Here is a 55,327-nt window from a genome sequence, read left to right as displayed (position 1 = left end):
GGTGGCGATCCCGCAGGAGAACGAGCGAGCGGACAGGGTCATGGCGGGGTCAACACATCCCGGCTGCGCTGATGCTCATACCGAGATCCCCCGCGCTGCCATGAAGGGGACCGGGTCGACGGCAGCACCGTTGATCCGGGTCTCGAAGTGGAGGTGGCACCCGGTCGACCAGCCGGTCGAACCGATCTTGGCGATCTGCTGCCCGGCGGTGACGTGCTGGCCGCTGGCGACCATGATCCCGCCGTCGACGATGTGGCCGTAGGCCGTCGAGATGCCGCCGCCGTTGTCGAGGATGACCTCGTTGCCGTAGCCGCCGCCGTTGCCCGCGAAGGTCACGGTGCCGTCGTGGGCCGCGTAGATCGGGGCGTAGCAGGCGGGAGCGAGGTCGACCCCGGCGTGCAGTGCCGTGTAGTGCGTGTACGGGTCGACGCGGATGCCGTAGCCGCTGGTCTGGAAGCCGCCGGCCGGACGGACCCACCCGGCAGAGTTGGCCGTCCCGCCGCCGGTACCGCCCTGGCTCGTCGCCGCGGCCTTCGCGGCTGCCTTGGCGGCAGCAGCGGCGATGCGGGCCTGTCGGGCCTTCTCGGCGGCGACGCCCTTGCGGTAGTCGGCCTCGACACCGCGCTGCTTCGTGGTGAGGGCGGTCAGCTGGGCCTCGAGCCGCGACTCGTTGTCGTTCTGGGCGTCGACGGCGGTCTGCGCCGCGTCGGCAGCACCCTGCGCCTGCTGCATCTTCGACTGGGCTGCGTCGGCGAGGTCGCCCAACGCCGCCTTGGCCTTGTCCGCCTTGTCGGCCTGGGCCTGCGCGGTACCCCGGTCCTGCGACGCCTGCGAGTAGATGCCGTCGGCCTGCTCGCTGAGCTTCGACATGGCGCCGAGCTCGTAGAGCAGGTCACCGGAGTCCGAGGGGTGCGTGAGGATGTCGGTCGTCACGTCGTTGGCGCTGGCCCGACCGAGCTGCGCGGCGAGCTGACCGGCCTGCTCCTCGGACTGTGCGGCGGTCTGCTCAGCGTCGTCCGCCTGGGACTGGAGCGTCTTCTGCTCGAGGGTCGCCTCGTCGTACTTGTTCTGTGCCGCCTGGTAGGCCTCGCCAGCTGCCTGTGCGGCCTTCTGCTTCGCAGCGGCCTCGGACTTCAGGGTCGAGATGAGCGAGTTGATCTCGGTGACCTTCGCCTGCTGGGCACTCGTCGAGGACTTGGCCTTCTGCACCTCGGACCAGCTCGGGTAGCTCGCGGCACTGGCCGACGTGGCCGGGGCGAGGACCGCGAGGGTGCTGCCGGCGAGCGCGACGGCGACCGCGGCGGCGACGAGGCGGCTGCGGTTGCGGAGGGAGAGCGAAGGTGAGGTCGACATGTATCTCGATTTCGTAACAGCGCGGCAAGGCTCACGCACGTAACACTGTTAACAGACGCAACAGTAACAACAGGTGTCGCAGCCCCACAGCCCCTCGGACGAGGGGCGTGGAGCCGGTGACGATGCTCGCACCGCAACCTCGACACCCGGTGCCGGGCGGGCGCGACACGCCGGGGATTCCGCGGGAACGCGGCCCGATTTGCGAACCCCCGGGGGCATCCGTATGCTTGTCCATCGGTAGCGCGAAGCACCACTTGCGGCCCTATCGTTTAGTGGCCTAGGACACCGCCCTTTCACGGCGGCAGCACGGGTTCGAATCCCGTTGGGGTCACTCTCCGAGTGAGCGAGCAAGTAGTACTGAGCAACACCACAGCAATTCAACATGGCCCTGTAGCGCAGCTGGTTAGCGTGCCGCCCTGTCACGGCGGAGGTCGCGGGTTCAAGTCCCGTCAGGGTCGCCACGGCTGGATAGCTCAGTTGGTAGAGCGTTCGACTGAAAATCGAAAGGTCCACGGATCGATGCCGTGTCCAGCCACCGGTGAAGGCCCCCTGCTTCGGCAGGGGGCCTTTTCCGTTGTCTGAGCCGTCTGGCCCGGGTCGGCGCTAGGCCTCGCGGGTCTTCGGGCTGCTGTCGTTGGTCTTCGCCGGGTCACGCTCGACCACGGCACCGAGGGCATCGTCGACCCGGCTGAGCAGCTCCGCCGGGATCGTGACACCGGCAGCGCCGGCGTTGTCGTGCACCTGCTCCGGACGCGACGCCCCGATGATGGCGCTCGCGACGTTCTCGTTCTGCAGTACCCAGGCGACGGCGAGCTGTGCCATCGACAGGTCGAGCTCCTTCGCGATCGGCTCGAGCTCCTGCACCGAGGACAGCACCTCGTCGCGCATGAACCGCTTGATCATGTCCGCTCCGCCCTTGTCGTCGGTGGCGCGTGACCCCTCGGGCAGCGGCTGACCCGGCTTGTACTTGCCGGTCAGCACGCCCTGGGCGATCGGGGACCAGACGATCTGCGAGATGCCAAGCTCCTTCGAGGTCGGCACGACCTCTTCTTCGATGACCCGCCACAGCGCCGAGTACTGCGGCTGGTTCGAGATGAGCTGGAACCCGAGATCCTTGGCCAGCGCGGCGCCGGCACGGAGCTGCTCCGCGGTCCACTCGCTCACGCCGACGTACAGGACCTTGCCCTGGCGCACGATGTCGGCGAAGGCCTGCATCGTCTCCTCGAGCGGCGTCTCGTGGTCGAAGCGGTGCGCCTGGTACAGGTCGACGTAGTCGGTCTGCAGGCGGCCGAGCGAACCGTCGATCGACTCGAGGATGTGCTTGCGGGACAGCCCGGTGTCGTTGTGCCCCTTCGGCCCGGTCGGCCCGAACACCTTCGTGGCGATCTCGAGCGACTGGCGACGCTCCCCCTTGAGGGCTTCGCCGAGGACGGTCTCCGCGCCGGTGTTGGCGTAGACGTCGGCGGTGTCGAACGTCGAGATGCCCACCTCGAGGGCGGCCTTGACGCAGGCGATGGCCGCGTCGTTCTCGACCTGGGATGCGTGGGTGAGCCAGTTGCCGTAGGTGATCTCGGAGACCTTGAGGCCCGAGTTGCCGAGGTAGCGGTACTCCATGTGTGTGTCACTCCTGTCGTGGCCGCGTCGATGCGGCTCGACCCGTGACGGTAGTCGGCCGGGACGGTGCAGGATCACATGGGACGACGGCGCAGGGCTGCGCCGCGGAGAGCGAGGGAGCATCCATGACCGGAGCGAGCGTGTTGTTCATCGGCGGGAGCGGCGTGATCAGCGCCTCCTGTGTGCGGGAGGCGACCGAACAGGGCCACGACGTCACGGTCCTGAACCGGGGGACCACCGGGGGCAGGCCGATCCCGGAGGGGGTGACGCGCCTCCAGGCCGATGTGTCGGACCGCAGCGCCCTGGCGGACGCACTCGGCGACCGCCACTTCGACGTGGTGGTGAACTGGGTCGCCTTCACGGCAGACCAGGTGCAGGCCGACATCGACTTCTTCGCGGGACGGACGCGGCAGTACGTGTTCATCAGCTCGGCCTCGGCGTACCAGACGCCGGCGACGCACCTGCCGATCACGGAGTCGACGCCGCTGAAGAACCCCTACTGGCAGTACTCGCGCGACAAGATCGCGTGCGAGGAACTGCTGATGGAGGCGTACCGGGAGCAGGACTTCCCGGTGACGATCGTGCGGCCGTCGCACACCTACGACGAGACGAAGCTGCCGCTCACCGGTGGCTGGACTGCGGTGGCGCGGATGCGCGCCGGCAAGCCGATCATCATCACCGGTGACGGCACGTCGTTGTGGACCTTGACGCACAGCCGTGACTTCGCGGTCGGGTTCACCGGGCTGCTCGACAACGCGTCGGCGATCGGTGAGGCCTTCACGATCACGAGCGACGAGGCGCCGACGTGGAACGCCATCGCGCACGAGATCGCGGCGGCGGCGGGGGTGTCCGACCTGCAGATCGTGCACGTGCCGGCGGACGCCATCAACGCCGTGGACCCGGAGTGGGGTGCGGCGCTGCTCGGCGACAAGGCGAACAGCTCGGTGTTCGACAACAGCAAGGTCCGGTCGCTCGTGCCGTGGTACCGGCCGCGGACGCCCTACCGGCAGGGTGTGCGCGAGGTCATCGCCTGGTTCGAGGCCAACCCCGACGCGCAGGTCGTCGACGAGCGGCTCGATGCGCTCATGGACGAGTTGGCGGCGCGCTGGGCGGTGTGAACCGCGCTTGGTGAGCAGAAATGGTCGGGTGCCGTGTGGCGACCCGACCATTTCTGCTCACGAAGCGAGCGCGTGGCGCCGAGCGCGTGGCGCCGCGCGCGCGGCGCCGAGCGCGCGGCTCAGGCGCGCGCGGCCAGGACCGACGCGAGCGTGCCGATCGCCGTGCGCAGCTCGTCGTCGGTGACGACGAGCGGCGGGGCGAAGCGGATCGTCGAACCGTGGGTGTCCTTCACGAGCAGCCCGCGGTCGGCGAGGTCCTTCGAGATCTCCTTGCCGGTGCCGAGCGCGGGGTCGATGTCGATCCCCGCCCAGAGTCCGGCGACGCGGTGCGACACGACCCCCTTGCCGAGCAGGTCGTCGAGCAGCCCGCGCAGCAACGGTTCGCCGTCGAGGGCGCGCTGCTGGAACGTGCCCTCACCGAGCATCGCCACGACCTCGGCGCCGACGGCAGCGGCGAGCGGGTTGCCGCCGAACGTCGAACCGTGCTCGCCGGGACGCAGCACCCCGAGGACGGAAGCCGAGCCGACGACCGCGGACACCGGCACGATGCCGCCGCCGAGTGCCTTGCCGAGCGTGATGAGGTCCGGGCGGACCCCGACGCGCTGCACGGCGAGCGTGTGGCCGGTGCGTCCGAGGCCGGACTGGATCTCGTCGGCGATGAACAGCGCACCGAACTCGTCGCAGACCTCCCGGACTGCAGGGAGGTACGACGCCGGCGGGATGACCACGCCGCCCTCGCCCTGGATGGGTTCGAGCAGCACGGCGACGACGGTCTCGTCCATCGCTGCGCGCAGGGCAGCGGCGTCGCCGTACGGCACCGTGCGGAACCCCGGGGTGTACGGACCGAAGTCATCGCGGGCCGAGGGGTCGTCCGAGAACGAGATGATCGTGGTGGTTCGGCCGTGGAAGTTCCCGGACGCGACGATGATCGTCGCGCGGTCCGCGGGGACCCCCTTGACGCGGTAGCCCCAGGCGCGGGACACCTTGATCGCGGACTCGACGGCCTCGGCACCGGTGTTCATCGGCAGGACCATCTCGGTCTCCGTCAACGCCGCCAGTGCCGTGGCGAACGGCCCGAGCTGGTCGTTCACGAACGCGCGACTCGTGAGCGTCACCCGGTCGAGCTGCGCCCGGGCCGCGTCCAGCAGCCGCGGGTTGCCGTGGCCGAAGTTCACCGCGGAGTACGCGGCGAGGCCGTCCAGGTACTGCTTGCCGTCGACGTCGGTGACGGTCGCTCCGGCACCCGACGCGATGACGACGGGCAGCGGGCTGTAGTTGTGCGCGAGGGCGCGGTCCTCGACGGCGAGCGCCGCCGCGGTGTTGACCCCGAGCGACGCTGCCGCCGACATCAGCTGACCCCGAGCGAACGCGCGACCGAGGTGCCGGTGCCGACCGGGTGCAGGTCGAGCGTGCAGCACTTCACGCCGCCACCGCCGAGCAGGAGCTCGGACAGGTCGACGCCGATCGGGTTGTAGCCCTTCTCGCGCAGCTGTTCCGCGAACCGAACAGCCCGCGCGGCGATCACGACGTTGTACCCGTCGGAGTAGGAGTTCAGGCCGAGGATCGCGGCGTCCTCCTCCGTGGCGATGATCGCGTCCGGGAAGCGCTCGCGCAGGATCGCCAGCGACGGCTCGTCGAAGGCGCTCTCCAGGTACGCGATGTTCGACCGGCCGGAAGCGTCGGGCTCCGGGTCGAGCACGGCGATGGCGGTGTCGAGGTGGTAGAAGCTCGGGTTGATGAGCTTCAGGGTGACGACCTCACGGCCGTAGATCGTCGCGAGCTCGTCGTGCGAGGTGCTGTCCGACCGGAAGCCGGTGCCGGCGAAGATCGTGTTGCCGATGAGCAGGAAGTCACCCTCGCCCTCGTTGGTCTGCTCGGGCTCAGCGACGGTCAGGCCGGCCTGACGGAACCAGTCCATGTACGCCGGGCCCTCGGGCTGGCGCTCCGGGTACTGGAACTTCGCGCCGTAGGCGATGCCGTCGAGCACGAACCCGCCGTTGGCCGCGTAGACCATGTCCGGCAGGCCGTCGATCGGGTCGATGTACGAGATGTCGAAGCCGAGCTGCTCGTACACGTCGACGAGCGTCTGCCACTGGGCGACGGCCTTCGACGTGTCGGTCGGCTCCTCCGGGTGCATCCACGGGTTGATCCGGTAGCTCACCGTGTAGAAGTCCGGCTTGCACATCAGGATCGTCCGCTTGGTGGCGGTACGGGCCGGTGCATCGGTGGTCGAGGGTGCGGTGTTCGACATCAGTCCTCCTGAGAAGGGACCGGGGCCCGAGCCTGCCAGGAACCGAAACGGAACGAAGGAGAGGTGCTCCGGCGAGATGCAGGCTCACTCGCCGTAGCGGACCAGGTCGACGCCACGTCGATCCTGACACAGACCGTCCGGCAAGTGCAGTACCGGGAGCGAAGCGCCGTGGCACCCGTTCGGGTGACGCACGTTTCGTGCGTCCGAACCGCCGACCTCGCAAGAAGTCCGCGTACGATGGGTGCAATGGATTCGCTCGACCACCGCATCCTGGATCAACTCCGGGACAACGCCCGCGCCGGCTACGGCGACATCGGGTCGGTGGTCGGACTCTCGGCATCGGCCGTCAAGCGCCGCGTCGACCGACTCGTCGGCGACGGTGTCATCCAGGGCTTCACGATCAAGGTCGACCCCGCTGTCGAGGACCGCGGGACCGAGGCCTGGGTCGAGCTGTACTGCCGCGGCACCGTCTCCCCCGACGAACTCCGGGCCCTGCTCGACACCGTGCCGGAGGTCATCGACGCCGGCACGGTCACGGGGAGCGCCGACGCCGTCGTGCACATGCGCTCGAAGGACCTGTCCGCGCTGGAAGAAGCGCTCGACAAGGTCCGCCTCGCACCGCAGGTGGACCACACGCGGTCGGCGATCGTGCTCTCCAAGCTGGTCAGTCGCGACACCGCGTAACGTCCGGCAGATGGCACGGAACACGACCGGGAGGCGCGGATCACCGCCCACGGGATCGCGCCCGGCCCGGCAGCTGGTCACCGCTGCGGGCCTCGCCTACGTCGCGAACTGCCTCTGGGGCACGGCCGTCGCCGTCCGGTTGATCCGGACGAAGAAGCTCCGCGTCGTGCACCACGGCCTGTTCGTCGTGACGGCGACGCTCACCGGGGCCGCCGCGACGACGCCCTTGTGGACCCGGGACCGTTCGGCGCTGTTCCTGCTGCCCGCAGTCGTCCCGCTCGCGCTCGCGCCCCGCACGAACCCGCGCTCCGGAGCACACTGGAAGATCGCGGTGGCCGCTGCGCCGTCCTACCTGGGGGCGCTGTTGGTGCGGCGTCGACCGTGACGACGAGACACGAGGGGAAGCAGTGGAGCTCTTCGAGGCCATCCGACGCCGCCGGACCACGAACGGGGCGTTCCTGCCCGACCCGGTGTCCGAGGAGCACCAACGGCTGCTCATGGAGCTCGCCGGCCGGGCCCCGTCCCAGCTGAACAGCCAACCGTGGCGGTTCGTGCTGGTCGAGGAGCGCGACACGATCGACCGGGTCGCCGCGATCAGCGGCAGCTCGATGACCCGCACCATGGCCGAGGGGACGTTCTTCGAGCGGTACAAGCCGTACTTCCGGTTCTCGAAGGCCGAGATGGACGAGCGGCGCGACGGCATGCTGTTCGACAAGCTGCCCGGGCCGCTCCGGCCGTTCACGAAGCAGGTGTTCACGAAGCGCGGGCAGCTGCTCATGAACACCCTCCGCGTGCCGCAGAGCCTGGGTGAGGAGAACCGGAAGCTCGTCGCCGGGTCGCCGCTGCTGCTCGGCGTGATGCTCGACCGCCACGAGTACCGGGAGCAGGAGCTGTCCGGCTTCTACTCGGTGTTCAGCATGGGCGCGGCGATGGAGAACATCTGGCTCGCGACGACCGAGCTCGGGCTGGGGATCCAGTTCGTGTCCTTCCCGATGGAGACGCCGGGTGCCTGGGCGGAGATCGAGGGGTTGCTCCGGGTGCCCGAGTCGCTCGAGCTCATGGCCGTCTACCGGATCGGGTACCTGCCGCCCGAACGACGCCGCCCCGCGATCGACTGGACGTCGAGCGAGCGGAAGCGGCCATCGCAGTACGTGTTCCGCGGCACCTGCGACACCCCACAGCAGGGGTGGGACGACGCGCCCGTCGCGGGCCACATCGAACCGGAGGCGACCACATCGTGACCGACACCCGACCCACCCACGGCACCCCGGGCCTCCAGTCAGCCGCCCCCGGCCTGCCGGGCCGTCCCTGGATCTCGCAGGACTGGCTCGACGTCGTCTTCGTGCACTGGCGCGTCGACGTGTCGGCGGTGGCCCCGCTGCTGCCAGCTGGCACGCGACCCGACACGATGGCGCTCGACGGGACGGACGACGGGGTGACCACCTGGGTGGGCCTCATCGGGTTCCGGTTCGAGGACACCCGGTTCCCGCCCCTCGGGGCGCTGGGGCGGACCGGCTCGATCGGCGACTTCGTCGAGGTGAACGTCCGCGTCTACACGGTCGACGAGCACGGCCAGCACGGTGTCGTGTTCCTGTCGCTCGACGCCGGCAAGCTGCTGCCGACCCTCGGCGCACGCGTGGCCACCGGACTGCCCTACTGGTGGGCGGACGCCGAGTCGCGGAGCGGCGACGGCCGCGTCGGGTACGCGATGCGGCGGCACGGGACGCACCTGCGGTCGATGCTCGACGTCCGCGTGGGCGAGGTACTGGACGAGCCAGGGCTGCTCGAGACGTTCCTGACCGCGCGGTGGGGCATGCACGTGCACCGGGCCGGGCGGACCCGGTTCTGGCCGAACGAGCACGACGCGTGGCCGTTGCACCGGGCCTCGGTGGTGTCGTTGCGGGACGACCTGGTCGGTGCCGCCGGGCTGCCGTTCGGGTTGACGGAGCTCGAGCCGGACTCGGTGCTCTACTCGGCGGGGGTCACGACGCGGTTCGGTCGGGGGCGCTGAGCGGGTCGTCGGCCGGCGGCTCCGGTCCCGGTCGCTGTTCTGGTCCCGGTTCCGGTTCGCCGGCGTCCGCCGCCGCTCCGTTCTGGTCGGGGTCGGCCGTCCCAGAGGCGGCTCGCCACTGCAGGACCGCAGTGACGACAGCGACCGGGACGATGACGATGCTCCACCCGATCCACCGCGATGAGTGTGCTTCGTCGACGCTCGGGACCGTCAACGCCACGACCGCGTACACAGCCGACACGACCGCGACGGCAGCCGACGCCGCCGAACGCCCCCACAGCTCGAACCGCGTCGGCTCGTCCCGCCGCACCGTGTACAGGCCCGTCGCGGCAGCCAGGTAGCCGATCAGGAGCGTCTGCGCGCCCACCGCGAGGGCGAACACCGCCAACGCGACTCCGGCGGCGCTCCAGACGACGACACGCGTGCGGTGCAAGCGCCAAGCCGTCGTGCAACTCGGGTACCAGTACGCCCGTCGTCCGGCGAACGCGAGCACGACCGCGCCGACCAGCCCGACGACACCGACGAGGACCGCGACGGGCAGGGCGGGACGCTGCAGCCAGATGCCGATCGCCACGACCGCCAGCGCCCCGACTGCCTGGGCCATCGGAGGACCCCACCACTGCTCGGGGAGGATCGGCGCCCGGCGGATCCAGCGCGGCTGCGGCTCCGCGTCCGGCTCGGGTTCCACCGGGTCGTCTCGCGTGTCCACGCGACCATCATGCTCGCCACCGTCCGCAGGCACGGGCCGTCGGGGGACACCGGCTGAGTGGTGCATGGTCGGCCGCAGGTACAAGTGAGCCATGACTCGAGTGGCAGTGGTGACCGGTGGATCCGCAGGACTGGGGCGTGCGACCGTCCGGGAGCTCGCCGCGCGGGGGTGGGACGTCGCCGTCCTCGCCCGTGGACGGGACGGCGTCGACGCCGCGGTCGCCGAGGTCGAGGCCGCGGGGCGTCGCGGGCTGGCCCTGGTCGCCGACGTGTCCGACCGCGAGGCCGTCGAGGCCGCGGCCGACCGCGTCGAGCAGGAACTCGGGCCAATCGACCTGTGGGTGAACGGCGTGATGGTCGGGGTGTTCGGAAAGTTCCTGGACACCGCGCCCGAGGACTTCGAGCGAGCGCTGCACGTCACCTACCTCGGCTTCGTCAACGGGACCCGTGCCGCGCTCTCCCGGATGGTGCCCCGCGGCCAGGGGCACGTCGTCCAGGTCGGTTCAGCACTCGGCTTCCGGGGCATCCCGCTGCAGGCCGCGTACTGCGGCGCGAAGCACGCGATCGTCGGGTTCACCGAGTCCGTCGTCTCCGAGCTGCTCGAACAGGGCAGCAAGGTGAAGGTGTCGCGGGTCGACATGCCCGCCCTGAACACGATCCAGTTCGGGTGGGTGAAGTCGAAGCTGCCGCACCACCCGCAGCCGGTCGCCCCGATCTTCCAGCCCGAGGTCGGCGCCCGCGCGATCGCTGCCGTGGCCGAGCGGCCGCGCCGTCGCACCTGGGTCGGCGAGTCGACCGTCTACACGATCCTCGGCAACCGGATCAGCGGGCGTTTCGCCGACTGGTACGCCGCCAAGACGCTCGTCTCCGGGCAGCAGGCGCCCGACAAGGACGGGCAGGAGCTGCAGGAAAACCTGTACGAGCCGGTGCCGGGCGACCACGGCGCGCACGGTGTGTTCGACGAGTCCGCACACGCCTGGTCGCCGCAGACCTGGTGGGTGGAACACCGACGGATCGGCAACGGCATCATCGGGGCGGCACTCGGCGCGGCCGGGGCCGTCGCACTCGTGGCCGGACGACGACGATGAGCCGCCACGGATCGTCGGTGCGGGGTGCAGCCGTCGTCGAGCTGTGCCGGGCCGGACTCGGCCTGTGGCACCTGGGCCGAGCGGCTCGTGGTCGCGACCAGGCCGTGCTGCACGGCGTGCTCGGCGTCCGGCAGCTCGTGCAGGCCGCCCTCGTCGCACGCACGGGCACCGGGAACGCACACACGCTGAGCGCCGCCGTCGACGCGGTGCACGGCGTGACGATGGTGCCGCTCGCCCTCGACCCACGACGCCGCGGGTTCGCCCTGCAGCAGGTGTGGATCGCCACGGTGCTCACCGTCGCCGAGGTCGCCGTCGTCGGTCGGGGCAGCCGGCGCTGACGGCGCTGACGGCGGGCGGCGCTGACGGCGGGCGGCGCTGACATCTGTCGGGGGTGCTCGGTAGCGTCCGGGGCATGGGTACCACCTACTCCGTCGCGTCCTCGCTGGACGGCTTCGTCGCTGCACCGGACGACGACCTCGACTGGCTGCTGCAGTTCGGCTTCGAGCCGTTCCAGGAGCACCACGACCGGTTCTTCGCGGGCATCGGCGCGATCGTCATGGGCTCGACCACGTACGAGTGGCTGCTCGAGCACGACGACACGTGGGCGTACCCGGACCTGGCGACGTGGGTGTTCACCACGCGTGACCTGCCGGTGCCGGACGGCGCCGACGTGCACTTCGTGTCGGGCGAGGTCGCGGACCACCAGGCCGACCTCGAACGGGCCGCCGGCGAGCGCGACGTCTGGGTCGTCGGCGGCGGACTGCTCGCGGCGCAGTACCAGCAAGCAGGGCTGCTCGACGAGCTCCGCGTCACCGTGATGCCGGTGGCGCTCGGCGCCGGTGCGCCGCTGCTACCGGTCGCGGCACCGACCCCGGTGTTCGAGCTGGTCGGGACGACGCCGTTCACCGGCGGTGCCGTCGAGCTGCACTACCGGTCCGCAGCCACCCCGGCGTAGCGTCCGAGCCATGAGCGACAACGAGCAGACCGAGCCCGTCATGGACGGCGCCAACGAGGCCACGAACCACGAGAAGCTGCACGGCCTGATCGAACAGGTCGACCACGACCACCACGGCGAGGGCGCCGGAGCGATGGCCGACCACCTGCGTGACCGGATGGACGAGACCGGCGTCGAGGACGAAGAAGCAGGCGACACCGAGGACTGACCCGAGCCGGGGACGTCAGACGCGCAGGTCAGCGAAGTCCGCGTCGACGTCCCCGAACCGGTGCGCGGTGATCGAGACCGACTGTTCTCGGATGAACGGGAGCATCTCGATCAACCCGGCCTCGACCACCGGCGCGTCGTGGATCGCGACGTCGATGCTCGCCCCGAGGGCTTCCTCGAGCGCCAGGGCATCGCCACCGATGAGCCGGATCCGAGCTCCGGGGCCGCCGAACGCCGTGTGCACGGGTCGGTCCTGCCCCTGCGCGAGCATGTCCCCGAGTGCGTCGACGGGTTCGTCGTCCTCACCGCTCGTCCAGTTCGCCTGGAACACGGCGCCGGACGACGCGCGGGCGTGGAAGTCCTGGTCCGACTCGACCAGGTGGTCGACGACGTCCAGCGGCGACCGACTCGAGGCCAGCAGCTGGCTGAGTGGGCCGGGCAACGGGCGGGCGGTGCTGAGCAGGACGTGGGCGCGTGCCGCCGTGGCAGCGACGAGCTCGCGGACCAGGTCACCCGCCGAGGCGTCCTCGGCCTGCCGCACGATGACGGACTGCGGTCGGTGGCGCAGCACGTTCCGTTGCACCACGAGCCCCGACAGGTCGTGCGACCCGCCGTACAGCTCCTCGCGCGCACGGACGTCGCTCAGCGCACCGGCCCGCACCTGGTCGAACTCCTCGAACGACAAGCCGCTGCGTGCGGCCTCGATCACCGAGGTCACGCGCGGCGGGAGACCGTGCAGCTGGATGCTCTTGTGCACCGTGCGCGGGACCGGTTCCCACCGGCCGAGCGTCGCGACGTACATCGGTCCGCCCGCCTTCGTGCCGGTGCCCACGGACGACCGCTTCCAGCCGCCGAACGGCTGCCGGCCGACGACCGCACCGGTGATGCCGCGGTTCACGTACAGGTTGCCGGCGCGCACGCTCGCCAGCCAGTCCGCCACCTCGTCGGCGTCGAGCGAGTGGATCCCCGCCGTCAGGCCGTAGTCCGTGCCGTTCTGGATCGCGATCGCCTGCTCGAGCGTCTCGGCGCGCATGATCCCGAGCACCGGGCCGAAGTACTCGGTCTGGTGGAAGTCGCTGCCCGGGCGGACGCCGTCACGGATGCCGGGTGACCAGAGCCGCCCGGAGTCGTCGAGGGCCGTTGGCTGCACGAGCCAGGACTCCCCCGGCCCGAGCTCGGTGAGCCCTTGCCGCAGCTTGCCCTCGGGCTCGGCGATGACCGGGCCGACCTGGGCGGTGGGGTCGTCGGGCCAGGCGACCCGGAGCGTGCGCGTGGCGTCGACGAGCTGCCGACGGAAGCGTTCGCTCTCGCCGACCGTGCCGACCAGGACGACCAGGGACGCCGCCGAGCACTTCTGACCGGCGTGGCCGAAGGCGGACTGCACGATGTCCTGCACCGCGAGGTCGATGTCGGCGCTCGGCGTGACGACGATCGCGTTCTTGCCGCTCGTCTCGGCGCTCAGTGGCAGACCCGCACGCCACCAGCGGAACGATCGCGCGGTGTCGGCCGAGCCGGTCAGGATGATGCGGTCGACGGCGGGGTGCCCGACCAGGTCACGGCCGAGTTCGTCCTCGGCCAGGTCGACGAGCTGCAGCAACGAGTGCGGCACCCCGGCGTCCCAGAGCACGTCGGCCAGCAGCGCACCGCTGCGCTTCGCCTCGGGCGCCGGCTTGAGCACGACTCCGCTGCCCGCGGCGAGCGCCGCCAGAACCCCACCGGCGGGGATCGCGACGGGGAAGTTCCACGGCGGCACGACGACGGTCAGGCGGGGCGGGACGTAGCGGGCACCCTCGACGTCGCCGAGGCGGCGGGCGCGCTCGGCGTAGTAGTGGGCGGCGTCAACGGCTTCGGTGACCTCGGTGTCGGCCTCGGAGAAGGTCTTCCCGGTCTCCGCCGCCATCACCTCGATCAGGTCGGCGCGGCGGGTCTCGAGCTCGTGCCCGATCAGGTCGAGGAGCTCAGCACGGTCGGAGGGGTCCTGCCGCCCCCAGTTGACGCCGGCCTGCGCGGTGCGGGCCATGATCCGTTCGAGCTTGGAGCGGTCGGCCACCTTGGCCCCGCGGATCGTCTGCGCGCCGAGCTGCGAGCGCGGCACCCGGCGCAGGACGTCGAGCGCCCACGCACGGTTGGCGGGGACGGCGGGGTCGGTGTCCGGGGCGTTCCGGAACGCGTCGCGCAGGACGGGCTCGCCGAGCGCCCGGTGGCGGTCCTGGGTGCGGTGCGTCGCGTGCACCGGCTCGTCGAGCGCCGCGACCGACGCCAGGTACCGGCTGTGTTCGCGGTCGAACACGCTGGCGTCGTGGTCGATGTCGGACGCCGCGGCGATGAAGTTCTCGGGGCTCGAGCTCTCCTGCAGGCGGCGGGCGAGGTACGCGATCGCGGAGTCGAACTCGTCCGGCTGCACGACGGGTGTGTAGAGCAGGATCTGTCCGACGTCGGCGCGGACGGCGTCGGCGTGCGTCGATGCCATGCCGAGCAGCATCTCGACGTCGACCGCGTCGGTCACCCCGCGGCGCTGGGCGAGCACCCACGCGGTCGCCAGGTCGAACAGGTTGTGCCCGGCGACCCCGATGCGCACGGCCTCGGCGCGCTCCGGGGTCAACGCGGCGTCGAGCATCCGCAGGTAGGCGGAGTCGGTCTCGCGCTTGCTGCCCCAGGTCGCGAGCGGCCAGTCGTGCACGATCGCGTCGACGTGCTCCATCGCCAGGTTCGCGCCCTTGACGAGCCGCACCTTGATCGGAGCGCCACCCCGGGCCCGGCGTTCCTGCGCCCAGGTCGTCAGGGACTCGAGCGCCCCGGCGGCATCGGGCAGGTATGCCTGCAGCACGATGCCGGCCTGCAGCCCCGCGAACTCGTCACGGTCGAGCAGTGTTCGGAACACCGCGAGGGTGACGTCGAGGTCGCGGTACTCCTCCATGTCCAGGTTGATGAACTTGGCCTGGCCCCCGGACGCCAGCGGAGCCGCCGCCAGCCGGTACAACGGCACGAGCCGGTCGACGACCCGCTCGACCGTCTGGTCGAACGCCCACATCGACATCTGCGGCACGACCGAGCTGACCTTGATCGACACGTAGTCGACGTCGTCGCGGGCGAGCAGGTCCATCGTCCCCTGCAGCCGACGGTCGCTCTCAGCGCTGCCGAGCACGGCTTCGCCGAGCAGGTTCACGTTGAGCCGGGTGCCCGGCCCACCGACCTTGGCGAGCGCCGGACCGAGCTTCGCCGTGCTCGCGTCGATCACCAGGTGGCCGGTCATCCGGCGCAGGATCCGCCGTGCGGTGGGGATGACCGCCCACGGCGCCATCGTCGCGAACCCGCCGCCGAAAGTCACCGCGCCGCGCAGGTACCAGGCGAGGAAGTCGGGGACGTCGCGGCTGACCTGTTCGAGGTTGCGGGCCGCGACCCGGGGGTCTTCGGGGCGGATGACCTTGTCGACGAAGCTGCGCGTGAAGTCGAGGCCACGCTCGTCGCGCAGGGCCTCGGCGAGACGGGCGGCACCGGCGTCCGGCTTCGCCCCGGCGGACGCCGCCAGCCACTTGCGGACCAGCGCAACGGCGTCGTCGGTGCAGTCCTGGAGGCGGGCGCTCGGCATGCTCCGATCGTATGCCGCACCTCCGACCTCACCTTGGAGCGCGCCGCACGTCGGCTCGGAACCGTCCTGGGGGATGACGTCAGCCGAAGACCCGGATCAGTTCCGGCAGCAAGAGCAGCACCGGCAGCACCGTGAAGACGGAGATGACCGCGCCGACGACGATGCCCGTGATCGCGAGACCGCGCCCGGCCTCGCCCGTCCGCCGCAGCTGCGGCAGCGCGATGAGCCCCACGACGACCCCGCCGATGGGCACCACGAACCCCAGCACGAGCGCGATGATCGCCAGGGTGTTCGTCGGGCGGACCGGTGTGATCGGCGGCTGTGCGTACGGGTTCGTCATGCGGGTTCCTGTCTCGTCGCGCCGGGCGCTGCACGGCCCGGTCATCGTACGGGCCGGACGGATCGCTCCGCAGCGCCCCGTTCGGGTCATCCGGACGGATGAAAGACGCGGCGGCGGGGTCGGTCGGTCCCCACGGTGGATACGCTGGTCGGCATGTCGACGCAGGGCAACGATGGCCACGACTGGGCGACGTGGGACGCCTACCACGACGTCTGGCGACGCCTCGACCGAGCGCTCGACCAGGCCGTCCAGGCGGGCGCCGGCATCTCCATCCCCGAGTTCGAGATCCTGATCGGGCTGCAGCGCGAGCCGGACCATCGGCTGCGCGTCCGCGACATCGCCGCCGGCATCGGTTGGGAGAAGTCGCGCGTCAGTCACCAGGTCACACGGATGGTCTCCCGCGGCCTGGTCGGACGCGCCGACTGCCCGACCGACGGCCGCGGCAGCTGGGTGGAGATGACCCCCGACGGCCGCCGCGCGGTGCTCGCCGGCATCCGCGCGCACACCGGTGCGCTGGAAGACCTGTTCTGGAGGCCCGTGGGGACCGACGCGGACACCCTCCGGTCCGTCAGCGCGCGCGTCCAGGACGCGATCGGCCCCGACGTGTCGGACGAGGCCGTCTCGGGCTAGCTGCCCCCGCACGTCCACCGAGGTTCCACGACTCGCCGTCCGGGGAGCGCCGAGGTTCCACGAACGCCCTCTTGCCGCGCCGAGGTTCCGAAACCTCGGAACCTCGGGACCCGGACTCGGTCGTCACGCACCGCCGCTCCGCGCGCGCCGTTCAACACGGTCCCCGGCGATGGCTCTCCCGCGCGCTTCCGCCGAGGTTCCACGACTCGCCGTCCGAGGAGCGCCGAGGTTCCACGAACGACGCTGTGCTGCGCCCAGATGCCGAGATTTCGGAACCTCGGGGGCTCGGGGGCTCGGGGGCTCGGGGGCTCGGGGGCTCGGGGGCTCGGGGGCGGGCGGGGGCGGGCGGCGCGGCGGGCGGCGCGGCTAGAGGTCGACGACGGCGAGGGCTCCCTGTTCGCCGCGGAGCCGCACCTGCACGCTCGCGATGTCGTCGCGCGGGATGTCCGTCGACGCCGACAGTCCCTTCGCGTCCTCGCCGGCGGCCGTCCACGAGCCGACGATCTGCGCGGAGCCGTCCGACCGCACCACGACCAGGTCGTACATGACCGAGCCGTCCGCCGCCCACTCCTTGCCGCCGTAGGAGCAGCCCCAGTCGAAGCGGGTGCCCCACTGTTCACCGCTGACGGCCAGGTCGACGTCGAGCCCCTGGGCGCCGGTCATGTCGTAGCGGTCCGCAGTCGCCGATGCTGAGACGTCACGTCCGGCCTGCACCGAGCCGCGGTCCCCCGCCGTGCCGACGGCGAGTCCCCCCAGGACGGCAGCGACCACCGCGAGCCCCGCGGTGGCGGCGACCCAGACCCGGCGACGGCGGCGACGGTGTCGAACGCGGTGCGCGACGGAGGCGAGGCTGCTCTCGGAACCGGTGTCGGGCCTCCCGTCCGGTTCGGCGATCTCGATCGCCTGGTCGGCCGGCAGCTTGGCGAGCAGACCGGGCAGGCCGACCAGCTCGGCGACGGCGGCCGTGCAGCGGTCGCACGTCTCCAGGTGCTGCTCGTACTCGAGCCGTTCGTCCGGGCTCAGGGACCCGAGCACGTACGCCGCGTCCCACTCTGCGTAGCGGTCGTCGCTCATCGGGTCACTCCTCGTTCCTGCAGTGCGAGCCGCAGGGCTCGCAGCCCGTAGTGCAACCGCGACTTCGCGGTGCCCTCGGGGATGTCGTGTCGTCGTGCGATCTCCGGCACCGTGTGGCCGAGCCAGTAGGCGTCCACCACCACGCGGCGGTGGTCCGGGGAGAGCGATGCGAGCGCGTCGGCCACGACGATGCGGTCGAGCACGGCGTCGGTGCGGTCCGACTCGGCGCGGTCGACGGGGTGTTCGGTGCCGAACTCCCGGCGGTTCCGAGCTGATCGCGCGTCGTCGACGACCAGGTTCCGCGCGACCGTGAACAGCCAGGCGCGGGCGCTGTCCGGCGCGCGTTCGAGCACCGCGGGGCGCTGCCAGGCGCGGACCATGGTCTCCTGCACGACGTCCTCGACCGCCGAGCCGTCCCGCGTCAGGTGCCGGACGTACCGGGTGAGCGCGTCACCGTGCTCGCGGTACAGCGTCGCGAGCAGCTCGTCGGCGGAACGACTCGACACGGTCACTTCTGCAGGTCGAGGGAGAACTCGACGGAGCCCTTCCCGTCCACGGTGACGAAGCCGAGCGAGGGAGCCTTCACGCCGTAGTCGGCGAAGGTGATCGGCACCGAGCCGGCGACCTGGACGGTGCCTCCCGTGCCGACCGCCACCTGCGCGTCGGCGGTGACGGCCTTCGTGACGCCGTGCAGGTCCATCGTGCCGGCCAGGGTGACGTCCTGCGTGCTGCCGTCGAGCGCCTTCGAGACGTCGACGGGCTTCGTCAAGGTGAACGTCGCCGTCGGGAACTTGTCCGTCTCCAGCGCGGTGTCCCGGAAGTAGGCGTCCCGCGCGGACTCGGGGGTGGAGATCTTCGCGACCTGGACCGTGACCGTCGCCGTCGCGAGGGAGCCGCCGTCGACCTCGGCGGTGCCCTCGACGTCCTTCGTGCGTCCGACCACGTTCACATCATTCCCCTGCAGGACCTCGTGCACCCGGTAGCCGGCGTACGAGGTCTTCGTGCTGGTCCAGGTGCCGTCGGCGTCCGCTGCGTCGAGGGTGGCGGACGACGTCGCTTCCAGGGAGGGAGCTGCGGCGGCCTGTCCGTTGACGGTGTTCGCGTAGATGGACGGACCGGCGATGACGGCGGCGGCCGCGATGACCACGACGCCGGTGGAGATGCCGATGATGACCTTGGTGCGTGTGCGGAGTCCCATACCCGGTCAACGAGGTGGCAGTCTGGATCGTTCACCCGGAACGATCCGGCTGCCGGATGCGTTCGGATCTGTCAGGCTGTTCATCCACCTCTGTCAGGCTGTTCATCCACCCGATCCCCCGCAGCCAGGAAGGCCGCAATGCCCGAACTCCCCGTCGTGTTCGAAGTCGGCTCGCTGATCGCGATCGTCGCGATCCTGCTCGCCGACCTGCTCATCGTCGCGCGCCGGCCACACGTGCCGACGCTGCGCGAGTCGGCGACGTGGGTGGGCGTCTACGTGGGGCTCGCGCTGGTCTTCGCGGTCCTGATGCTCGTGTTCGCGGGCGGCGACTCGGCGGGTGAGTTCCTGGCTGGTTGGCTCACCGAGTACAGCCTGAGCATCGACAACCTGTTCGTCTTCGTCATCATCATGGCGCGGTTCTCGGTGCCGAAGAAGATCCAGCAAGAGGTGCTGATGCTCGGCATCATCATCGCGCTCGTGCTGCGCGGCATCTTCATCCTCGTCGGCGCCCAGCTCATCGAGAACTTCTCATGGATCTTCTACATCTTCGGCGCCTGGCTGATCTGGACGGCGATCCAGCAGCTCCGCGGCGAGGACGATGCCGACGACCAGAAGGACAGCTTCATCGTCCGGCTGCTCCGCCGTCGGGTGCGCCTCACCGACACGTTCGACGGCATGAAGTTCCGGACCACCCACGACGGCGTGCGGCACTTCACCCCGCTGCTGATCGTGCTGATCGCCATCGGCACCACCGACCTGCTGTTCGCACTCGACTCGATCCCGGCGATCTTCGGCATCACCGAGAGCCCGTTCATCGTGTTCACCGCGAACGTCTTCGCCCTGATGGGTCTGCGGCAGCTGTACTTCCTGCTCGGCGGGCTGCTGGAGCGGCTCGTCTACCTGAAGTACGGGATCGCGGTGATCCTCGCGTTCATCGGCGTGAAGCTCGTCCTGCACGCACTGCACGACAACGAGCTGCCGTTCCTGAACGGTGGCGAGCACATCGAGTGGGCGCCGGAGATCAACACCTGGGTCTCCTTGATCGTGATCATCGCCGCGATGGCGCTGTCGACCCTGGCCAGCGTCGTGCGGATGCGCCACGACGGCGTCGAGGCGAAGGACGAAGAACCCGCTCGCACCTCGGACTGACGGCGGCGGGCACGTGTCGGCACTCGAGACGGAACGGCTGCTCCTGCGGCCGTGGCGGAGTACCGACGCCGCGTTCCACCGCCGGCTCTGGGCCGAACGGGATCCACGCGTGCCACCGCATCGACGGCTCGCGGCCGACGGGCACCCCACCGTGGCCTCGAGGAGTGGGCGCGCAGGTACGACCAGACGCCGGCTCCCGGTCTGCTCGTCGTCGAGCGCCGCGACACCGGTGCTGCTGTCGGCTACTGCGGCCTCGTCGCGAACAGCGTCGGTGTGCCCGACGAACCCGAGCTGGCGTACGAGTTCCTGCAGGTGTCGTGGAACCACGGGTACGCCACCGAGGCATCCGGCGCGGTGATCGGTGCGGCACGCGAGCTCGGGTACCGCCACCTGGCGTCCACGGTCCGCGACTGGAACACCGCGTCGCTCCTGGTGCTCGGCAAGCTGGGCTTCGTCGACACCGGGCAGCGTGAGCGCGACCAGGCGCACGGTGACTCCGTGCTGCTGCGGAAGGTGCTCTGAGCGGCAGCAGGCCGGGCGCTGGAGCGTCCACCAGCTGCCCGTGCCAAGGTCGACGGGTGCACAACAACGACACCGTCGTGATCGCCGGCTGCGGCGACCTCGGGACCGAAGCCGGCCTCCGCTTCGCGCAGCAGGGACACCACGTGATCGGCCTCCGACGCCGCGCCGAACTGGTCCCGGCGCCGCTCACCGGCCGCAGCGCCGACCTGCGGCACGAGGTCCCCGAGATCCCCGCCGACACCACCGTCGTCGTCGTGGCCTTCGCCGCGGGCAGCCGTGACGTCGACGAGTACCGCGCCACCTACGTCGACGGCCTGCGGAACGTGCTCGACGGCATCGACGCCTCGGACGCCGATCCACGCCTGCTCGTGGTGTCGTCGACCGCGGTGTACGACGTCGACGACGGCAGCGTGGTCACCGAGGACACCCCGGCGCACGGTGCGACCCCGACCGCCGAGGTCCTGGTCGAGGCCGAGGCGCTGCTGCGCGACCGTGCTCCCGACGCCGTGCTCGTGCGGCTGTCCGGTGTCTACGGTCCGGGCCGCGAGCGCCTGATCGACCAGGTCCGCTCCGGTTCGGCCCGGCTGGCTCCGGGTGCCTCGCCGCACACGAACCGGATCCACCGCGACGACGCCGCCGCGGTGCTCGTGCACCTGGCGACCGTGGAGGACCCGGCACCGACGTACCTCGGCACCGACGACGAACCGAGCCGGCTCGACGACGTGCTGCGGTTCCTGGCTGACGAGCTCGGCGTTCCCGAGCCCGTCACCGGTGACGGCGGCGCCCGGCAGTCCGGTGGTGACAAGCGCTTGTCGAACGCGCTGCTCCGGTCCACCGGCTGGGCGCCGCAGTACCCGACGTTCCGCGAGGGCTACCGCGCCGTGCTGGCCGGCGAGGGCGTCCGCCACCCCTGACCCGGCGCGACACCGGTTCTCCGACAGGACACCACGTGATCACCTGGTGTCCTGTCGCGAAACAGGTGCGGACGAAAGCGAGCAGCGCGCGCGACCGCTCAGTGCCCGCGGTGGTCCTGGATCGTGAGCCGCGGCCCGAACGACGGCTTCCGGAACCCCGAGCCGCCGATCAGCCGCACGACCCGTTCCCGGTGCCCCCGCCACGGCTCGAGCAGCTCGAGCATCCCGTCGTCGTCGACCGGTCCCCCGGTCAGCGCCCACCCGACCAGCGCGGGGACGTGGAAGTCCCCGACGCTCGGCGAATCGGGGTCGCCGTGGGAGCGCTGCGCGGTCTCGGCAGCCGTCCACTTCCCGATGCCGGGGATCGACTGGAGCCGCGCCGACACGACCGAACCGCCGCGACCGAGCGTCAGCGTCCGTTCGAGCGCCGGAGCCACACGCACCGCGCGCATCACCGTCGCCGACCGTCCGGGCTCGATGCCGGCCCTGTGCCACTCCCAGCTCGGGATCCGCGCCCACTCGTCGGCCGTCGGCGGCACGATGAGACCGTCCGGCGCGGGACCCGGCGCGGGCGTGCCGTACCGCCGGAGCAGGTACCGCCATGCGCCCCACGCCTGCCGCGAAGTCACCTTCTGCTCCATGATCGCCGGCACGAGCATCGCGACGACGGTGTTCGTCCGGAGCAGCCGGAGTCCGGGCTGCCGGTGTCGGGCGGCAGCGAGGAACGCGTGCCCGGAGACGTCGAACCCGTCCCAGTCGTCGCCGCGACCGAGCAGCTCCGGCGCGTGCTCGACCGCCCACGCGGCACCGTCGCCCCACGCCGAGACCGCGATGGTGTCGCCGGACGGCCGGATCGCAACGGCAGCGGGGCCGGTGGGCGTCCGCAGGGCGAGCCACACGACCGATCCGACCACCTTGTAGGCGGGGTCACCGGAGCCGCGCTGCAGGGGCCGCAGGGTCGACGTGACGTTCACCGGGCCTCCCGGTCGGTACACGGTGTCGACGCGAGACGCGTCGCCGGACGCACCAGCGGACGACGAGGCGGAGTCGAGCAGGGTCACACCGGGATGGTAATGCGCAACCACCGTCAGTCATGATGGTCGCAGTCCCCCACGACCCCCACCCGCACCACCCGACGACGGAGTTCCCATGCGCATCGGCATCCTCACCTCCGGAGGCGACTGCCCCGGTCTGAACGCGGTCATCCGCGCGATCGTCCTCAAGGGCATCGCCATCCACGGCCACGAGTTCGTCGGGTTCCGGGACGGCTGGCGCGGCGTCGTCGACGGCGACATCGTCCCGCTCGGCCGCAAGGACATCCAGGGCATCGCCAAGCAGGGCGGCACGATCCTGGGCACCAGCCGCACGAACCCCTTCGAGGGCCCGAACGGCGGCGTCGAGAACATCTCGAAGACCCTGGACCGCCACGGCATCGACGCCATCGTCGCGATCGGCGGCGAGGGCACGCTCGCCGCGGCGAAGCGCCTGACCGACGCCGGGCTGAAGATCGTCGGCGTCCCGAAGACGGTCGACAACGACCTGGGCGCCACCGACTACACGTTCGGCTTCGACACCGCCGTCGCGATCGCGACCGAGGCGATGGACCGCCTCCGCACCACCGGCGAGTCGCACTCCCGCTGCATGGTCGCCGAGGTCATGGGCCGGCACGTCGGCTGGATCGCCCTGCACTCCGGCATGGCCGCGGGCGCGCACGCGATCCTGATCCCGGAGCAGAAGACGAGCATGGAGCAGATCGCGAAGTGGGTGCGTGCCGCCTACGACCGCGGGCGCGCACCGCTCGTCGTGGTGGCCGAGGGCTTTGTCCCCGACCACGAGGACAACGCGCACACCGAGCGCGGGCTCGACGCCTTCGGGCGTCCGCGGCTCGGTGGCATCGGCGAGCGCCTCGCGCCCCTCATCGAGGAGATGACGGGCATCGAGACGCGCGCCACGACCCTCGGGCACATCCAGCGCGGTGGCACGCCGACCGCGTACGACCGGGTGCTGTCGACGCGGCTCGGCCTGGCGGCCATCGACTCGGTGGTCGAGGAACGATGGGGCCGGATGGTCGCCCTGAAGGGCACCGACATCGTGCACGTCTCGTTCGACGAGGCGCTCGGCGAGCTGAAGACCGTGCCGCAGGCGCGCTTCGACGAAGCCGCCATCATGTTCGGATAGGCGCTCGCTGCACGCGTACCTGACCGATTCGGGCGTACCTGGTCCTTTTTTCCGGCCCGGTACGCCCGATTCCGCCAGGGATCGCACGCGTTCTGGGAAAGAACGGACCGCTGGCCGGGAGGCCCGGGGTAGCGTCCGGCGCATGACCCGCGCCGTAGTCGTGTCCAGTTCAGCCCCGCCCACCGTCGCCGACGTCGACCTGCCCGATCCGACCGAGGGCGAAGCCCTCGTCGACGTCACGTACTCGAGCGTCAACTACAAGGACGGCCTCGCCCTCGCCAGGAACCCCGGCGTCGCGCGGGTCGACCCGCTCGTGCCCGGCATCGACGTCGTCGGGACCGTGTCGGCGCTCGGACCGGGTGTGCACGACGTTTCGATCGGCGACCGCATCGTGCTGAACGGTGCCGGGCTCGGTGAGACCCGGCACGGTGGTTGGGCGCAGCACGCCGTGGTGCCGTCCGGTTCCCTCGTGGTCCTGCCCGAGGCGATCGAGGACTCGTTCGCGGCGGCGATCGGCACGGCGGGGTTCACGGCGATGCTCAGCGTGCTCGCGCTCGAACGGTTCGTCGAGCCCGGTGCCGGGCCGGTGCTCGTCACGGGTGCGTCCGGCGGGGTGGGGACGGTGGCGATCGCCCTGCTCGCCGCGCGCGGGTATGAGGTGACCGCGTCGACCGGACGGAGCACCAACGAGGCCTCGCTCCGACGCCTCGGCGCGACCGAGGTCGTGGACCGGGGTGCCCTGTCCGAGCCCGGCAAGCCGATGCAGCGTGCCGCGTGGGCCGGCGCCGTGGACAGCGTCGGCGGGGCCACCCTGGCGAACGTGCTGGCCGGCACCCGGTGGGGTGGAGCCGTCACGGCGTGCGGGCTCGCGCAGGACTCCGCGCTGCCGACGACGGTGCTGCCGTTCATCCTGCGTGCGGTGTCGCTGCTCGGCATCAACTCGGTGGACGCCCCGTCGGAACTGCGGCACCGAGCGTGGGAGCGGTTGGCGACCGACCTCGACCCGGCGCTGCTGGCGGGCGTCACCCGGACCGTCACCCCGGAGCAGGCGATCGAGATCGGCGCCGAGGTGGTCGCCGGTCGGGTGCACGGACGCACGGTGGTCGACGTGCGTGGCTGATGTTCTGGGATGCTGTTATTCCGCAAACGTTTGCATATTGACACGTTAGGGTTTGGATACCAAACGTCCGTGACACGAGGAGTCCGTCATGCCGGTACCCAAGTCGACCGTCGAGAACTCGCCGCGCAAGCTGCTCCGCGACGTGGTCCTCGAGAAGATGTTGGCCGCGATCCAGGACGGCACGCTGCAGGCCGGCGAACGGCTCAACGACGACGAACTGGTCCAGTGGCTCGGCGTCAGTCGCACGCCCATCCGTGAGGCGATCGCCAAGCTCGTCGACTACGGCTTGGTCGAGATGGAGGCGAACCGGTACACCCGGGTCGCGTCGCCCACCGCCAAGCAGTTCGACGACACCATCCAGGTGCTCGCCGGCGTCACGGAGCTCGCCGCCCGCTGGGCCGTCCCGAAGCTCGACGACGCAGCGGCCACACGCCTCGTCGACACGCTGGAAGCCCTGCGCACTGCCGCCGAGCAGGAGCGCGCCGGCGACGTCTCGACGCAGGTCGGCGCGGTCGTCACCCAGTTGATCGGTGCGGCGGACAACGACCTGCTTGTCCAGCTGTCGACCTCGCTGCTGCCCCGCGCGAACTTCCTCGCTCTGACCCACCAGAGCGGCATGTTCTGGGACGTCAAGCACTTCGTCGACCCGCTCCGTGCGGCGATCTCGAAGCGAGACGGCGAAGCAGCGGCCGCGGTGATCCGTTCGCTCAGCAGCACCGTCGAGGAGCACACCGTGCAGGCCCGCGCGTTCGTCGCCGAGGGCGGCGCGCTGGCCGACGGCACCGAACGGCGCTGACGTCGGCCACGATGGAGTCGTGACCGACACCGACCAGTTCCGCGCCGCGGGCGCCCAGTTCCGCGCCGACGACGTCCTGCTCCGTGCCGAGGGCGTCCGTGTGACGCGCTCCGGCCGCGACCTGCTGCACGACGTCGACCTGACCGTCCGCCGCGGTGAGCACTGGGCGCTCCTCGGACCGAACGGCGCCGGCAAGTCGACGCTGCTCGCGGTGCTCGGGGCGACGGGCCACCCCACGGCGGGCACGGTCGAGGTGCTCGGCCGACGCCTCGGACGCGTCGACGTCCGCGAGCTGCGTGAGCACATCGGCCACGTCGACCCGCGGCACCGGATGCTCTCCCCGCTCACCGTGCTCGAGACGGTGCTGACGGGACTGACGGGCACCACCGACCTCATGATGCGGTGGGAGCCCACGGCCGCGCAGGTCGCACTGGCCGAGCAGCACATCGCCGACGTCGGGCTCGCCGCACGGCGGGACGCCCGCTGGCCCGTGCTGTCCCAGGGCGAACGCGGACGGACCCTCATCGCACGGGCGCTGATGTCCGAGCCGCAGTTGCTGCTGCTCGACGAACCGGCGACCGGGCTCGACGTCGCAGCGCGCGAGCACCTGCTCGAGACCGTCGACGCGCTGCGGCACCGACACCCCGAGCTCGGCAGCGTCATGGTCACGCACCACCTCGAGGACCTGCCGGTGTCGACCTCGCACGCGATGCTGCTCCGTGACGGTGCCGTGGTGGCACAGGGCACGGCGGACGAGGTCATCACGTCGTCGGCGGTGTCGCACGCGTTCGACTTCCCGCTCGCGATCCTGCGCTCCGAGGGGCGCTGGGCAGCTCGCCGTTCCGCCTGACGCGTCGCGTGGGCCGGACAGGCGCGTTGCGGCGCTCCGGCCTGTGCTTGGATGGTTGCTCAGGTGTCCGCGGCCCGCTTCGGGGAGGGACCCGATGCCGGACGACGGTGTCAGGCCGCGCACCGCAACGAGGGGGAACACCATGACGACCACGCCGCCGCCCTACCCGGGGTCCGAGCCGCAGCCGAACGCCGGCCCACAGCAGCCCGGTCCGCAGCAGCCGGGCCAGCAGCCCTGGGCGCAGCAGCAGCCCGGCCAGCAGCCGTACGCGCAGCCCGCTCCCGCCGGCGCTCCGTACGCCCCGCCGCCCAAGCAGTCCCGTGGCAAGCGCCTCCTGATCTCGCTGCTCGGCGTCGTCGTCGCCGTGGTCGTCGCGTTCCTGGTCCGCCAGGCGCTCACCGCCGCGTTCAGCGACTCGACGGAGGAGAAGGTCTCGAAGGCCGTCGTGCAGATCCGCGAGCAGAGCGACCTGCCGAAGCAGGTCGACTCCGTGACGTCGTGGACGGGAGTCGAGGCCGAGGGCAACGCGATCCACTACGACTACACGGTGTCGTCCAGCGTCGACCCGGCCTCGATCACCGAGAGTGCCATCCGCGACTCGGTCGGCCCGACGCTCTGCTCGAACAGCGACACGAAGGACCTCCTCGACGAGGGCGTCGACATGCGGTACACCTACGCGTTCGACGGCACCTCGAAGACGCTCGACACGACCTTCACCAAGGCCGACTGCTCCTGACCCGTCGAGGGTGGGGCGGTGCTGTCCCCTGTCCCGCCCTCGTCGGTCCGGTCGGTACGCGGTTGTGCGTGGTGCGGTGTGCACCGTACCTGGTGCGACGTGCTGGGCTGCGATGTGCACGGCTCTCGCCATGGCGCTGCCCACTGCGCCGACAGGTGACCGGGTTGCCCGCCGGTCGTCGGGTCCGTACCCGCCCCGGTCCGTCTACCGACGCACCGCCCCGCTGTTCAGTCGACCAGGGTGACCTCCCAGTTGGTGCGCTGGACGACCGCGTCGAGTTCGCGGATCTCCTTCGCCAGGGCGTCGGCCCGCGACCGGAGCTCGGCGGTCGGCAGCGCGGCGAACGTGCGGAGTTCGCTGCGGAGCTGTCGGTAGCCGCCGTTCGTGCCGGCCGTGGCGTCCGCCGCTCCGGTGACGAGCGCGTGCCGCAGCCGCAGGGCATCGCGTCGGGCGAGCAGTGCGGTGACGGTCTGCCCGGACGCCACGGTGGTGCTGGCGTTCGTCGCGTTGATGCGGGCCAGCAGGACCTCGAGCGCGTCGATCGACCGCTCGGCCTCGGCGAGGAGCTCGCGGGCGTCCTCGTCGGGCTCCTCGCCCTCTTGGTAGCGGGCGTTCGCGGCGATGCGGCCGCGCAGTTGCTCGATGCGCTTCTGCAGGTCGGCGCGCTCGATGAGTGCCTCGGCGAGTTGCATGTGGCCAGTCAACCAGCCGAGGCTCCGGCACGGAGCACCGCCCCCTACGCCGCCGCGGCGGCTACTGCCTACGCCGTCGCGGCGCCTACCACCTACGCCGTCGCGGCGGCCGCTGCCTTCGCCGCGGCGGGCAGGGCGTCGAGGATCCGTCCGACGGCCCGCTCGTCGTGGGCGGCCGTGACGAACCACGCCTCGAACACGCTCGGCGGCAGGGTCACCCCGGCGTCGAGCATCGCGTGGAAGAACGGCGCGTACCGGAACACGTCCTGTGCCCGCACGTCGTCGTAGTTCCGCGGTGCAGTGTCCGTGAAGGCGAACGAGAACAGGTTGCCGGCGCGCTGCACGGTGTGGGCGACGCCCTCGGCCGACAGCGCGTCCGACGTGGCCGCGGAGATGACCGAGGCCGTGCGGTTCAGCGACTCGTACACCGACGGCGTCGCGGCCCGGAGCGTGGCGATGCCGGCGGCGACCGCGAGCGGGTTGCCGGACAGGGTGCCCGCTTGGTACACGGGGCCGAGCGGGGCGAGGAAGTCCATGACCTCGCGTCGGCCGCCGAGCGCGGCGAGGGGCATGCCGCCACCGATGACCTTGCCGAACGTGATCAGGTCGGGCTTCCACCCGGCGCCGTCGGGGACGACCTTCGACGCCTCGAGGCCCCACCAGCCGGCCGACCCGACGCGGAACCCGGTCAGGACCTCGTCGACGATGAGCAGCGCCCCGTGCGCCTGCACGATCTGCGCGAGCGCGCGGTTGAACCCGCGCTCGGGAGCGAGCACGCCCATGTTCGCCGCGGCGGCCTCGACGATGACGCCGGCGATGCGCTCGGAGTGCTCGTCGAACGCGCGGCGGACGGCGTCGAGGTCGTTGTACGGCAGCACCAGGGTCTGCGCCGCGGTCTCCTCAGTGATGCCCGCGCTGCCCGGCAGGGCCAGGGTGGCGACACCCGAACCGGCCTCGGCGAGCAGGGAGTCGGAGTGCCCGTGGTAGTGCCCGGCGAACTTCACGAGCAGGTCGCGGCCGGTGTAGCCGCGGGCCAACCGGATCGCCGTCATCGTGGCCTCGGTGCCGGTCGACACCATGCGGAGCTTCTCGATGGGGCCGTCGCCGTCGACCGACACCCGCTGCTTCACGAGCTCGGCGAGCTCGGTCTCGCCCGGGGTCGAGGCGCCGAAGGACAGTCCGCGCGCGGCGGCCTGCTGCACGGCCTCGACGGTGCCGGGGTGCGCGTGTCCGAGGATCGCGGGCCCCCACGACGCCACGAGGTCGACGTACTCACGTCCCTCGGCGTCGGTGACGTACGCGCCCTTCGCCGACACCAGGAAGCGCGGGGTGCCGCCCACCGATCCGTAGGCACGGACGGGCGAGTTCACGCCGCCGGGGATCGCGTTCTTGGCGCGGCCGAACAGCTGGTCGTTCGTGGTCATTCGGGGGCCTTCCCGGTCGAGGCGATGCCGGCGACTGCGGCGGTGGTGCCGGAGGTGCGGAGACCGGCCTCCTGGTTGAGCTTCCGCGCGATGTCGACGGCGAAGTAGGTCAGGATCGCGTCGGCGCCGGCACGCTTGATGCCGATGAGCGACTCCATCGCGGCGGCGTCACGGTCGATCCAGCCGTTCTGCGCGGCTGCCGTGATCATCGCGTACTCGCCGGAGATCTGGTAGGCCCAGACCGGCACGGGCGACGTCGCAGCGGTCTCGGCGAGCACGTCGAGGTAGCTCATCGCCGGCTTCACCATGACGACGTCGGCACCCTCGTCGACGTCGAGCGCGACCTCGCGCAGCCCCTGACGACCGTTGGCGGCGTCGATCTGGTAGGTCCGCCGGTCGCCGACGAGCGACGACGACACGGCCTCGCGGAAGGGGCCGTAGAAGGCGGAGGCGTACTTGGCCGCGTAGGCCAGCAGCGCGGTGCCGGTGTGCCCGGCGACGTCGAGCGCGTCACGCGCGGCGGCGATCTGGCCGTCCATCATGCCGCTCAGGCACACCAGTTCGGCGCCAGCCTCGGCCTGCGCGACGGCCATGTCGCGGTACCGCAGCAGGGTCGCGTCGTTGTCGACGGAGCCGTCCGCCGCGAGGACGCCGCAGTGGCCGTGGTCGGTGAACTCGTCGAGGCACAGGTCGGACTGCACGACCAGGTCGTCACCGACCTCTTCCCTCGCCACGCGGATGGCCACGTTGAGGATGCCGTCGGGGTCGGTCGCGCCGGAACCGGTGGCGTCCTTCGTGGTCGGGACGCCGAACAGGTTCACGCCGCCGATCCCGACCTCCGCAGCCGACACCAGGGCGCGACGGAACGAGTCGAGCGAGTGCTGCTGCACGCCGGGCATGCTCGAGATGTCGACGGCGTCGGTGGCGCCTTCGCGGATGAACATCGGCAGCACGAGTTCGGCTGGGTGCAGCCGGGTCTCGGCGACGAGCCGTCGCATCGCGGGGGTGGCGCGGAGTCGACGGGGGCGGACCTGGGGGAAACGGCCGGTCACGGGTGGCCTTCCTGTTCGGGGACGGTGGGGTTCAGGGCTTCGACGACGGCGTCGAGCAGGGTTTCTGCGGACCGGGTGGGTCCGACGACGTGGACCGGCAGTCCGGCCGCGCGCGCGTCGGCGGCGGTTCCGGGGCCGATGCAGGCCACGAGGGTGCGGGGGTCGAGCGGGGCCATCCGGCGGGCGATCTCGCGGGCGACGCTGCCGCTCGTCACGAGCACCGCGTCGGGCACCGCGTCGAGGGTGATCGGCTCGTCGCCGGTCCCCACGGTACGGTACGCGACCACGTCGTCCACGTCGATGCCGCGGGCCCGCAGTCCGTCGACGAGGGTCGGCGCGGCGATCTCGGAGCGCGGGAAGAGCACGGTGCCGTCGGTGTCCGGCAGGGCCTCGACGAGGGCAGCGGCCGAGGCCTGTTCCGGCACGAGGTCGACGACCCAGCCCGCAGCACGCGCGGCACGGGCGGTCGGCTCACCGACCGCCGCAACGCGGACACCGGACGGGAGGCCCGCCACGCGTTCTGCGAGCACCGTCACGGCCGTCGCACTGGTCACCACCACCCACGCGTACCCGGCCACGCGGGCGACGGCACGGTCGAGCGGGCCGCAGTCGAGCGGCGGCTCGGTCGTGATGAGGTGGACGACCCGCGGGTCGAGCCCGCGCTGCCGAGCCGCCGTCGCGACGCGCTCGCCCCACGCGCCACCCCGGGGGATGACGACGACGGGAGCGGGCGTGTCCGTGACGGGCTCTACTTCACCGAGTCGGCGAGGTCCGCCAGGTCGCCGGCACCGTTCTCGAGCAGCTCGGCGGCCACGCGGCCACCGACCTCGAGTGCTTCGGCGAGACGGTCCTGCGCGGATCCCTCGAGCACGGCAGCGTGCGACGCCGTGCGGTACTCGGCGCCGTCGGGGCTGTAGACGGTGGCGGAGACGAGCAGGAGCTCGGCGTCCACGACCGCGGTCGCACCGATCGGGGCGGAGCAGCCGGCCTCGAGCTTCGCCAGGACCTCGCGCTCGGCCGACACCGTCAGGCGGGTCGGGGCGTGCTCGATCTTGCGCAGCGCGGCGAGCAGGTTCGTGTCGGTCTCAGCAGCACGGGTCTCGATCGCCAGGGCGCCCTGGCCCGGAGCGCTCGGCCAGAAACCGAGGTCGAGCAGTTCGGTGGCGGCCGACAGCCGGTCGATGCGGGTGAGCCCGGCGGCGGCGAGCACGACGGCGTCGAGGTCGTCGTCGACGCGGCCGAGCCGGGTGTCGATGTTGCCGCGGATGTCGATGACGTCCAGGTCGGGCCGCTTCGCCTTGAGCTGCGCGACGCGACGCGGTGAGCCCGTGCCGACCTTCGCACCCTCGGGCAGGCTCTCGACGGTCGCGCCGTTCCGGGCCACGAGGACGTCGCGGGCGTCGGCACGCTTCGGCACGGCAGCGATCGTCAGGCCCGGGTACGGCGCGGTCGGCAGGTCCTTGAGCGAGTGCACCAGGACGTCGACCTCGCCGGCGACCAGGGCTTCGCGAAGGGCGCTGGCGAACACGCCCGTGCCCCCCAGCGACGCGAGCGAGGCGCGGTTCGTGTCGCCCTCGCTCGTGACCGTGACAAGTTCGACGGGCCGACCGGACGCCGCTGCCAGGCGGTCGGCGACGTCCTGCGACTGCGCGACCGCGAGCCGGCTGGCGCGGGTGCCCAGCCGGATCGGGGTCGGTGCGTCGGTCACGGTGCGACGCCGGCGGCGGCGGGCTTGAAGCCGGCGCGGACGTTCTCGCAGCAGCCCGGGCGGCAGACGTCGTACCAGGGACCGATGTCGGTCAGGTGCGGACGCTCGCTCGTGGGGGTGCCGTTGACGCGCTCGAGCACCAGGTCGACGAGACCGGAGACGTAGGCCGGGTCGACACCGGGGGTCTGCGTGCGGACCGACCAGAAGCCGAGCTCCTGCGCGGTCTCGGTGGCTTCCTCGTCGAGGTCCCACATGACCTCCATGTGGTCGCTCACGAAGCCGAGCGGGACGATGAGCACGGCGCGGGTCGGGCCGCCCTTGAGCTCCTCGTTCATGTAGTCGTTGATGTCGGGCTCGAGCCACGGCTGCGTCGGGGGGCCGGAGCGCGACTGGTAGACGAGCTTCCACGCGGGCTTGGACGTGCCCTGCAGGTGCGCGTGCTCGGGCTGCTCGAGCAGCTCCGCCCAGGCCTGGTCGAGGACGACCTGCGCGACGGCGAGGTGCTGGGCCTCGTAGGCGCCGTGCTCGTCGAAGCCGCGGTAGTCCGGGCCGGACTTCGCGGCGTCGGTCGACGGGATCGAGTGCGTCGAGAACAGCACGTGCAGCTCGGTCGCGACGTCGAGCTGAGCGTTCTCGGCGATGGCCTTCGCCATGCCGTCACGGACGCCGTCGACGAACGGGCGGACGAAGCCGGGGTGGTCGAAGAACTGCCGGATCTTGTCGATCTCGATGGTGCCGAGCAGACCGGTCTCGTCGAGCACGCGTGCGTAGTCCTCGCGGTACTGGCGGCAGCTCGAGAACGACGAGTAGGCGCTCGTGGCGATCGCGATGAGCTTGTTGTAGCCCTTGTCGGCGGCCTCGGTGAAGGCCTGCTCGAGGTAGGGCTCCCAGTTGCGGTTGCCCCAGAGCACCGGCATGTCGATGCCGCGCGATGCCAGCTCGACCTCGAGCGCCGCCTTCAACGCGCGGTTCTGCGCGTTGATCGGGCTCACGCCGCCGAAGTGCCGGTAGTGGTGCGCGACCTCTTCGAGCCGCTCGTCCGGGATGCCGCGGCCGCGGGTGACGTTGCGCAGGAAGGGGATGACGTCGTCTTGGCCCTCGGGGCCACCGAAGCCGGCGAGCAGGATCGCGTCGTAGGCGGTCGGGACCTCGACGTGCTCCGGGCCGGAAGCGGCCGCTGGGGTGGCGGCGAGGACGGGCTGACCGTTCGTGATCAGGCTGGTGTCGGTCATGACAGCAGCTCCGGGAGTTCGGCGGTCGTCACGCGACGACCCGTGAAGAAGGGGACCTCTTCGCGCACGTGCAGACGGGCCTCGGTGGCACGCAGGTCGCGCATCAGGTCGACGAGGTCGACGAGCTCGGGGCTCTCGAGCGGCAGGATCCACTCGTAGTCGCTCAGGGCGAAGGTGGCGATGGTGTTCGTCAGGACGCGGCGGTACTTGGCGCCGGCGATCCCGTGGTCGCGCAGCATCTTCGAGCGCTCGTCCTCGGGCAGCAGGTACCACTCGAAGGAACGGACGAACGGGTAGACCGTGATCCACGCCTCAGGGTCCTTGCCACGGAGGAACGCGGGCGTGTGCCGCTTGTTGAACTCGGCTTCGCGGTGCATCGCCATGACGTGCCACACCGGCTCGGTGTCCTGGAACAGCCCGGTGCGGCGGATCTCGCGCAGCACGGTCTGGATGACCTGCGCGTCGTCGCCGTGCAGCCAGATCATGACGTCGGCATCGGCACGGAAGCCGGAGACGTCGTAGAAGCCACGGACGGTCACCCCGCGCTCGGCGGCGGACGCGACCACGGCGTCGAGCTCGGCCACGGCGTCGTCGCCGACGCGGTGGACCGGGCCGAGTGGCCTGCGGAACACGGCCCAGAGGGCGTACGCCGTCATGAGGTTGGGATCGATCCCCGTCGCGGGGTCGGTCTCGTGCGGAGAGGTGTGCGCGGATGCAGGAGCGGGCGCGTCGGAACTCATGGGTCCTTGTCCTATCGGTTGCCAGGGTTGTGGCCGCCCCGCACCCGGTGGACCGCGCTCGGGCGGTCTACCGCCGTCGGAGCACCATCACGACGATACCCCCGACCACCGCTACTCCGGCTGCGAGGCCGGCCAGGTACGGGACCGGCTTCTCGTCGATGCCGCGCTTGACCTTCGACGCCGCGATGCCGATCTGCTTCGGCACGTTGAGCTTGTCCTCGATCGCGTCGAGGGTGTCGAACAGCTGGGCGCGGGTCGCGGCGACGCGGTCTGCGAGATCGTCGTGCGGATCGGTCACGGTTCCTCCGTCGGTGGTGCGGCTGTCGGGGCTCAGAACCGGCCGCCGACGTCCGGCTTGCGGCTGCCGTACTGGCTCGGCGGAGTGGGCTTCTTGCCCATCCCCTTCACCGCGTTGATGTCGTTCTTGACGCTGTCGATCGTGCGCTTCGGCGTGATCGGGAGGCCCTTCTTCAGGCGCTTCCAGCCGATCCACCCGAGGATGGCGGCGACGATCAGCATCACCACGGCGATCACGATCGCTGCGAGCCAGGCCGGCATCACGGTCGCCAGGCCCATCACGGCGGCGGTCAGGAGCACGCCGATCGCGTAGAGCACGATGACGAGTGCACCGACCAGCAGCCCCGCGGCGAGCCCGAAGATCTTGGCCTTCGTGAGCATCTCGGCCTTGAGCAGGTCGATCTCACCCTTGACCAGGCCCTTGACGAGCTTCGGGACGTCGCCCACCAGACCGAACAGCGAACGCGACTTGCGGTCGCGGGTGTCGGTCATGAGGTGGTGGTGTCCTTCTTCTGGCCGACCTTGCGGACGGCCTTCTTGGTCGTCTCACCGATGAACTCGGCGACGTCCGGGGTCTTGTCGGCGATGAAGTCCTCGGCGACGTGCACGCCCTTCTGGACGCCGTTGCTGTTCCAGACCTTGCCGCTGACGGTCTTGATCTGCTCGTACCGCGCCCGTCCGGCTCGCGATCCCAGGACGTACCCGAGTGCGGCGCCGGCGACGAACAGGAGCTTTCCGCGCATGTGCGATTCCTCCGTTGGTTCAGTGTGCGGTGGTCATGCGCCGAACGGAATACGTCCGACGGTCTCACCAACAGTAGCCCCCGGGCGGTCTGGGGTCCGCTCAGGAATCCAGGATCTGTCCAGCGGCGGTGCGGGCGGCCGCGATGATCCCGGCCAGGCCCCGTCCGGTCGCGACCTCACCGATGCCGATGACGCCTGCTCCGAGGCCGGCAGCGATCAGGTCCGGACCGTGCCAGCGGACGCGCGCAGCGCCCACGACGTGCGTCGCCGTCAGGGGGACGCCGAGCAGCGTGGCCGCGTCGTGCAGCGCTCGGGTGCCGACGGGTCCGTCCGGGTCGACCGGGAGGCTCGTGGCCGCGTCGTCGGGACCGCTCGCGCCGTGCGCGCTGGTCGCTTCGGCGGGCATCGCGTAGCTCAGGCGCAGCACGTGGCGGCCGGCAGCCGCCTCGGCGAGCCACGGCCACTTCACCGTCGCGTGCGTCAGGGCCTTCGCCGACACGGCCTGCGCGTCCGGGTGCACGAGCATCCCGGTCCCGCGGGGGGCTGCGTCGAGCTCGGGCTGGTCGACGACGAGCGTGACGAGCTCGATCCCGGTCCGGTCCGACGCCGCGGTGCGCTCGGGATCGGGCACCGACGACAGGGTGTGCTGCGCGGGCAGGCGTTCGACCGTGCCGTCGGCGGAGACGACCTCGACCGCGTGCGCCTCGATCCGGGTCGCCCGGGTGTGCAGCCGGACGTCGACGCGGTAGGTCTCCATGTCGGCGACGAGTTCGTCCACGAGCCGGACGATCCCGCCGCGGATTCCCTGCACCGGGGTACCGGCGGCCGCGCGGGCGCGGAGTGCCAGGACCGCGCGGGCCAGCGAGCCCTCGCGGAGCAGTGCCGCACGGAGGCCGGGAGCCACCCGCTCCGGGTCGAGCTGGTCCGGGTGGGTGGAGTGCACGCCGCCGGCGATCGGGACGACCAGGTCGTCGAGGACCCGCTCCCCCATGCGCCGCCGGACGAGTTCACCCAGGGTCTCCGCCTTGGCGCCGACCGGTCCGGGCAGCAGCGAGTCCATCTGTGCACGGAGCCCGCCCTTCTGCCCGACCACGGCGAGCACGTCGGCGGCCATCGGGGTGCTCGGGATGCCGAGGAGCCCGGTCGCGGGGATCGGCGACGTCCGGCCGTCACGGGTCATCAACCAGGCACCGCGCGGGTCCGGGGCGACGACGTCGTTGCCGAGCCCGAGTTCGATCGCCAGGCGGCCGACGGCGTCCGTGCGGGTCGCGAAGGAGTCCGCCGCCATGTCGAGGTCGAGGCCGCCGACCGTGTGCCGCCGGATCATGCCGCCCAGCACGCCGGACGACTCGACGAGCACGACGTCCGCGCCGCCCTTCGCCAGGTCACGGGCCGTGACGAGTCCGGCGATCCCGCCGCCGACCACGACGACGTCGGTCACGCGGCAGACCCGTCACCGAGCGAGTGGACCAGCTCGACGACGCGCGTCAGCACCGTCGGGTCGGTCTCGGGCGGCACCCCGTGGCCGAGGTTCACGACGTGGGCGCGGGCGGCGCCACCGCGGCGGACGACCTCGCGCACGTGGGCCTCGAGGACCTCCCACGGGGCCGCGAGCATCGCCGGGTCGATGTTGCCCTGCACGCTGACGCCGGTGCCGACGCGGCGGACGGCCTCGTCGAGCGGGAGCCGCCAGTCGACCCCGACCGCGTCGACGCCGACCGTGTCGGTGCCGAGCGTGGTCATGTCGGCGAGGACCTCGCCGCTGCCGACGCCGAAGTGGATGCGCGGCACGCCCAGGTCGGTCACGTGGGACAGCGCCTGCGCCGAGTGCGGTGCGACGTACCGGACGTAGTCGGCGCGCGACAGGGACCCGACCCACGAGTCGAAGAGCTGTGCGGCCGAGGCCCCGGCGAGCACCTGGGCCCGGAGGAACGCCCCCGACACCTCGGCCGCCCAGGCCAGCAGCCGCGACCAGGTCTCCGGCTCCGCGTGCATGAGGGTCCGTGCGCGGATGTGGTCCTTCGACGGGCCGCCCTCGACCAGGTACGCGGCGAGCGTGAAGGGTGCGCCTGCGAATCCGATCAGCGGGGTGTCGCCGAGCTGCTCGACCGTGCGGGCGACCGCCTGCCGGATCGGCTCGAGGGCCGCCGGGTCCAGCGGCTCGAGAGCGTCGACGTCCGCCGCGGTGCGGATCGGTGAGCCGAGCACGGGGCCGCGACCGGGGACGATCTCGACGTCCACGCCCGCGAGCTTGATCGGCACGACGATGTCGCTGAAGAAGATGCCGGCGTCCACCCCGTGCCGGCGGACGGGCTGCAGCGTGATCTCCGACGCCATCTCGGGGTCGAGGCACGCGTCGAGCATGGCCGTGCCCACCCGGAGCTCGCGGTACTCGGGCAACGACCGACCGGCCTGCCGCATGAACCAGACCGGCAGCGTCTCCGGACGGTCACCCCGCAGGGCCCGGACGAGGCGGGACCCGCTCGTCCGCCCTGATGCCAGGGGGTGGGAGTCGGGGAGGGATGTGGTCGTCGCGTCGGTCACCGGATGATTGTCCCATCGAGCGCGTTACCATTGGCTACGTGCTCATCTGTCTCACGGCGTCGCATCGCAACGCCAGCTTCGACCTCTTGGAGCGACTGAGCATCGCTGCCCCGGCCGCAGCAGGCCACCTCGTGACGGATTCCGACGTCCTGGACGGCGCCGTCGTCCTCGCCACCTGCAACCGTTTCGAGGCCTACCTCGACATCGCCGGCGACGACCGCGACTCCGCCGTCGCCGCCACCGTGCAGGCCGTGGCCGCTGCGAGCGACCTGGACGCCACCGAACTGCGTGATTCGGTCAACGTGCTCGGCGGCAAGGACGTCGTGCAGCACCTGTTCGCCGTGTCGAGCGGACTCGAGTCCGTCGTCGTCGGCGAGACCGAGATCTCCGGCCAGGTCCGCCGCTCGCTCGAGGACGCCCGGAGCAACGGCACCACCACCTCGGACCTCGAGCGGCTGTTCCAGGAAGCCGCCCACACCTCGCGCGGCGTCAAGACCCGCACCCGGATCGGTGCCGCCGGTCGTTCGCTCGTGCGCCTCGGCCTGCAGCTCGCGTCGTCGCGCGTCACCGACTGGGCCCACACCCGCGTGCTGCTGATCGGCACCGGCAGCTACGCGGCCACCACCATCGCGGCCCTGCGCGACCGCGGCGCCGTGCACATCCAGGTGTTCTCGCCCTCGGGCCGTGCCGCCTGGTTCGCCGCGAAGCACGACCTCGTCGCCGCCCGTGACCTGCGCCACGCGATCGGCACCAGCGACGTCGTGATCACCTGCACGTCGAGCGAGCTCCCGGTCGTCGCACCGGCCGACCTCGACGACGGCATCCGCCGCATCGTCATCGACCTCGGACTCCCCCGCAACGTCGACCCGGCCGCTGCCGGTGTCGACGGCGTCGAGCTGCTCGACCTCGAGACGATCAGCCTGCACGCCCCGATCTCCGAGCTGAACGCCGAGTCCGAGGCCCGCGCGATGGTCGACGACGCCGTGTCCCGCTTCCGGGCGCAGGCGCTCGAGCAGTCCACCACCCCGGCCCTCGTCGCCTTCCGCAAGCACGTGTTCGACATCCTCGACGACGAGATCGACCGTGCGAAGCGCCGCGGTGACGCCGACGGCGAGTCCGCCGAGCACACCGAGCGCGCCCTCCGGCACCTGGTGGGCGTCCTGCTGCACCGCCCGTCGGTCCGGGCCCGCGAGCTCGGCCGCGCCGGCCGTGGCGAGGAGTTCGTCGGGGCCATCGACGCCCTGTTCGGCGTGCGACCCGAGCCCGAGGCAGAGCTGCCGGCGCCCGTCGTCCCGCTCGCCGACCGCACCGCCCTGGACCCGACCGTCTCGAAGCGCGCCGACGAGGCGGACGCGAGCTGAGCCTCCCGGCCGACACGACCCAGCCACCCACGCTGCGGGTCAGCGCGCTCCTGCTGGTGCGGGACCGACGCGTCCTGATGGTGCGTGCGCGAGCGCGCGACGTGCTCTACCTGCCCGGCGGCAAGGCCGAGCCGCACGAGACCGACCTCGACGCCGCCATCCGCGAAGCACACGAGGAAACCGGCCTGCGGGTGACCGCCGATGACGTCGACCCGTTCGGTGTCGTCCTCGAGCCGGCCCACGGGCAGGCGCCAGGCACCATGGTCGCGATGACCCTGTTCCTGGTCCGACCAGGAGGCCCGTTGGACTCCGCCACGCCCGTCGCCTCGGCAGAGGTCGACGAGGTCGAGTGGGTCACCTCGGCGGACGCCGGTCGCTGCCCGCCAGCGGGCGTGGAGACGCTCCGCCGCCTGGTGGCGGCGGAGCGCATCGACTAGTCGTCAGGCCTGGTCCTTGTCGACGTAGTGACCGGTCTCGCCGTCCTGCGTCGGTTCGGCCTCGCCGGGGATGTCCGACTCGACGTACTCGCCGTCGGGTCCGCTCGACTCCGGGCGGGCCTCGCCCGGGATGTCGCTCGCGACGAACTCGCCGACGGGTTCCGTCGTCGTGACGCGCTCCTCGCCGGGGATGTCGCTGTCCGTGAAGGCACCTGCGCGGGTCTCGACCCCGTCCGCGCGGCCCTCGTCGCCACGTGCCTGTTCGTGCTTGCCCGTCATGTCCGACCTCCGCTGCTCGGGTTCCTTGCTCCGGAGTGTGCTCGCGGTCCCTGGATGCCGACCGAACCGCGATCTCCCGGTGGTGGTTGCCTGTGCACCATGCAACGCAGCAGTCGATCGAAGTTCCTGCTCGCCGTCACCGGGCTCGTCGCAGTCGGGGCGTTGGCGGGTTGTGCCTCCGGCGGGGAACCCTCCGCCACCGAGACGGTGACCGCACCCGCGCCGTCGCCGTCCGCGTCGTCGTCCTCGTCGGCGTCGTCGTCGTCCGCGACCCCGTCGTCCGGCTCGTCGGCGTCAGCCGGCACCGGTTCCGGGTCTTCCGGGTCCGGGTCGTCGGGGTCCGGGTCGTCGGGGTCCGGGTCGGCCGCTGGCGGTCGCTGTGCCGCGTCCTCGCTCGCCGCCAGCATCGAGCCGGGCAGCGGCGGTGCGGCCGGCAGCGTCATCGTGCACCTCGCCCTGCAGAACACCGGGTCGACCACCTGCACCCTGCAGGGCTGGCCGGGCGTCTCGTTCGTCGGCGGCGGCAACGGCACCCAGATCGGTGCTGCGGCGACGCAGGAGAAGAGCTCACCGCACCCGACCGTGACCCTGGCCGCCGGGCAGACCGCCGTGGCACCGCTCAAGATCGTCCAGGCCGGGAACTACTCGAAGGCCGACTGCTCGCCGAAGACCCCGGACGGCTTCCGCGTGTACCCGCCCGGATCCAAGCAGTCGCTGTTCGTGAAGGACGCCGACTACCAGGCGTGCTCGTCCGCCGATGCGTCGCTGCTGTCCGTGCAGGCGCTCGTGCCGGAGGGGCAGGCGACGTCGTAGCGGGTGGGTGACGGCTGGCTCGTCGGGCAGCCGGATCACCGTGATGCCCACGGAGGGCACCTCCGGCAGTTCACCGCACGCCCGGCGGCGGTGTCGACCTCGGCCTGGCCGCCTCGGGCCTCGTGCACGATGGACCGGTGACCTTCGCCATCAGGGACGAACGACCGGGGACCGACGAACTCCTCACCCTCTACGACGCCGTCGGGTGGACCGTGTACACACAGGACCCCGCCGACCTCGCCAGGGCGATCGCCGGCTCCCACACCGTGCTGACCGCACGCGACGACGACGACCGCATGCTCGGGCTCGTCCGCACGGTGTCCGACGGCGTGACGATCGTCTACGTCCAGGACCTGCTCGTGGTGCCGGAAGCGCACCGGTCCGGCGTCGGCGGCGCGTTGCTCGACGCCGTCCTCGAGCGGTACGCGGGTGTCCGCCAGACGGTCCTGCTCACCGATGCGGAGCCAGGTCAGCGCGCGTTCTACGAGTCACGTGGCTTCGTCGAGGTCCACGACGTCGCCCCGCAGCCGTTGCGGTCGTTCGTGGTCCTCCGCTGAGCACCGATGGGTCTCGCGACCGATATCGCACTGCGACGGCCCGTTCCTAGACTCACGGCATGGGGGCTCGAAGACGAACACGGTCCGCGGCAGCGATCGCGACCACACTCGGGGCCCTGCTGGCACTCGCAGCGTGCACGATGCCACCGCCGCCGCACGGGTCGGAGTCGGCGCTCGCGGACCTGATCGCGGACGTCGATCGGCTGCCCGGCGTGGACTCGACCGAAGGTGAGATCCGCCAGTTCGACGCCAAGGACGACCCGGACCACTGGCTCACGTCGCTCCAGGTCACCGCGGACACCGCCGACCTCGCCGTCGCCGAGCGGGTCCGGCGGACGGCCGAGCGCGGTGTCACCGGCACGACGCTGCAGGTGACACTCGACGTGCCGTCTGCGCGGAAGACCGCTCCGGTCAGCCTCGATCCGATGGACCGCAGGGTCGTCGGCCTGGCCGGTCGGCTGCGCACGCGGACCTTCGTGCGACAGCTGTGGATGACCCCGACCGGTTCGAGGATCGGGCTCGTGCGGAACGTCAGCTTCAGCGATGCAGCGAAACGTGTGCGGACGATCACCGGTCCAGAGCCGACGAACACGAGTACGACGAGGACGACGACCTTGAGCCGCGGCGACGTGTCCGTCGGCGTCACGGCCACGCACCCTGGCCGGGCTCTGCTGCGCATGGTCGACACACTCGCCGACGACCACCACGTGGAGCGCCTCTTCTACTCGCCGGGGACGACGTACGCAGACGCGGCGCGGGCCCCCGACGACGCTTCCGGCCTCCCGGCAGTGGCCGATCGGCCGTCCCTGTCGATCGGCGTGCGTCCGCTCGGCGACGTCGCCGAGACCCTCGCCGCGACGACGGACGAAGCAGCCGATGCACACCGCGCACCGCGGACCGCCTTCGACCTGGGCAGCGGCGCGGTCAGTGGGTGGCTCGGGCTCCCCCTCGACGCACCCAAGCCGCGGGATGTCGGTCCGGACGGCGACGCACCGACGAGTCCCACGCCGACCCCGTGGGTCCCTGCAGACGTCGACGACCGCGCCACCGTGCTCCGCGCGTTCCTCGAGCGGTCAGCAGCGGCCGCCGGGGTCCCGGCGACCGTGACGACGGGCACCGAACAGTGCGCGACGTCCGGGTCGTCCGACACGACCGGCACCCGGGCGACGGCGCTCAGCGTGGTGCCCGTGTTCGACGTGGTCGACGACGCCCAGGAGCCGTTCGACGCCGTGACCGCGCTCTGGACGTCCGAGGGCCTCGGGGTCAGTGACCGCGCGATGGGCCGCGACTCCTGGTCGTCTTCCTCCGGCGCAGACCCGGCCACCGCCAGCATCCGCGGCACCGTCGACGGGTTGAGCCTCACCGCCGAGTGGGCCTGCGTGCCGCCACCCGACGCAACGTCCGAGGGGAACTGAGCGACCGGTCAGCGGCGCGCCGGGGCGTGCACTGCCTCGAGCAGTTCGGTGCCCATGGTCCGCAGTGCCTCGATGACCGCGAGGCGCCGCTGCAACGTGGCGTCGTCGAACGTCACCGTCACGGCGTAGCTGACCGACGACCCCGGGCCGCGGAGGATCCCGGCCTCGGCGCGGACGCCCGTGCTCGAACCCGTGACCGCGACGACCTGCAGCCCGTGGTCGAGCGCACGGTGCGCCAGGGGGTCGAGGCCGAACGAGCCGGCGACCAGGTTCAGATCGCTCGCCAGCGACAGCCAGCCGAGCACCCGGTTCGAGACCGCTTCGTCCACGACCTCGCCGAGCGCCAGTCCGCGCATCACCCACGCGAGCTCACCCGTCGGGGCCACCGAGGCATCCGGGGCGTCGTCCGGACCACGACGGTCGCGCACCCGGTCGATCAGCGCGGTCCGCTCGATGCCGAGCGACTCCGCACGCTCGCGGACGGCGTCGATGCCGACCGTCGACAGCAGTGCGTTCATCGCCCAGGTGTCACCGGTGGCGCCGACCAGGGTCGCCAGGTCGGGCACCTGCATCGTCGGTTCCTGCAGGAACTGCCACAGCCCGGCGCCGGTCGCGGTGTCCCGTGCCATGCGCTGGAGGCGGTCGCCGTGCAGGCGTCCGTCCTCGAGCTGTGCCGCGACCTCGATCAGCAGCAGCACCCTGCCGAGGCTCGCGACGGGCTGCACGACGGTGTCGTCGATCGCGAGCAGGGCCTTGCCGGTCGAGGTGTCGATCACCGAGGCGCTGACGCCGGCGCCGTCGAGGGCGAGGGCACCGAGGGCCTCGGTCGTGGCGCCGAAGCGGTCGTCCGGCCGACCGCTGTGCCGACCGCGGGCCCGACTGCCACCATCCGAGCGGTCCTCCGGCCGCCGACGGCGTGACGACCGAGCCGCGTCCGGCTCCACCATCACCAGATCGCGACGCGCTCGGCGGGGTCGAGGTACATCGCGTCCTTCTCGGTCACGCCGAACGTGTCGTAGTAGCCGTCGATGTTGCGGACGACCTGGTTGCACCGGAACTCGTTCGGCGAGTGCGGGTCGATCGACAGCAGGCGCGCGGCTTCCTCCGGACGGATCGCCATCTGCCACGCCTGCGCCCAGCTCAGGAAGAACCGCTCGGCACCGGTCAGGCCGTCGACGACCGGGGGCTCCTGACCGTCGAGCGACAGCAGGTACGCCTTCCACGCGATCGACAGGCCACCGAGGTCGCCGATGTTCTCGCCGATCGTCAGGGCACCGTTGACGTGGCCGTCCGGCACCTCGGTCGGGACGAGCGCGTCGTACTGGGCGATGAGGGCCTTCGTGCGCTCCTCGAACGCCGTGCGGTCGGCCTCGGTCCACCAGTTCTCGAGCTTGCCGTCGCCGTCGTACTGCGAGCCCTGGTCGTCGAAGCCGTGCCCGATCTCGTGGCCGATGACGGCACCGATCGCACCGTAGTTGGCGGCGGCGTCGCGGTCGGCGTCGAAGAACGGGAACTGCAGGATCGCCGCGGGGAACACGATCTCGTTGAAACCGGGGTTGTAGTACGCGTTGATCGTCTGCGGGGTCATGAACCACTCGTCGCGGTCGATCGGCTTGCCGATCTTGCCGAGCTCGCGGTCGACCTGGAACGACGCGACGGCGCGGACGTTCGCGACGAGGTCGTCGGGCACGACCGGCAGCGCCGAGTAGTCGCGCCACTTGACCGGGTACCCGATCTTCGGCGTGAACTTGTCGAGCTTGTCGAGGGCACGCGCACGGGTCTCGTCGGTCATCCAGTCGAGCGCCGTGATGCTCTGCCGGTACGCCTCGACCAGGTTGGCGACGAGGTCGTCCATCGTGGCCTTCGAGGTCTCGTCGAAGTGCTCCTGCACGTAGATCCGGCCGACGGCCTCGCCCATCGCGCCCTCGACCAGGGAGACGCCGCGCTTCCAGCGCTCGCGCTGCTTCGGCGCCCCGGTGAGGGCGGTGCCGTAGAACGAGAAGTTCGTGGCCGAGAACGCGCTCGTCAGGTACGCGGCCGAGCCACGGATGACCTGCCAGCGCAGCCAGTCCTTCCAGACCTCGAGCGGCTGGTCGCGCAGGAGCTCGGCAAGGCCCGTGATGAACGACGGCTCGCGGACCACGATCGTCTCGAACGCGCCGGCCGGTGCGTCGATGGCCTGCCACCACGTCTGCAGGTCGATGCCCTCGGCGAGCGCCGCGACCTCGGCCCAGGGCAGCTTGTTGTAGGTCTTCTGGCTGTCGCGGGTGGTGACGTTGTCCCAGTGCTTCGACGCCAGGGCCGTCTCGAGCGCGATGACGTGCTCGGTGCGGTCGCCGCCGTCCTCGAACCCGGCGAGCGGGAACATCGCCGCGACGAACTCGCGGTACTTCGTCCGGATGTCGGCGAAGCGCTCTTCGCGGTAGTACGACTCGTCGGGCAGGCCGAGACCGGACTGCTCGAGGAACACGACGTAGGACTCGGGGTCGCCCGGGTCGTTGTCGACGAAGAGCTGCAGGAAGCTCGGCAGCCCCAGGCGCTCGAAGCGTCCGACGGTGGCGATGAGCTCGGGCACGGACTCGATGGCCGTGATCTCGGCGAGCAGCGGCTCGATCGGCGCGGTGGCGAGCTCTTCGAGCCGTGCTTCGTCGGTGAAGGACGAGAAGAGGTCACCGACCTTGCGCTCCTCGGTGCCGGGGGCGGCCTGCTGCGAGCGCTCGATGATCGCGCGGACGGCGAGTTCGGCGGCCTCGGCCAGCACCGTGAACGAGCCATAGCGGGCCTTGTCGTCGGGGATCGGCGTCTCGGCGATCCAGGTGCCGTTCACGTGGCGGTACAGGTCGTCCTGGGGGCGCACCGCGGGGTCGAGTTCGTCAGTGTGGATGCCGGAGGCACGTGCGACGTCGGTCATGCCGTCCACGATAGCCACCGACGCCATGTTCGAGCGGAGTCAGTCGCGGTGGGCTGCGCGACCACGCAACCGGCGGGCCACGACGAGCCCCCCGAGGCCGGACGCCAGGAGTGCAGCGGCGATCCGTACGGGCACGCTGGGGTCGGTTCCCGTGTACGCCAGTTGCTTCGCCGAGACGACGGTGATCCGGCCCGCTGCCGCGTGCTGCGCCGTCGGGTGGGTACCGGTGGACACCTCGGGCCTGGAGCCCGTGCCGTGACCGGGGCCCTGGCCGGGCTCCGGCCGCGGCGTCGGGTGGACCGGGAGCTTCGGCAGCACCAGGCGGAGCGCGCCCTGTTCGACGCCGTCCACCCGCTGTCGCGCGATGACCACGTCGCCCGGCAGCAGCGTGCGCGGGACCGTGAGTTCCCAGCCGCGTCCGATCGACGTCGCGATCGGGTGTCCGTCGGCGCTCTCGATCGCGGTGCCGTCCTCGGCCTCGAGCGCGACGACCCCACCGATCTCGCCGGTGCCCGCGAGCCGGACGGACCCGTCGGCGAGGACGTCGACCGTGCCGGTGAGTGCGAGGGGGATCGTGACCCGTGCTTCGGTCGCGCCGAGCTCGGTCGCGCCGTCGAAGGTCGTCACGGTGACGGAGTAGAAGCGGGCCGTGGCCGGGATGGGCAGCTCGACGGACCACGAGGTGTCCGCCGCGGTCGTCGCCGTCACCGGGCGGCCGTCGGGGTCGAGGACCGGCCCGTCGGCGTCCGCGAACCGCAGCGTCGTCCGGACCGGTGCCCGTCCGGCGATCGACACCCGTTCCGTCTCACGCGAAGCGGTCGCGGTGGACACGATCGCCGCACCCGAGACCGTGTACACGTCGTCGACACCGCCGTTGTGCGTGCCGTCGAAGTACTGCCACGCTTCGATGTGGTGGTCGCCGAAGGCCAGGTCCCGCAGGGTGGAGGACCAGGCACCGTCCGCATCCGCATCGGTCTCACCGACGGTCTCCCCGTCGTCCTTGATCACGATGTGCGCCCTGGGGTGCCCGGAGCCGTCGAGGGTGATCGTGCGGGCGAGGCCGTCGACGGTGGCGAGCATCTCCGGCGGGGTGAGCACGAGGACGTCCACCGGGACGTCGACCTGTCGTCCGGTCACCTGCGAGGTGACGTGCAGCACGCGTGCGCCCGATCGCACCCGGACCGGGGTGTTCCAGGCCCCGTCAGGGCCGGCCTCGGTCCACGTGGTCTCGACGCCGTCGCCCGTGATGCCCACGCTGCCCCCGGCCGGCCCGGTCCCGACGAGTGTGACGACACCCAGTCCGTGGTCGATCGACCGCACGCCGGCGGTGAAGTCGGCCCGCGGTGTCTGCCGCGTCGCGGCGGCACTGGACCCGTTCGCGGCGCTGGCCGAGGTGGCCGCCAGGACGGGCGACAGCGCGACCGCTGCGACGGCGACGGTCGCCAGGGCGCGACGTGCTGGGGAGATGGACGGGGACGACTGCGGCATGGTGCTCCTCCGGTGGTACTCCACACACCATATACAAGTTGTCCACAGGTGGGAACCGCGGGACGTCACGGGCCCACGGCTGCCGGTACGGTCATCGCATGGGACTTCCGTGGAAGCTGCACGGCGACGGCAAGACCGTCTCCGCGACGACGATCGTGGCACCGGACGAGCGACTGACCTGGGGCCGGACGATCGGTCTCGGCGTGCAGCACGTCGTCGCGATGTTCGGCGCCACCTTCCTGGTGCCGCTGCTGACGGGCTTCCCGCCGTCGACGACCCTGCTGTTCAGCGGCATCGGCACGATCCTGTTCCTGCTCATCACCGGCAACCGGCTGCCGAGCTACCTCGGGTCGTCGTTCGCCTTCATCGCACCGATCGGTGCTGCCACCAAGATCGGCGGCATCCCCCTCGCCCTGTCGGGCATCATCGTCGTCGGCGCCCTGCTCGCGATCGTCGGGCTCGTCGTGCACCTGGCCGGCGCCGGGTGGATCGACCGCCTGATGCCGCCGGTGGTGTCCGGCGCGATCGTCGCCCTGATCGGGTTCAACCTGGCACCTGCGGCGAAGAACAACTTCACCGCGGCCCCGGTCGTCGCGGTCATCACCCTCGCCGCGATCATCCTGGTCACCGTCCTGTTCAAGGGGCTGATCGGTCGCCTGTCCATCGTCATCGGCGTGCTCGTCGGCTACGTGGCGGCTCTGATCGGCGGCCAGGTCGACTACTCGAAGGTCGGCGATGCCGCCTGGATCGGCCTGCCGACGTTCACCGCTCCCGCGTTCGACCCATCGCAGCTCGCGATCTACCTGGCGTTCGTGCCGGTCGTGCTGGCGCTCGTCGCCGAGAACGTCGGCCACGTGAAGGGTGTCGGACAGCTCACCGGCCGCGACCTCACGCCCCTCACCGGCCGGGCGCTCTTCGCCGACGGCATCTCCACCGTGCTCGCCGGTGCCGGCGGCGGCTCCGCCACCACCACCTACGGCGAGAACATCGGCGTCATGGCCGCCACCCGCGTCTTCTCCACCGCCGCGTACTGGGTCGCCGCGATCGCCGCCGTCCTGCTCGGCCTCTCCCCGAAGATCGGTGCGGTCATCTCCTCCGTCCCCGCCGGCGTGCTCGGCGGCGCGACCACCGCCCTGTACGGGCTGATCGGTGTCATCGGCATCCGGATCTGGGTCGAGAACCGGGTCGACTTCTCGAAGCCGAAGAACCAGCTGACCGCTGGCATCGCGCTCATCATCGGCATCGCGGACTTCACGTTCGCGTTCGGCCAGGCGAGCTTCGGCGGCATCATCCTCGGCACCATCGCCGCGATCGTCGTCTACCACCTGATGGACCTGATCGGGCGGGCGCGCGGCACCGACGAGGCGACGCCCGTCGCATCCGAAGACGCGCACGCCGCCACCGGCGGTGTCCCCGCCGAACCACGCGCCGACTGACGCGATCGGTCGGCCGGAACGCGCGTCCGGCCTGACGACGTGGGACCACCGGACGGGAGGCCCGTGGCAACGCCGCCACGGGCCTCCCGTCCGTCACGGCGCGGGTCGGAGATCCCGCGTCACGCGCGGAACGGAACGACGCCGCTGGCCGTGCCCTGTCTGCTCACGAGGGCAAGTCAGGCGCCGGATAGGCGTCCCACCCGCCGCTGCCACCGCCGTCGCGTGCTTCGGCAGCAAGCTGGCGGCGGATGTAGGCGCCGAGGTAAGGCAGGGAGAACTGCACGTACCCGTGTCCGGCTGCGTGGACGTACCCACTGTCGATGAGGCGCTTCTTGTAGACCTGCACGTACGCATCGGACACGCCCATGCGCTTGACGATGTCGGCGACTTTCGTGCGGTCGTCGTCCTGTGCCATTGCGTCAAGGAATTTCTGATCGACATCGGAGAGGTCGCCGTAGACACGGCTGATGACTCGAATCTCGACCGCCCTGATGGCTTTGTCGTGGGCGACGCTGGCGTCGGCGAGGGTGATGGTGGGTGCTGTGGAGTTGTTCCGCCACGCGTAGTCGCCAGCGAGCTGCACAAGGTAGGGGTAGCCCTGGGAGAGGGAGACGAGCTTGGTGAGCGCTTCATCTTCTACGCGCCGACCACCGACGCGCGCTGTCTCGGCGAACACTCGCCGCGTCTCCGGTGCGGTCAGGCGCTCGAACTCCACCTCGCGTGAGCGTCGCAAGAAGGTGGTGTGCTCTTCTGCGAGAAGTGCGTCGAGGCTCACCTTCACCCCGGCGAACACGACCATGATCTGCGCACCGTCACGGAGTGCGTGCGAGATCTGCAGAGCGAAACGGCTCAGTTCACGGAGACGGACCTTGCCGGAGGACACCTCGTCGATGGTGATGAGGATGCCCCCGCTCGTTCCGAGCGCAGAAGAAAGGGCGGTGAGGTCGGAGCGCAGCTGCGGCTTCACACTGCGGTGCCGGTTCACGTACTCGATGTCCGCGCTGAACTCCCAGACCCCGAACGAGGTCAGTCGCGCTCGACTCGCCGGGGTCATGTCGTTGATGAGGGTAGGGATGGTTGAGTCCATCACCCGTCCCATGAGCCCCGCACTGGCGTCATCGCTGATGACCAGCCAACCAGCGTCACGGGCATGATCTTCGAGGGTCGTCATGAACGAGGTCTTGCCAGCACCACGCAGTCCAGAGACGAGGACGGAATGGTTCTCGCCGAAGTCGAGCGTGTCGAACACGGCACGGAGATCCGTGAGCTCTTCCCTGTGCCCGCCGAAGATGACAGGCTTCCTGCCGTAGCCCGGTGTGAACGGGGACGGTGCTGTCTCGACCATCGGGGCCTCCGAACCGTATTTATTTTATTCTATTCGCGAACAGCGTCCGACACCAGGACTCTATGACGCGGCAGGCCGCCGGTGCGGATCGGGGTGCAACCCACCCCGCCTCACTCGGCAGGGTCGTTCCACATCGCTCGACGACGTCGTACCGCCGTGAGCGTCGCCTGCCAGCACACGATGTACCCGATGCTGGCGAACGCAAGAACCGCCCACTGCGGGGCACCGAGCCATCCGGCAAGACCCGCCAGGGCGACCACTCCGACCATCGAGCCGACGAGGATCAGCGACTGCAGGTTGCGGAGACGACGTTCGCGTTTGCTCGGCTTCACCCGCTCCACGATAACGACCCATGATCGTGAACGTGGGGATGGCGGACTGGAGGCCCGTGGCGGCGCCGCCACGGGCCTCCCGTCCGCCCTGTCGCCACGTCGACTGCGTGCGTGGACCACGCGCGGTCCGCATCGCCGCCAGAATGGGCCGGTGCCCCGACCGACGCGACCCGCAGTGACCACAGAACGGCGTGCGGTCGACCGCGACATCGTCCGGCTGGCGGTACCGGCGCTCGGCGCGCTCGTGGTCGAGCCGCTCTTCCTGCTCACCGACACCGCACTCGTCGGGCACCTCGGCGCGACACCCCTGGCGGCCGTCGGACTCGCGAGTGCCGTGCTGTCGACCGTGACCGGGCTGCTGGTGTTCCTGGCGTACTCGACGACGCCGGCCGTGGCGCGCGCGCTCGGCGGTGGTGACCGTCGAGGCGCCGTCCGCGCGGGCATCGACGGGATGTGGCTCGCACTCGTGCTGGGCGTGGTCCTCGCGCTCGTCGGGTGGCCGCTCGCCAGGCCGCTCGTCGACCTGTTCGGTGCGTCGCCCGACGTCTCAGCGGCGGCGACCGCGTACCTGACGGTCTCGCTCATCGGGCTGCCCGGGATCCTGGTCGTCACCGCCTCGACCGGGCTGCTGCGCGGGCTGCAGGACACGAAGACCCCGCTCGTCGTCGCGACCGTCGGGTTCGTCGCGAACGGACTGCTCAACGCCCTCCTGATCTACGGGGCGGGTTGGGGCGTCGAGGGCTCCGCCGCCGGCACCGTCATCGTGCAGTGGGCGATGGCGATCGTCTACGTCCGGATCGCGGTGCGCGCCGCGCGATCGTCGGGAGCGCCGCTGCGGCCCGGCGCCTCGGGCGTCGTCCGGGCGCTGCGGTCCGGGGCCTGGCTGTTCCTGCGGACCGCGTCGTTGCGGATCGCGATGCTCGCGACGGTCGGGGCCGCTGCCGGGCTCGGGACCGCGGGACTCGCGACCACGCAGGTCGGGCTGACGGTGTTCTCGACCCTGGCGTTCGCGCTCGATGCCCTGGCCATCGCCGGGCAGGCGCTCGTCGGGCACGGGCTCGGGGCGCGGGACCCGGCCCGGGTCCGGCTGGTGACGCGGCGGCTCGTACTGCTCGGGATCATCGGTGGGGCGCTGCTCGGGGCGCTGACCCTGGCCGTGAGCGGAGTGCTCGGGCCGGTGTTCTCCGACTCGTCCGCCGTGCGGGACGCGCTGCCGCTCGTGCTGGTGCTCATCGCCGTCGGGATGCCCGTCGCCGGGTACGTGTTCGTGCTCGACGGGGTGCTGATCGGCGCCGGGGATGCGCGGTACCTGGCGATCGCGGGAGGCGTGAACCTGGTCGTGTACCTGCCGCTGCTGTGGTGGGCCGGCGGGACGCTCGCCGGGTTGTGGGCGGCGTTCGCCCTCGGGTACATCGGGGTCCGGGCGGTGACGCTCGGGGTGCGCGCGCATCGGCGTGGATGGGTGGAACAGGCGTTGGCGCGGTGAGCGGGTCTGGATCTTCTGGTGGGCCTTCTGGCGGGCCTGCTGCCCCTGTGGCTCCGTCGTCTTCTGTGGCGTCGTCGGCCGTGCTCGCCACGGTCGGGATCGGGGTGCAGGGCGTCGCGAAGCTGCTCGTGACCGTCGTCGTCGGGCGGGTGTTCGGCACCGAGACCCTCGGGCAGACCACGGCGCTGCTGTCCCTGTCGGTGTTCGTCGCGCTGCTCTGGCCGAACGCAGCGGGCAACACCGCCTCTCGGTACCTGGCGATCGCGTTGCGGGATCGGCGGTCGGACGCCGCGGTGAACCAGTTGCTCGGGATGTCGATGCTGGTGTCGACCGTGGTGCTCGCCGCGGTCACCGTGCCGATCGCGGTCGCCTGGGGCAACGGCCCCGGCATGGTGCTCGGTGGTGTCGGGGTCGTCGTCGGCTACGGCCTGTACTGCTACGCCCGCGGAGCGCAGCTCGGCTACGGCCGGGCACCGCGGGTCGCGCTCTGGGACTCGGTGACGAGCGTGCTCGCGCTCGGGATGCTCGTGGTGGCGTGCGTCGCTCGGCTCGAGCCCTTCGTGCTGCTGCCGCTGGCCATCGGGTACACGGTGTTCGCGATCGCGTGCTGGCCCCGGGGGAACGACTTCGGCCCTGCGGCTCGTGAACCCGCTGCCGGGGCGCTCGGGTTCGCGGCGTGGAACGTGCTGGCGGTGGTGACCTCGAACGGGTTGCTGCAGTTGACGATGATCTCGGCGCAGGTGACCTCGTCGGCGCACGAGGCCGGGGTCTACGCGGCGGCGTTCACCCTGGCGACGCCGGCGTCGATGCTCGGGCAGGCGTTGGGGCAGGTGCTCGTACCGGCGTTTGCGCACCGGACGGATGGTGGGTCCTTGCGGTCTCGCGGAGCGCTGATGCTCGTCGTCGGGTTCGCCGCTGCTTCTGCCGTCGTGTTCGGTCTGGTGGCGCTGCTCGCCGGGTGGTTCCTGCCGATCGTCTACCCCGCCGAGGGGGCTGCTGCCGTGGCTGACCTGCGCTACTTGATGGTCGGGGTGTGGGTGTTCACCGTCGGGCTCGTGCCGGCGGCGCTGTTGCTCGCATCGGGGCGGTCACGGCAGGTGGCGTTGGCCTCGGTCGCCGGGTTCGTCGTCGGTGCTGGGCTCATGGCGGTGCTCGGGCCGGTGGCCGGCGTCGCGGGTGGGACGACGGGGTTCTTGGTGGGGAGTGCTGTCAACCTCGTGGCGGTGGTGGGGCTCGGGGTGCGGCGGCGCTGATTCCTCCGCACGTGGTGGGCGTCGGTGGAACGCCTCGTTTGACGCCCCGTCATTCGGAATCGTTTCGGACCACCTATCCGAGAACGCCCCCATCAGGAAGCACGGGGCTCGAGGGGGGAGCTGGACCGCTGCGCACGAAGTCGCGGTAGTCGACCCGCTATCGGTCCACCATTGCCGAGCTTGATCGAACGGCCTGGATCAGCGCGGGGCACGTATCAGTGTCGCGAGGACGGCATTCGCGCCTGTGGGACGCGCGGGGCCATACTGCCGAAGCAGCCACCGCAACATCGCACCGCCGGCGGCACCTGCGGCACCTACCGCTACGGCTGTGGCGAGTTCAGCTTGTGCTGACACGGCAGCTGCGGTTCCGACGCCCACCGCACCATCCACGATGAAGTCGCTTCCGGCATTACGGAACGACGCGCCGAAGCGTGACTGACTAAGCGAGCGTTTCACGTCCTGGATGGCAGGGACGAGCGTCTCCCTCACCCGATCTTGCAGCGTGTCCAGATCGTCGTTCTCGGACGCGCGATGCAGCTCCTGCAGCTTCAGTCGCCACGCTTCAAAGTCGTCTGATGACGCTCGTATCGCCACCGCTTCGGTGAGCGGAGTATCAGCGGTTGGAACCGCGACACGGCTGACTTCTCGAAGCATCGAAGCCGGAAATGCCTTCACTGAGTCGTTGTACCTCGCCCGCAGCAGCCCCAACGAGGCTCCGTTCGCGGGAACGTATTGAGCGGCACCGGCGTGAGCGACCGCGATGGTCTTCGCCAGGTAATACAACGGGGGTGCGAACTGCGTTGGCCGGTCCGCCCGTACCACTGGGAGGTTCATCTCAAGCTTCATGCCACGGATGCTGTCCCATGTGTGCAACTCGCTGTCGTCGGCGCTGTCGAGGAACCGCTGCAGAGTCTCGTTTCGACTGTCGATCCGGACCGCCGTTGCGAGTTGCTGCGTCGTTGCCCGGATCGTCGGCCACTGACTCCTGAGAACGATGATCCCAGCACGGATTGGCTTGTCGAGCACGTAGAGGTTGTTCACGATCGCGGCGAAGCGCTTTGCGGCCGCGGCAGCGTCGGCGCGTATTCGGTCGTAGCGGAACGGGTCGAGCCACATCTCGGGACCAGTAGCGACTGTGTCTGCCTGCCCGTCTGGTCGTCGGTACCGCGTTGCCCACAGCGGAGGAAGCCCACGGCCGTCCGAGAAGAAGTCCGCGAGCGGATCAAGTACCAGCAGTCTCGGGTAGTAAAGCAACGCGTCGCTGAGTTCCTGCCGCAGCAGTTGCTCACTCCAGAATGAACCGAGGAACCCGCCGAGGAACGAGGCGCGCGGCTGATCGTCGCTGGGTGTGCCGTCGAGATCCGGTTGCGCGTTCCAAAACTCGGTCAATGTATCGCGAATTTCGTCCAGCTCGCTCGTACTCAGCCGGTGCAGGGCTCCGTCCCGAACCCGCTGGCCCACGGCGTTATCCAGCGCATCCAGGATCGTTACGGGCGGCATCAGTGCGGGCATCTTGGACCTCCTCAAGCGGTGCCTACCGTAGCGGTCCACACCGACATCACCGATCAAGGCCGCAAAGGAGCGCACGTGCAATCACGGCCGATACCCGCCCCGCCTAATGGTTCAACCTCGTCGTCATCTGACGTGGCCAATGTCGGTTAGCCGATCGGTTAGCGGTCACTTCCGCCGAGATGTCGAGGGCTGGCGCCCTCTCTAGGCGGATAGCCTTCGGGACATGCCGCCCGAACAACGTCCGTCGAAACACGTAGTTTTCCCCGCGACAGCGCACGCTTTGTTCGCCGGTGCCCCTAGCTTCGTTGACCCGGCAGCTGAACGGCGACAACCCTGCGTCGTCCCGTCGGAGAGCATCGTGCCGCCTCTGGGAGACGGGGAGCGCGACGTCTGGCTCATCGAATGGCAGGTCGCGGAGGACGCTTTCGACGTCGCCGTCGGCGAGCAAGTTAGATGGGACGTCGTCGACGCGGACCCGATTCGTCTCGGCCACTTCGGAGGCCGACGCACGGTGACCGAGGAACGCAACACCGATGCTGAGCAGCTTGGTGCCGGGCCAGAGCGCCCAATCGCCGGCATCGTCACTCGAATCGACCAGGTGTCGGTCCGGTACGGGCCGTCCGCGAACGGCTCGGGGCAGGAACCAATCCCAGGCTCTGCGATGCAGCACGCGGCGCGAACGTTGACCCCGCGAATCCCGCACGATGGGACGATCGTCGGCTGGGTCGTCCGCATCCGGCTCGACTGAAGTCGACTGGGGTCGCGCCCGGTAGAGCCCGAGTCAGCCGCCTCGAGTTCTCGTGGTCTGAGGACTCCGGACCTTCCCGTCGCAGGTGCTTCGTGATCACTGAGCCATCCTCAATCGAGACGGGCTCCGACAAAATACACGACCCTCGAACAGGTTACATTTCCCACAACAAATATTACGATGCGGTAACGGGGTACGGGGTTCCAATCTCCTCGTCGGAGGGCGCCGAATAGCTTGCACAGACCGGGAATCACCCGGAGCGCTCACCAGCCGCACATTGCTGGTTCTCCACCCTGCACCAGGGTGTGTTCGGCGCGCACACAGCAGCCGCGCCGAGCGCGACACCTCAGCAAAGGAAACGATCACCATGCGCAAGAGCCTGAAGACCTCCATCACCCTCGCCACGACCGGCGCCCTCGTGCTCGGCGGTGCCGCGT

At 71.0% G+C, this 55,327-nt stretch carries 58 protein-coding genes and 3 tRNA genes (1 of these 61 cut by a window edge); 30 read left to right on the top strand and 31 right to left on the bottom strand.

Annotated elements, in window-relative coordinates:
* Together HQQ88_RS15340 and HQQ88_RS15335 are read right to left on the bottom strand one after the other, a co-directional pair.
* Positions 1-42, bottom strand: the start of a protein-coding gene (locus HQQ88_RS15340) for an NlpC/P60 family protein (protein WP_173170080.1). The gene continues 1,422 nt to the left of window position 1, outside the view; 42 of the gene's 1,464 nt are visible here — the first part of the coding sequence; its start codon is at positions 40-42; its stop codon lies beyond the left edge, outside the window.
* Between the two features lie 33 nt (positions 43-75).
* On the bottom strand, positions 76-1,353 hold the full coding sequence (locus tag HQQ88_RS15335) for a M23 family metallopeptidase (RefSeq protein ID WP_173170077.1): 1,278 nt from the start codon (positions 1,351-1,353) through the stop codon (positions 76-78).
* Between the two features lie 258 nt (positions 1,354-1,611).
* On the opposite strand from HQQ88_RS15335, the gene HQQ88_RS15330 reads away from it, so the two are divergent.
* The 3 genes from HQQ88_RS15330 (at position 1,612) to HQQ88_RS15320 (ending at position 1,888) form a co-directional block, all read left to right on the top strand.
* Positions 1,612-1,684: transfer RNA gene (locus HQQ88_RS15330), tRNA-Glu, on the top strand.
* A gap of 53 nt (positions 1,685-1,737) precedes the next feature.
* Positions 1,738-1,814: transfer RNA gene (locus HQQ88_RS15325), tRNA-Asp, on the top strand.
* 1 nt (position 1,815) lies between these two features.
* Positions 1,816-1,888: transfer RNA gene (locus tag HQQ88_RS15320), tRNA-Phe, on the top strand.
* Between the two features lie 68 nt (positions 1,889-1,956).
* Here the strand turns inward: HQQ88_RS15320 and HQQ88_RS15315 are convergent.
* Positions 1,957-2,967 carry an aldo/keto reductase family protein gene (locus tag HQQ88_RS15315; RefSeq protein WP_173170075.1) on the bottom strand — a complete coding sequence of 337 codons (1,011 nt, stop codon included), beginning with the start codon at positions 2,965-2,967 and terminating at the stop codon, positions 1,957-1,959.
* A gap of 125 nt (positions 2,968-3,092) precedes the next feature.
* Between HQQ88_RS15315 and HQQ88_RS15310 the strand changes: the two genes are divergently transcribed.
* Entirely contained in the window at positions 3,093-4,085 is a 993-nt protein-coding gene (locus tag HQQ88_RS15310) for an SDR family oxidoreductase (RefSeq protein WP_173170073.1), read from the top strand.
* 119 nt (positions 4,086-4,204) lie between these two features.
* Here HQQ88_RS15310 and rocD read toward each other — a convergent pair whose 3' ends face one another.
* A complete protein-coding gene (rocD, locus tag HQQ88_RS15305) occupies positions 4,205-5,434 on the bottom strand; it encodes an ornithine--oxo-acid transaminase (protein WP_173170071.1) in 1,230 nt (409 codons plus the stop codon).
* Positions 5,434-6,336 carry a dimethylargininase gene (ddaH, locus tag HQQ88_RS15300; RefSeq protein WP_123339207.1) on the bottom strand — a complete coding sequence of 301 codons (903 nt, stop codon included), beginning with the start codon at positions 6,334-6,336 and terminating at the stop codon, positions 5,434-5,436. The genes rocD and ddaH overlap by 1 nt, the downstream gene beginning before the upstream one ends.
* Positions 6,337-6,582: 246 nt before the next feature.
* Between ddaH and HQQ88_RS15295 the strand changes: the two genes are divergently transcribed.
* From HQQ88_RS15295 to HQQ88_RS15280, 4 genes are read left to right on the top strand one after another with little or no spacing between them, the layout of a single operon-like run.
* Positions 6,583-7,020, top strand: coding sequence for an Lrp/AsnC family transcriptional regulator (locus HQQ88_RS15295; protein WP_111083794.1), 438 nt, complete (start codon positions 6,583-6,585; stop codon positions 7,018-7,020).
* Between the two features lie 10 nt (positions 7,021-7,030).
* Positions 7,031-7,405, top strand: a complete 375-nt coding sequence (locus HQQ88_RS15290; RefSeq protein WP_173170069.1) for a hypothetical protein — start codon at positions 7,031-7,033, stop codon at positions 7,403-7,405.
* A 22-nt stretch (positions 7,406-7,427) separates the two neighbouring features.
* Positions 7,428-8,261 (top strand): nitroreductase family protein, encoded by an 834-nt coding sequence (locus HQQ88_RS15285; protein WP_159572824.1) that lies wholly within the window; start codon positions 7,428-7,430, stop codon positions 8,259-8,261.
* The gene (locus tag HQQ88_RS15280; RefSeq protein ID WP_367917033.1) at positions 8,258-9,031 is read left to right on the top strand and encodes a YqjF family protein; all 774 of its coding nucleotides are present in this window, start codon (positions 8,258-8,260) and stop codon (positions 9,029-9,031) included. The genes HQQ88_RS15285 and HQQ88_RS15280 overlap by 4 nt, the downstream gene beginning before the upstream one ends.
* Here HQQ88_RS15280 and HQQ88_RS15275 read toward each other — a convergent pair.
* The gene (locus tag HQQ88_RS15275; RefSeq protein ID WP_131844958.1) at positions 9,003-9,740 is read right to left on the bottom strand and encodes a hypothetical protein; all 738 of its coding nucleotides are present in this window, start codon (positions 9,738-9,740) and stop codon (positions 9,003-9,005) included. The genes HQQ88_RS15280 and HQQ88_RS15275 overlap by 29 nt on opposite strands.
* Before the next feature lie 91 nt (positions 9,741-9,831).
* Between HQQ88_RS15275 and HQQ88_RS15270 the strand changes: the two genes are divergently transcribed.
* From HQQ88_RS15270 to HQQ88_RS15255, 4 genes are all read left to right on the top strand, one after another.
* On the top strand, positions 9,832-10,827 hold the full coding sequence (locus HQQ88_RS15270) for an SDR family oxidoreductase (RefSeq protein ID WP_123937214.1): 996 nt from the start codon (positions 9,832-9,834) through the stop codon (positions 10,825-10,827).
* On the top strand, positions 10,824-11,165 hold the full coding sequence (locus HQQ88_RS15265) for a hypothetical protein (RefSeq protein ID WP_131844960.1): 342 nt from the start codon (positions 10,824-10,826) through the stop codon (positions 11,163-11,165). The genes HQQ88_RS15270 and HQQ88_RS15265 overlap by 4 nt, the downstream gene beginning before the upstream one ends.
* Positions 11,166-11,239: 74 nt before the next feature.
* Positions 11,240-11,782 (top strand): dihydrofolate reductase family protein, encoded by a 543-nt coding sequence (locus HQQ88_RS15260; RefSeq protein WP_123294528.1) that lies wholly within the window; start codon positions 11,240-11,242, stop codon positions 11,780-11,782.
* A gap of 10 nt (positions 11,783-11,792) precedes the next feature.
* A complete protein-coding gene (locus HQQ88_RS15255) occupies positions 11,793-11,990 on the top strand; it encodes a hypothetical protein (protein WP_123339214.1) in 198 nt (65 codons plus the stop codon).
* 15 nt (positions 11,991-12,005) lie between these two features.
* Here the strand turns inward: HQQ88_RS15255 and HQQ88_RS15250 are convergent, their stop codons facing one another.
* Both HQQ88_RS15250 and HQQ88_RS15245 read right to left on the bottom strand, forming a co-directional pair.
* A complete protein-coding gene (locus HQQ88_RS15250) occupies positions 12,006-15,578 on the bottom strand; it encodes a bifunctional proline dehydrogenase/L-glutamate gamma-semialdehyde dehydrogenase (protein WP_173170067.1) in 3,573 nt (1,190 codons plus the stop codon).
* Positions 15,579-15,657: 79 nt separating this feature from the next.
* Positions 15,658-15,918, bottom strand: coding sequence for a DUF4190 domain-containing protein (locus tag HQQ88_RS15245; protein ID WP_173170048.1), 261 nt, complete (start codon positions 15,916-15,918; stop codon positions 15,658-15,660).
* 153 nt (positions 15,919-16,071) lie between these two features.
* On the opposite strand from HQQ88_RS15245, the gene HQQ88_RS15240 reads away from it, so the two are divergent.
* Positions 16,072-16,548 (top strand): MarR family winged helix-turn-helix transcriptional regulator, encoded by a 477-nt coding sequence (locus tag HQQ88_RS15240; protein ID WP_111083786.1) that lies wholly within the window; start codon positions 16,072-16,074, stop codon positions 16,546-16,548.
* 366 nt (positions 16,549-16,914) lie between these two features.
* Here HQQ88_RS15240 and HQQ88_RS15235 read toward each other — a convergent pair whose 3' ends face one another.
* From HQQ88_RS15235 to HQQ88_RS15225, 3 genes are read right to left on the bottom strand one after another with little or no spacing between them, the layout of a single operon-like run.
* Positions 16,915-17,622: a zf-HC2 domain-containing protein gene (locus HQQ88_RS15235; protein ID WP_173170045.1), complete on the bottom strand. Its 708-nt coding sequence runs from the start codon at positions 17,620-17,622 to the stop codon at positions 16,915-16,917.
* Entirely contained in the window at positions 17,619-18,134 is a 516-nt protein-coding gene (locus tag HQQ88_RS15230) for a sigma-70 family RNA polymerase sigma factor (protein WP_123294523.1), read from the bottom strand. The genes HQQ88_RS15235 and HQQ88_RS15230 overlap by 4 nt, the downstream gene beginning before the upstream one ends.
* Complete coding sequence (locus HQQ88_RS15225) at positions 18,131-18,820, bottom strand: YceI family protein (RefSeq protein WP_173170043.1); 690 nt, start codon at positions 18,818-18,820, stop codon at positions 18,131-18,133. Before HQQ88_RS15225 ends, HQQ88_RS15230 begins: the two co-directional genes overlap by 4 nt.
* Positions 18,821-18,958: 138 nt before the next feature.
* Between HQQ88_RS15225 and HQQ88_RS15220 the strand changes: the two genes are divergently transcribed.
* The 3 genes from HQQ88_RS15220 to HQQ88_RS15210 are packed head-to-tail and all read left to right on the top strand — an operon-like array spanning position 18,959 to position 21,405.
* Positions 18,959-19,969 (top strand): TerC family protein, encoded by a 1,011-nt coding sequence (locus tag HQQ88_RS15220; protein WP_123294520.1) that lies wholly within the window; start codon positions 18,959-18,961, stop codon positions 19,967-19,969.
* A 51-nt stretch (positions 19,970-20,020) separates the two neighbouring features.
* On the top strand, positions 20,021-20,491 hold the full coding sequence (locus HQQ88_RS15215) for a GNAT family N-acetyltransferase (protein ID WP_367917032.1): 471 nt from the start codon (positions 20,021-20,023) through the stop codon (positions 20,489-20,491).
* Positions 20,492-20,547: 56 nt separating this feature from the next.
* Positions 20,548-21,405, top strand: coding sequence for an NAD-dependent epimerase/dehydratase family protein (locus HQQ88_RS15210; RefSeq protein WP_173170041.1), 858 nt, complete (start codon positions 20,548-20,550; stop codon positions 21,403-21,405).
* Between the two features lie 98 nt (positions 21,406-21,503).
* Here the strand turns inward: HQQ88_RS15210 and HQQ88_RS15205 are convergent, their stop codons facing one another.
* Positions 21,504-22,466 (bottom strand): DNA-3-methyladenine glycosylase 2 family protein, encoded by a 963-nt coding sequence (locus HQQ88_RS15205; protein ID WP_173170039.1) that lies wholly within the window; start codon positions 22,464-22,466, stop codon positions 21,504-21,506.
* An 88-nt stretch (positions 22,467-22,554) separates the two neighbouring features.
* Here HQQ88_RS15205 and HQQ88_RS15200 point away from each other — a divergent pair, with 88 nt between their 5' ends.
* The 5 genes from HQQ88_RS15200 to HQQ88_RS15180 all read left to right on the top strand — a co-directional run bounded on the left by HQQ88_RS15200 (position 22,555) and on the right by HQQ88_RS15180 (position 27,085).
* Positions 22,555-23,583: a 6-phosphofructokinase gene (locus tag HQQ88_RS15200; protein ID WP_111083779.1), complete on the top strand. Its 1,029-nt coding sequence runs from the start codon at positions 22,555-22,557 to the stop codon at positions 23,581-23,583.
* Positions 23,584-23,725: 142 nt separating this feature from the next.
* Positions 23,726-24,703, top strand: coding sequence for an MDR family oxidoreductase (locus HQQ88_RS15195; protein ID WP_131880885.1), 978 nt, complete (start codon positions 23,726-23,728; stop codon positions 24,701-24,703).
* 88 nt (positions 24,704-24,791) lie between these two features.
* Positions 24,792-25,499 carry a GntR family transcriptional regulator gene (locus tag HQQ88_RS15190; protein WP_123294516.1) on the top strand — a complete coding sequence of 236 codons (708 nt, stop codon included), beginning with the start codon at positions 24,792-24,794 and terminating at the stop codon, positions 25,497-25,499.
* Between the two features lie 19 nt (positions 25,500-25,518).
* Positions 25,519-26,349: an ABC transporter ATP-binding protein gene (locus tag HQQ88_RS15185; protein ID WP_243648929.1), complete on the top strand. Its 831-nt coding sequence runs from the start codon at positions 25,519-25,521 to the stop codon at positions 26,347-26,349.
* A gap of 142 nt (positions 26,350-26,491) precedes the next feature.
* Positions 26,492-27,085 (top strand): hypothetical protein, encoded by a 594-nt coding sequence (locus HQQ88_RS15180; RefSeq protein WP_173170015.1) that lies wholly within the window; start codon positions 26,492-26,494, stop codon positions 27,083-27,085.
* 227 nt (positions 27,086-27,312) lie between these two features.
* Here the strand turns inward: HQQ88_RS15180 and HQQ88_RS15175 are convergent, their stop codons facing one another.
* From HQQ88_RS15175 to hemE, 12 genes are all read right to left on the bottom strand, one after another.
* Positions 27,313-27,777: a DIP1984 family protein gene (locus HQQ88_RS15175; RefSeq protein ID WP_123339224.1), complete on the bottom strand. Its 465-nt coding sequence runs from the start codon at positions 27,775-27,777 to the stop codon at positions 27,313-27,315.
* A 92-nt stretch (positions 27,778-27,869) separates the two neighbouring features.
* Entirely contained in the window at positions 27,870-29,201 is a 1,332-nt protein-coding gene (hemL, locus tag HQQ88_RS15170; RefSeq protein ID WP_123294513.1) for a glutamate-1-semialdehyde 2,1-aminomutase, read from the bottom strand.
* Entirely contained in the window at positions 29,198-30,253 is a 1,056-nt protein-coding gene (gene hemB, locus HQQ88_RS15165; protein WP_260154506.1) for a porphobilinogen synthase, read from the bottom strand. Before hemB ends, hemL begins: the two co-directional genes overlap by 4 nt.
* Entirely contained in the window at positions 30,250-30,885 is a 636-nt protein-coding gene (locus tag HQQ88_RS15160) for a uroporphyrinogen-III synthase (protein ID WP_367917040.1), read from the bottom strand. Before HQQ88_RS15160 ends, hemB begins: the two co-directional genes overlap by 4 nt.
* 116 nt (positions 30,886-31,001) lie before the next feature.
* Positions 31,002-31,961 carry a hydroxymethylbilane synthase gene (hemC, locus tag HQQ88_RS15155; protein WP_123339228.1) on the bottom strand — a complete coding sequence of 320 codons (960 nt, stop codon included), beginning with the start codon at positions 31,959-31,961 and terminating at the stop codon, positions 31,002-31,004.
* Positions 31,958-33,193: a ferrochelatase gene (locus HQQ88_RS15150; RefSeq protein WP_133938650.1), complete on the bottom strand. Its 1,236-nt coding sequence runs from the start codon at positions 33,191-33,193 to the stop codon at positions 31,958-31,960. The genes hemC and HQQ88_RS15150 overlap by 4 nt, the downstream gene beginning before the upstream one ends.
* Positions 33,190-33,933 carry a hydrogen peroxide-dependent heme synthase gene (gene hemQ / locus HQQ88_RS15145; protein ID WP_254067166.1) on the bottom strand — a complete coding sequence of 248 codons (744 nt, stop codon included), beginning with the start codon at positions 33,931-33,933 and terminating at the stop codon, positions 33,190-33,192. Before hemQ ends, HQQ88_RS15150 begins: the two co-directional genes overlap by 4 nt.
* A 67-nt stretch (positions 33,934-34,000) precedes the next feature.
* On the bottom strand, positions 34,001-34,231 hold the full coding sequence (locus tag HQQ88_RS15140) for a DUF3618 domain-containing protein (RefSeq protein WP_111083767.1): 231 nt from the start codon (positions 34,229-34,231) through the stop codon (positions 34,001-34,003).
* 32 nt (positions 34,232-34,263) lie between these two features.
* Positions 34,264-34,722 carry a phage holin family protein gene (locus HQQ88_RS15135; protein ID WP_111083766.1) on the bottom strand — a complete coding sequence of 153 codons (459 nt, stop codon included), beginning with the start codon at positions 34,720-34,722 and terminating at the stop codon, positions 34,264-34,266.
* Positions 34,719-34,973, bottom strand: coding sequence for a hypothetical protein (locus tag HQQ88_RS15130; protein ID WP_017887727.1), 255 nt, complete (start codon positions 34,971-34,973; stop codon positions 34,719-34,721). Before HQQ88_RS15130 ends, HQQ88_RS15135 begins: the two co-directional genes overlap by 4 nt.
* A 100-nt stretch (positions 34,974-35,073) precedes the next feature.
* Entirely contained in the window at positions 35,074-36,414 is a 1,341-nt protein-coding gene (locus HQQ88_RS15125; RefSeq protein ID WP_173170037.1) for an FAD-dependent oxidoreductase, read from the bottom strand.
* Positions 36,411-37,517: a uroporphyrinogen decarboxylase gene (gene hemE / locus HQQ88_RS15120; RefSeq protein WP_131844975.1), complete on the bottom strand. Its 1,107-nt coding sequence runs from the start codon at positions 37,515-37,517 to the stop codon at positions 36,411-36,413. Before hemE ends, HQQ88_RS15125 begins: the two co-directional genes overlap by 4 nt.
* A gap of 38 nt (positions 37,518-37,555) precedes the next feature.
* Between hemE and HQQ88_RS15115 the strand changes: the two genes are divergently transcribed.
* Together HQQ88_RS15115 and HQQ88_RS15110 are read left to right on the top strand one after the other, a co-directional pair.
* The gene (locus HQQ88_RS15115; protein ID WP_123294506.1) at positions 37,556-38,878 is read left to right on the top strand and encodes a glutamyl-tRNA reductase; all 1,323 of its coding nucleotides are present in this window, start codon (positions 37,556-37,558) and stop codon (positions 38,876-38,878) included.
* Positions 38,875-39,315: an NUDIX domain-containing protein gene (locus HQQ88_RS15110; protein WP_279432386.1), complete on the top strand. Its 441-nt coding sequence runs from the start codon at positions 38,875-38,877 to the stop codon at positions 39,313-39,315. Before HQQ88_RS15115 ends, HQQ88_RS15110 begins: the two co-directional genes overlap by 4 nt.
* Positions 39,316-39,318: 3 nt before the next feature.
* On the opposite strand, the gene HQQ88_RS15105 is transcribed toward HQQ88_RS15110, so the two are convergent.
* Positions 39,319-39,594, bottom strand: a complete 276-nt coding sequence (locus HQQ88_RS15105) for a hypothetical protein (protein WP_123294504.1) — start codon at positions 39,592-39,594, stop codon at positions 39,319-39,321.
* 99 nt (positions 39,595-39,693) lie between these two features.
* Between HQQ88_RS15105 and HQQ88_RS15100 the strand changes: the two genes are divergently transcribed.
* The 3 genes from HQQ88_RS15100 to HQQ88_RS15090 all read left to right on the top strand — a co-directional run bounded on the left by HQQ88_RS15100 (position 39,694) and on the right by HQQ88_RS15090 (position 42,379).
* On the top strand, positions 39,694-40,407 hold the full coding sequence (locus tag HQQ88_RS15100; RefSeq protein WP_123294503.1) for a DUF4232 domain-containing protein: 714 nt from the start codon (positions 39,694-39,696) through the stop codon (positions 40,405-40,407).
* A gap of 137 nt (positions 40,408-40,544) precedes the next feature.
* Positions 40,545-40,964 (top strand): GNAT family N-acetyltransferase, encoded by a 420-nt coding sequence (locus tag HQQ88_RS15095; RefSeq protein WP_173170035.1) that lies wholly within the window; start codon positions 40,545-40,547, stop codon positions 40,962-40,964.
* A 212-nt stretch (positions 40,965-41,176) separates the two neighbouring features.
* Positions 41,177-42,379: a hypothetical protein gene (locus HQQ88_RS15090; protein ID WP_173170033.1), complete on the top strand. Its 1,203-nt coding sequence runs from the start codon at positions 41,177-41,179 to the stop codon at positions 42,377-42,379.
* Between the two features lie 8 nt (positions 42,380-42,387).
* Here HQQ88_RS15090 and HQQ88_RS15085 read toward each other — a convergent pair whose 3' ends face one another.
* Genes HQQ88_RS15085 through HQQ88_RS15075 form a run of 3 tightly spaced genes read right to left on the bottom strand, consistent with a single transcriptional unit; the run spans position 42,388 to position 46,778 of the window.
* Complete coding sequence (locus HQQ88_RS15085; protein WP_173170031.1) at positions 42,388-43,326, bottom strand: serine hydrolase; 939 nt, start codon at positions 43,324-43,326, stop codon at positions 42,388-42,390.
* On the bottom strand, positions 43,326-45,290 hold the full coding sequence (locus HQQ88_RS15080; protein ID WP_173170029.1) for a M13-type metalloendopeptidase: 1,965 nt from the start codon (positions 45,288-45,290) through the stop codon (positions 43,326-43,328). The genes HQQ88_RS15085 and HQQ88_RS15080 overlap by 1 nt, the downstream gene beginning before the upstream one ends.
* A gap of 39 nt (positions 45,291-45,329) precedes the next feature.
* Complete coding sequence (locus HQQ88_RS15075; protein ID WP_173170027.1) at positions 45,330-46,778, bottom strand: hypothetical protein; 1,449 nt, start codon at positions 46,776-46,778, stop codon at positions 45,330-45,332.
* A gap of 98 nt (positions 46,779-46,876) precedes the next feature.
* Between HQQ88_RS15075 and HQQ88_RS15070 the strand changes: the two genes are divergently transcribed.
* A complete protein-coding gene (locus HQQ88_RS15070; protein WP_173170025.1) occupies positions 46,877-48,214 on the top strand; it encodes a solute carrier family 23 protein in 1,338 nt (445 codons plus the stop codon).
* A 163-nt stretch (positions 48,215-48,377) separates the two neighbouring features.
* Here the strand turns inward: HQQ88_RS15070 and HQQ88_RS15065 are convergent, their stop codons facing one another.
* Positions 48,378-49,559: an ATP-binding protein gene (locus tag HQQ88_RS15065; protein WP_173170023.1), complete on the bottom strand. Its 1,182-nt coding sequence runs from the start codon at positions 49,557-49,559 to the stop codon at positions 48,378-48,380.
* Between the two features lie 110 nt (positions 49,560-49,669).
* Complete coding sequence (locus tag HQQ88_RS15060) at positions 49,670-49,891, bottom strand: hypothetical protein (protein ID WP_173170021.1); 222 nt, start codon at positions 49,889-49,891, stop codon at positions 49,670-49,672.
* 175 nt (positions 49,892-50,066) lie between these two features.
* Here HQQ88_RS15060 and HQQ88_RS15055 point away from each other — a divergent pair, with 175 nt between their 5' ends.
* Positions 50,067-51,377 carry an MATE family efflux transporter gene (locus tag HQQ88_RS15055; protein WP_173170019.1) on the top strand — a complete coding sequence of 437 codons (1,311 nt, stop codon included), beginning with the start codon at positions 50,067-50,069 and terminating at the stop codon, positions 51,375-51,377.
* Between the two features lie 80 nt (positions 51,378-51,457).
* A complete protein-coding gene (locus tag HQQ88_RS15050) occupies positions 51,458-52,630 on the top strand; it encodes a hypothetical protein (protein WP_173170017.1) in 1,173 nt (390 codons plus the stop codon).
* 198 nt (positions 52,631-52,828) lie between these two features.
* Here the strand turns inward: HQQ88_RS15050 and HQQ88_RS15045 are convergent, their stop codons facing one another.
* Complete coding sequence (locus HQQ88_RS15045) at positions 52,829-54,142, bottom strand: hypothetical protein (RefSeq protein ID WP_148058391.1); 1,314 nt, start codon at positions 54,140-54,142, stop codon at positions 52,829-52,831.
* A gap of 223 nt (positions 54,143-54,365) precedes the next feature.
* On the opposite strand from HQQ88_RS15045, the gene HQQ88_RS15040 reads away from it, so the two are divergent.
* Positions 54,366-54,890 (top strand): DUF6578 domain-containing protein, encoded by a 525-nt coding sequence (locus tag HQQ88_RS15040; RefSeq protein WP_131878667.1) that lies wholly within the window; start codon positions 54,366-54,368, stop codon positions 54,888-54,890.
* Positions 54,891-55,327: the final 437 nt, after the last annotated feature.

Origin of the sequence: Curtobacterium sp. VKM Ac-2861 (assembly GCF_013204965.1) — a bacterium.
GTDB lineage: Bacteria > Actinomycetota > Actinomycetes > Actinomycetales > Microbacteriaceae > Curtobacterium.
This window is presented reverse-complemented; position numbering and strand designations above follow the sequence as displayed.

Coding starts and splice junctions, on each gene's coding strand:
- HQQ88_RS15335 (WP_173170077.1), bottom strand. CDS start 1,353: ATGTCGACCTCACCTTCGCTCTCCCTCCGCAACCGCAGCCGCCTCGTC.
- HQQ88_RS15315 (WP_173170075.1), bottom strand. CDS start 2,967: ATGGAGTACCGCTACCTCGGCAACTCGGGCCTCAAGGTCTCCGAGATC.
- HQQ88_RS15310 (WP_173170073.1), top strand. CDS start 3,093: ATGACCGGAGCGAGCGTGTTGTTCATCGGCGGGAGCGGCGTGATCAGC.
- rocD (WP_173170071.1), bottom strand. CDS start 5,434: ATGTCGGCGGCAGCGTCGCTCGGGGTCAACACCGCGGCGGCGCTCGCC.
- ddaH (WP_123339207.1), bottom strand. CDS start 6,336: ATGTCGAACACCGCACCCTCGACCACCGATGCACCGGCCCGTACCGCC.
- HQQ88_RS15295 (WP_111083794.1), top strand. CDS start 6,583: ATGGATTCGCTCGACCACCGCATCCTGGATCAACTCCGGGACAACGCC.
- HQQ88_RS15290 (WP_173170069.1), top strand. CDS start 7,031: ATGGCACGGAACACGACCGGGAGGCGCGGATCACCGCCCACGGGATCG.
- HQQ88_RS15270 (WP_123937214.1), top strand. CDS start 9,832: ATGACTCGAGTGGCAGTGGTGACCGGTGGATCCGCAGGACTGGGGCGT.
- HQQ88_RS15265 (WP_131844960.1), top strand. CDS start 10,824: ATGAGCCGCCACGGATCGTCGGTGCGGGGTGCAGCCGTCGTCGAGCTG.
- HQQ88_RS15260 (WP_123294528.1), top strand. CDS start 11,240: ATGGGTACCACCTACTCCGTCGCGTCCTCGCTGGACGGCTTCGTCGCT.
- HQQ88_RS15255 (WP_123339214.1), top strand. CDS start 11,793: ATGAGCGACAACGAGCAGACCGAGCCCGTCATGGACGGCGCCAACGAG.
- HQQ88_RS15250 (WP_173170067.1), bottom strand. CDS start 15,578: ATGCCGAGCGCCCGCCTCCAGGACTGCACCGACGACGCCGTTGCGCTG.
- HQQ88_RS15245 (WP_173170048.1), bottom strand. CDS start 15,918: ATGACGAACCCGTACGCACAGCCGCCGATCACACCGGTCCGCCCGACG.
- HQQ88_RS15240 (WP_111083786.1), top strand. CDS start 16,072: ATGTCGACGCAGGGCAACGATGGCCACGACTGGGCGACGTGGGACGCC.
- HQQ88_RS15235 (WP_173170045.1), bottom strand. CDS start 17,622: ATGAGCGACGACCGCTACGCAGAGTGGGACGCGGCGTACGTGCTCGGG.
- HQQ88_RS15225 (WP_173170043.1), bottom strand. CDS start 18,820: ATGGGACTCCGCACACGCACCAAGGTCATCATCGGCATCTCCACCGGC.
- HQQ88_RS15220 (WP_123294520.1), top strand. CDS start 18,959: ATGCCCGAACTCCCCGTCGTGTTCGAAGTCGGCTCGCTGATCGCGATC.
- HQQ88_RS15200 (WP_111083779.1), top strand. CDS start 22,555: ATGCGCATCGGCATCCTCACCTCCGGAGGCGACTGCCCCGGTCTGAAC.
- HQQ88_RS15195 (WP_131880885.1), top strand. CDS start 23,726: ATGACCCGCGCCGTAGTCGTGTCCAGTTCAGCCCCGCCCACCGTCGCC.
- HQQ88_RS15190 (WP_123294516.1), top strand. CDS start 24,792: ATGCCGGTACCCAAGTCGACCGTCGAGAACTCGCCGCGCAAGCTGCTC.
- HQQ88_RS15180 (WP_173170015.1), top strand. CDS start 26,492: ATGACGACCACGCCGCCGCCCTACCCGGGGTCCGAGCCGCAGCCGAAC.
- HQQ88_RS15175 (WP_123339224.1), bottom strand. CDS start 27,777: ATGCAACTCGCCGAGGCACTCATCGAGCGCGCCGACCTGCAGAAGCGC.
- hemL (WP_123294513.1), bottom strand. CDS start 29,201: ATGACCACGAACGACCAGCTGTTCGGCCGCGCCAAGAACGCGATCCCC.
- HQQ88_RS15150 (WP_133938650.1), bottom strand. CDS start 33,193: ATGACCGACACCAGCCTGATCACGAACGGTCAGCCCGTCCTCGCCGCC.
- hemQ (WP_254067166.1), bottom strand. CDS start 33,933: ATGAGTTCCGACGCGCCCGCTCCTGCATCCGCGCACACCTCTCCGCAC.
- HQQ88_RS15135 (WP_111083766.1), bottom strand. CDS start 34,722: ATGACCGACACCCGCGACCGCAAGTCGCGTTCGCTGTTCGGTCTGGTG.
- HQQ88_RS15130 (WP_017887727.1), bottom strand. CDS start 34,973: ATGCGCGGAAAGCTCCTGTTCGTCGCCGGCGCCGCACTCGGGTACGTC.
- HQQ88_RS15105 (WP_123294504.1), bottom strand. CDS start 39,594: ATGACGGGCAAGCACGAACAGGCACGTGGCGACGAGGGCCGCGCGGAC.
- HQQ88_RS15100 (WP_123294503.1), top strand. CDS start 39,694: ATGCAACGCAGCAGTCGATCGAAGTTCCTGCTCGCCGTCACCGGGCTC.
- HQQ88_RS15085 (WP_173170031.1), bottom strand. CDS start 43,326: ATGGTGGAGCCGGACGCGGCTCGGTCGTCACGCCGTCGGCGGCCGGAG.
- HQQ88_RS15080 (WP_173170029.1), bottom strand. CDS start 45,290: ATGACCGACGTCGCACGTGCCTCCGGCATCCACACTGACGAACTCGAC.
- HQQ88_RS15075 (WP_173170027.1), bottom strand. CDS start 46,778: ATGCCGCAGTCGTCCCCGTCCATCTCCCCAGCACGTCGCGCCCTGGCG.
- HQQ88_RS15070 (WP_173170025.1), top strand. CDS start 46,877: ATGGGACTTCCGTGGAAGCTGCACGGCGACGGCAAGACCGTCTCCGCG.
- HQQ88_RS15065 (WP_173170023.1), bottom strand. CDS start 49,559: ATGGTCGAGACAGCACCGTCCCCGTTCACACCGGGCTACGGCAGGAAG.
- HQQ88_RS15045 (WP_148058391.1), bottom strand. CDS start 54,142: ATGCCCGCACTGATGCCGCCCGTAACGATCCTGGATGCGCTGGATAAC.
- HQQ88_RS15040 (WP_131878667.1), top strand. CDS start 54,366: ATGCCGCCCGAACAACGTCCGTCGAAACACGTAGTTTTCCCCGCGACA.